General features: G+C 56.2%; 59 protein-coding genes (2 of these 59 cut by a window edge). 31 read left to right on the forward strand and 28 right to left on the reverse strand.

From position 1 onward, the window contains the following. Both AC2FFF_RS01395 and AC2FFF_RS01400 read left to right on the forward strand, forming a co-directional pair. A protein-coding gene (locus AC2FFF_RS01395) for an ABC transporter permease (RefSeq protein ID WP_281972192.1) crosses the window boundary here: on the forward strand, positions 1–198 show its 3' portion. Its footprint begins 1,014 nt before the window's first position; 198 of the gene's 1,212 nt are visible here — the last part of the coding sequence; the start codon falls outside the window, past its left edge; its stop codon occupies positions 196–198. A gap of 161 nt (positions 199–359) precedes the next feature. Further along, complete coding sequence (locus AC2FFF_RS01400; protein WP_496707972.1) at positions 360–1,580, forward strand: aminopeptidase P family protein; 1,221 nt, start codon at positions 360–362, stop codon at positions 1,578–1,580. A gap of 21 nt (positions 1,581–1,601) precedes the next feature. Here the strand turns inward: AC2FFF_RS01400 and speB are convergent, their stop codons facing one another. Continuing rightward, entirely contained in the window at positions 1,602–2,576 is a 975-nt protein-coding gene (gene speB, locus AC2FFF_RS01405) for an agmatinase (RefSeq protein ID WP_142634164.1), read from the reverse strand. Positions 2,577–2,708: 132 nt separating this feature from the next. Here speB and AC2FFF_RS01410 point away from each other — a divergent pair, with 132 nt between their 5' ends. From AC2FFF_RS01410 to AC2FFF_RS01420, 3 genes are all read left to right on the forward strand, one after another. Further along, positions 2,709–3,551 carry a glycosyltransferase family 25 protein gene (locus AC2FFF_RS01410; RefSeq protein ID WP_281972190.1) on the forward strand — a complete coding sequence of 281 codons (843 nt, stop codon included), beginning with the start codon at positions 2,709–2,711 and terminating at the stop codon, positions 3,549–3,551. A 127-nt stretch (positions 3,552–3,678) separates the two neighbouring features. Further along, positions 3,679–4,047, forward strand: coding sequence for a group I truncated hemoglobin (locus tag AC2FFF_RS01415; protein WP_271946797.1), 369 nt, complete (start codon positions 3,679–3,681; stop codon positions 4,045–4,047). Next, on the forward strand, positions 4,044–5,102 hold the full coding sequence (locus AC2FFF_RS01420) for an adenylate/guanylate cyclase domain-containing protein (RefSeq protein WP_271946800.1): 1,059 nt from the start codon (positions 4,044–4,046) through the stop codon (positions 5,100–5,102). Before AC2FFF_RS01415 ends, AC2FFF_RS01420 begins: the two co-directional genes overlap by 4 nt. 5 nt (positions 5,103–5,107) lie before the next feature. Here AC2FFF_RS01420 and AC2FFF_RS01425 read toward each other — a convergent pair whose 3' ends face one another. From AC2FFF_RS01425 to guaA, 8 genes are all read right to left on the reverse strand, one after another. After that, complete coding sequence (locus AC2FFF_RS01425; RefSeq protein WP_142634158.1) at positions 5,108–5,722, reverse strand: TetR/AcrR family transcriptional regulator; 615 nt, start codon at positions 5,720–5,722, stop codon at positions 5,108–5,110. A gap of 104 nt (positions 5,723–5,826) precedes the next feature. Next, positions 5,827–6,696, reverse strand: coding sequence for a polyphosphate kinase 2 (gene ppk2 / locus AC2FFF_RS01430; protein ID WP_281972189.1), 870 nt, complete (start codon positions 6,694–6,696; stop codon positions 5,827–5,829). Positions 6,697–6,745: 49 nt separating this feature from the next. Then, positions 6,746–7,705, reverse strand: coding sequence for an alpha/beta fold hydrolase (locus AC2FFF_RS01435; RefSeq protein WP_496882839.1), 960 nt, complete (start codon positions 7,703–7,705; stop codon positions 6,746–6,748). Beyond that, positions 7,689–8,606, reverse strand: a complete 918-nt coding sequence (metA, locus tag AC2FFF_RS01440; protein WP_281972187.1) for a homoserine O-acetyltransferase MetA — start codon at positions 8,604–8,606, stop codon at positions 7,689–7,691. Before metA ends, AC2FFF_RS01435 begins: the two co-directional genes overlap by 17 nt. A gap of 39 nt (positions 8,607–8,645) precedes the next feature. After that, positions 8,646–9,518 (reverse strand): ATPase, encoded by an 873-nt coding sequence (locus AC2FFF_RS01445; protein WP_142634149.1) that lies wholly within the window; start codon positions 9,516–9,518, stop codon positions 8,646–8,648. 232 nt (positions 9,519–9,750) lie between these two features. Then, positions 9,751–10,875: an OmpP1/FadL family transporter gene (locus tag AC2FFF_RS01450; RefSeq protein ID WP_142634147.1), complete on the reverse strand. Its 1,125-nt coding sequence runs from the start codon at positions 10,873–10,875 to the stop codon at positions 9,751–9,753. Positions 10,876–11,000: 125 nt separating this feature from the next. Next, complete coding sequence (locus AC2FFF_RS01455) at positions 11,001–11,900, reverse strand: DMT family transporter (protein WP_142634145.1); 900 nt, start codon at positions 11,898–11,900, stop codon at positions 11,001–11,003. A gap of 96 nt (positions 11,901–11,996) precedes the next feature. Then, a complete protein-coding gene (guaA, locus tag AC2FFF_RS01460; RefSeq protein WP_142634143.1) occupies positions 11,997–13,556 on the reverse strand; it encodes a glutamine-hydrolyzing GMP synthase in 1,560 nt (519 codons plus the stop codon). A gap of 277 nt (positions 13,557–13,833) precedes the next feature. Here guaA and AC2FFF_RS01465 point away from each other — a divergent pair, with 277 nt between their 5' ends. Beyond that, positions 13,834–15,378, forward strand: coding sequence for a trimethylamine methyltransferase family protein (locus AC2FFF_RS01465; protein ID WP_281972186.1), 1,545 nt, complete (start codon positions 13,834–13,836; stop codon positions 15,376–15,378). On the opposite strand, the gene AC2FFF_RS01470 is transcribed toward AC2FFF_RS01465, so the two are convergent. Continuing rightward, positions 15,371–15,679 (reverse strand): DUF6477 family protein, encoded by a 309-nt coding sequence (locus tag AC2FFF_RS01470; RefSeq protein ID WP_142634139.1) that lies wholly within the window; start codon positions 15,677–15,679, stop codon positions 15,371–15,373. The genes AC2FFF_RS01465 and AC2FFF_RS01470 overlap by 8 nt on opposite strands. A gap of 241 nt (positions 15,680–15,920) precedes the next feature. Here AC2FFF_RS01470 and AC2FFF_RS01475 point away from each other — a divergent pair, with 241 nt between their 5' ends. Together AC2FFF_RS01475 and AC2FFF_RS01480 are read left to right on the forward strand one after the other, a co-directional pair. Beyond that, the gene (locus tag AC2FFF_RS01475) at positions 15,921–17,024 is read left to right on the forward strand and encodes a DUF6456 domain-containing protein (protein WP_271946820.1); all 1,104 of its coding nucleotides are present in this window, start codon (positions 15,921–15,923) and stop codon (positions 17,022–17,024) included. 52 nt (positions 17,025–17,076) lie between these two features. Then, positions 17,077–17,997, forward strand: a complete 921-nt coding sequence (locus AC2FFF_RS01480) for a hydrogen peroxide-inducible genes activator (RefSeq protein ID WP_142634135.1) — start codon at positions 17,077–17,079, stop codon at positions 17,995–17,997. Between the two features lie 46 nt (positions 17,998–18,043). On the opposite strand, the gene AC2FFF_RS01485 is transcribed toward AC2FFF_RS01480, so the two are convergent. Continuing rightward, positions 18,044–18,592: a peroxiredoxin gene (locus AC2FFF_RS01485; RefSeq protein ID WP_281972185.1), complete on the reverse strand. Its 549-nt coding sequence runs from the start codon at positions 18,590–18,592 to the stop codon at positions 18,044–18,046. 265 nt (positions 18,593–18,857) lie between these two features. Here AC2FFF_RS01485 and lipA point away from each other — a divergent pair, with 265 nt between their 5' ends. After that, positions 18,858–19,808 (forward strand): lipoyl synthase, encoded by a 951-nt coding sequence (gene lipA / locus AC2FFF_RS01490; protein WP_142634131.1) that lies wholly within the window; start codon positions 18,858–18,860, stop codon positions 19,806–19,808. Then, on the forward strand, positions 19,805–20,947 hold the full coding sequence (locus tag AC2FFF_RS01495; RefSeq protein WP_281972184.1) for an amidohydrolase: 1,143 nt from the start codon (positions 19,805–19,807) through the stop codon (positions 20,945–20,947). The genes lipA and AC2FFF_RS01495 overlap by 4 nt, the downstream gene beginning before the upstream one ends. A 4-nt stretch (positions 20,948–20,951) precedes the next feature. Here the strand turns inward: AC2FFF_RS01495 and AC2FFF_RS01500 are convergent, their stop codons facing one another. Both AC2FFF_RS01500 and hpt read right to left on the reverse strand, forming a co-directional pair. After that, entirely contained in the window at positions 20,952–21,311 is a 360-nt protein-coding gene (locus tag AC2FFF_RS01500; RefSeq protein WP_142634127.1) for a hypothetical protein, read from the reverse strand. Between the two features lie 129 nt (positions 21,312–21,440). Next, positions 21,441–21,983 (reverse strand): hypoxanthine phosphoribosyltransferase, encoded by a 543-nt coding sequence (gene hpt / locus AC2FFF_RS01505; RefSeq protein WP_142634125.1) that lies wholly within the window; start codon positions 21,981–21,983, stop codon positions 21,441–21,443. Positions 21,984–22,055: 72 nt separating this feature from the next. Here hpt and AC2FFF_RS01510 point away from each other — a divergent pair, with 72 nt between their 5' ends. Together AC2FFF_RS01510 and AC2FFF_RS01515 are read left to right on the forward strand one after the other, a co-directional pair. Next, complete coding sequence (locus AC2FFF_RS01510; RefSeq protein WP_496861678.1) at positions 22,056–22,502, forward strand: type II toxin-antitoxin system RatA family toxin; 447 nt, start codon at positions 22,056–22,058, stop codon at positions 22,500–22,502. 38 nt (positions 22,503–22,540) lie between these two features. Beyond that, entirely contained in the window at positions 22,541–23,836 is a 1,296-nt protein-coding gene (locus tag AC2FFF_RS01515) for an MmgE/PrpD family protein (protein WP_496882811.1), read from the forward strand. Here the strand turns inward: AC2FFF_RS01515 and pyrC are convergent. Then, positions 23,833–24,870: a dihydroorotase gene (pyrC, locus tag AC2FFF_RS01520; RefSeq protein WP_142634119.1), complete on the reverse strand. Its 1,038-nt coding sequence runs from the start codon at positions 24,868–24,870 to the stop codon at positions 23,833–23,835. The genes AC2FFF_RS01515 and pyrC overlap by 4 nt on opposite strands. 161 nt (positions 24,871–25,031) lie before the next feature. Here pyrC and AC2FFF_RS01525 point away from each other — a divergent pair, with 161 nt between their 5' ends. After that, positions 25,032–25,940, forward strand: a complete 909-nt coding sequence (locus AC2FFF_RS01525) for an AAA family ATPase (RefSeq protein ID WP_142634117.1) — start codon at positions 25,032–25,034, stop codon at positions 25,938–25,940. Continuing rightward, complete coding sequence (locus AC2FFF_RS01530; RefSeq protein WP_142634115.1) at positions 25,940–27,196, forward strand: vWA domain-containing protein; 1,257 nt, start codon at positions 25,940–25,942, stop codon at positions 27,194–27,196. The genes AC2FFF_RS01525 and AC2FFF_RS01530 overlap by 1 nt, the downstream gene beginning before the upstream one ends. A gap of 3 nt (positions 27,197–27,199) precedes the next feature. Here AC2FFF_RS01530 and AC2FFF_RS01535 read toward each other — a convergent pair whose 3' ends face one another. Next, positions 27,200–27,700: a hypothetical protein gene (locus tag AC2FFF_RS01535; protein ID WP_246097135.1), complete on the reverse strand. Its 501-nt coding sequence runs from the start codon at positions 27,698–27,700 to the stop codon at positions 27,200–27,202. A 225-nt stretch (positions 27,701–27,925) separates the two neighbouring features. On the opposite strand from AC2FFF_RS01535, the gene AC2FFF_RS01540 reads away from it, so the two are divergent. The 5 genes from AC2FFF_RS01540 to AC2FFF_RS01560 all read left to right on the forward strand — a co-directional run bounded on the left by AC2FFF_RS01540 (position 27,926) and on the right by AC2FFF_RS01560 (position 33,826). Next, the gene (locus tag AC2FFF_RS01540) at positions 27,926–28,894 is read left to right on the forward strand and encodes an XdhC family protein (protein WP_281972181.1); all 969 of its coding nucleotides are present in this window, start codon (positions 27,926–27,928) and stop codon (positions 28,892–28,894) included. Then, positions 28,891–29,901 (forward strand): molybdopterin-binding protein, encoded by a 1,011-nt coding sequence (locus AC2FFF_RS01545; RefSeq protein ID WP_281972180.1) that lies wholly within the window; start codon positions 28,891–28,893, stop codon positions 29,899–29,901. The genes AC2FFF_RS01540 and AC2FFF_RS01545 overlap by 4 nt, the downstream gene beginning before the upstream one ends. A gap of 138 nt (positions 29,902–30,039) precedes the next feature. Next, complete coding sequence (locus tag AC2FFF_RS01550; protein WP_142634109.1) at positions 30,040–30,525, forward strand: (2Fe-2S)-binding protein; 486 nt, start codon at positions 30,040–30,042, stop codon at positions 30,523–30,525. A 54-nt stretch (positions 30,526–30,579) separates the two neighbouring features. Beyond that, positions 30,580–32,940: a xanthine dehydrogenase family protein molybdopterin-binding subunit gene (locus tag AC2FFF_RS01555; RefSeq protein WP_142634107.1), complete on the forward strand. Its 2,361-nt coding sequence runs from the start codon at positions 30,580–30,582 to the stop codon at positions 32,938–32,940. Between the two features lie 94 nt (positions 32,941–33,034). Next, positions 33,035–33,826: an FAD binding domain-containing protein gene (locus AC2FFF_RS01560; protein ID WP_142634105.1), complete on the forward strand. Its 792-nt coding sequence runs from the start codon at positions 33,035–33,037 to the stop codon at positions 33,824–33,826. A 53-nt stretch (positions 33,827–33,879) separates the two neighbouring features. On the opposite strand, the gene AC2FFF_RS01565 is transcribed toward AC2FFF_RS01560, so the two are convergent. Next, positions 33,880–34,779, reverse strand: a complete 900-nt coding sequence (locus AC2FFF_RS01565; RefSeq protein ID WP_281972179.1) for a MurR/RpiR family transcriptional regulator — start codon at positions 34,777–34,779, stop codon at positions 33,880–33,882. A gap of 83 nt (positions 34,780–34,862) precedes the next feature. Here AC2FFF_RS01565 and AC2FFF_RS01570 point away from each other — a divergent pair, with 83 nt between their 5' ends. The 3 genes from AC2FFF_RS01570 to AC2FFF_RS01580 all read left to right on the forward strand — a co-directional run bounded on the left by AC2FFF_RS01570 (position 34,863) and on the right by AC2FFF_RS01580 (position 37,406). Then, positions 34,863–35,630, forward strand: coding sequence for a beta-keto acid cleavage family enzyme (locus AC2FFF_RS01570; RefSeq protein WP_496882812.1), 768 nt, complete (start codon positions 34,863–34,865; stop codon positions 35,628–35,630). After that, a complete protein-coding gene (locus AC2FFF_RS01575) occupies positions 35,627–36,943 on the forward strand; it encodes an aspartate aminotransferase family protein (protein WP_281972177.1) in 1,317 nt (438 codons plus the stop codon). Before AC2FFF_RS01570 ends, AC2FFF_RS01575 begins: the two co-directional genes overlap by 4 nt. A gap of 73 nt (positions 36,944–37,016) precedes the next feature. Continuing rightward, a complete protein-coding gene (locus AC2FFF_RS01580; RefSeq protein ID WP_281972176.1) occupies positions 37,017–37,406 on the forward strand; it encodes a hypothetical protein in 390 nt (129 codons plus the stop codon). Positions 37,407–37,454: 48 nt separating this feature from the next. On the opposite strand, the gene infC is transcribed toward AC2FFF_RS01580, so the two are convergent. From infC to cobA, 7 genes are all read right to left on the reverse strand, one after another. After that, positions 37,455–38,036 carry a translation initiation factor IF-3 gene (infC, locus tag AC2FFF_RS01585; RefSeq protein ID WP_246097134.1) on the reverse strand — a complete coding sequence of 194 codons (582 nt, stop codon included), beginning with the start codon at positions 38,034–38,036 and terminating at the stop codon, positions 37,455–37,457. 123 nt (positions 38,037–38,159) lie between these two features. Further along, positions 38,160–38,993 (reverse strand): ferredoxin--NADP reductase, encoded by an 834-nt coding sequence (locus AC2FFF_RS01590; RefSeq protein WP_281972402.1) that lies wholly within the window; start codon positions 38,991–38,993, stop codon positions 38,160–38,162. A gap of 109 nt (positions 38,994–39,102) precedes the next feature. Beyond that, positions 39,103–39,510, reverse strand: coding sequence for a DUF934 domain-containing protein (locus AC2FFF_RS01595; RefSeq protein WP_281972175.1), 408 nt, complete (start codon positions 39,508–39,510; stop codon positions 39,103–39,105). Further along, entirely contained in the window at positions 39,507–40,268 is a 762-nt protein-coding gene (locus AC2FFF_RS01600; protein WP_496882813.1) for a phosphoadenylyl-sulfate reductase, read from the reverse strand. The genes AC2FFF_RS01595 and AC2FFF_RS01600 overlap by 4 nt, the downstream gene beginning before the upstream one ends. Then, positions 40,258–41,922 carry a nitrite/sulfite reductase gene (locus AC2FFF_RS01605; protein WP_281972174.1) on the reverse strand — a complete coding sequence of 555 codons (1,665 nt, stop codon included), beginning with the start codon at positions 41,920–41,922 and terminating at the stop codon, positions 40,258–40,260. The genes AC2FFF_RS01600 and AC2FFF_RS01605 overlap by 11 nt, the downstream gene beginning before the upstream one ends. Before the next feature lie 65 nt (positions 41,923–41,987). Next, complete coding sequence (locus tag AC2FFF_RS01610; protein ID WP_142634089.1) at positions 41,988–42,302, reverse strand: DUF2849 domain-containing protein; 315 nt, start codon at positions 42,300–42,302, stop codon at positions 41,988–41,990. Continuing rightward, positions 42,302–43,078: a uroporphyrinogen-III C-methyltransferase gene (gene cobA / locus AC2FFF_RS01615; protein ID WP_281972173.1), complete on the reverse strand. Its 777-nt coding sequence runs from the start codon at positions 43,076–43,078 to the stop codon at positions 42,302–42,304. Before cobA ends, AC2FFF_RS01610 begins: the two co-directional genes overlap by 1 nt. A 142-nt stretch (positions 43,079–43,220) precedes the next feature. On the opposite strand from cobA, the gene AC2FFF_RS01620 reads away from it, so the two are divergent. Beyond that, positions 43,221–43,700 carry an Lrp/AsnC family transcriptional regulator gene (locus tag AC2FFF_RS01620; RefSeq protein WP_142634084.1) on the forward strand — a complete coding sequence of 160 codons (480 nt, stop codon included), beginning with the start codon at positions 43,221–43,223 and terminating at the stop codon, positions 43,698–43,700. A 3-nt stretch (positions 43,701–43,703) separates the two neighbouring features. On the opposite strand, the gene AC2FFF_RS01625 is transcribed toward AC2FFF_RS01620, so the two are convergent. Next, positions 43,704–44,885, reverse strand: a complete 1,182-nt coding sequence (locus AC2FFF_RS01625; RefSeq protein WP_281972401.1) for a cytochrome P450 — start codon at positions 44,883–44,885, stop codon at positions 43,704–43,706. Between the two features lie 47 nt (positions 44,886–44,932). On the opposite strand from AC2FFF_RS01625, the gene AC2FFF_RS01630 reads away from it, so the two are divergent. From AC2FFF_RS01630 to AC2FFF_RS01655, 6 genes are all read left to right on the forward strand, one after another. Beyond that, positions 44,933–46,666: a sensor histidine kinase gene (locus tag AC2FFF_RS01630; protein ID WP_281994684.1), complete on the forward strand. Its 1,734-nt coding sequence runs from the start codon at positions 44,933–44,935 to the stop codon at positions 46,664–46,666. Beyond that, complete coding sequence (locus AC2FFF_RS01635) at positions 46,663–47,892, forward strand: sigma-54-dependent transcriptional regulator (protein ID WP_496750504.1); 1,230 nt, start codon at positions 46,663–46,665, stop codon at positions 47,890–47,892. The genes AC2FFF_RS01630 and AC2FFF_RS01635 overlap by 4 nt, the downstream gene beginning before the upstream one ends. Before the next feature lie 362 nt (positions 47,893–48,254). After that, positions 48,255–49,256, forward strand: coding sequence for a DctP family TRAP transporter solute-binding subunit (locus AC2FFF_RS01640; RefSeq protein WP_142634078.1), 1,002 nt, complete (start codon positions 48,255–48,257; stop codon positions 49,254–49,256). A 113-nt stretch (positions 49,257–49,369) separates the two neighbouring features. Beyond that, positions 49,370–50,047, forward strand: coding sequence for a TRAP transporter small permease (locus tag AC2FFF_RS01645; protein WP_142634075.1), 678 nt, complete (start codon positions 49,370–49,372; stop codon positions 50,045–50,047). Beyond that, positions 50,047–51,423, forward strand: coding sequence for a TRAP transporter large permease (locus tag AC2FFF_RS01650; RefSeq protein WP_281972172.1), 1,377 nt, complete (start codon positions 50,047–50,049; stop codon positions 51,421–51,423). Before AC2FFF_RS01645 ends, AC2FFF_RS01650 begins: the two co-directional genes overlap by 1 nt. Positions 51,424–51,580: 157 nt before the next feature. Further along, a complete protein-coding gene (locus AC2FFF_RS01655) occupies positions 51,581–51,892 on the forward strand; it encodes a DMT family transporter (RefSeq protein WP_142634071.1) in 312 nt (103 codons plus the stop codon). Here AC2FFF_RS01655 and tpiA read toward each other — a convergent pair whose 3' ends face one another. Further along, positions 51,893–52,642: a triose-phosphate isomerase gene (gene tpiA, locus AC2FFF_RS01660; protein ID WP_281972171.1), complete on the reverse strand. Its 750-nt coding sequence runs from the start codon at positions 52,640–52,642 to the stop codon at positions 51,893–51,895. Between the two features lie 116 nt (positions 52,643–52,758). Between tpiA and AC2FFF_RS01665 the strand changes: the two genes are divergently transcribed. Beyond that, complete coding sequence (locus AC2FFF_RS01665) at positions 52,759–53,682, forward strand: isopenicillin N synthase family dioxygenase (protein ID WP_345741799.1); 924 nt, start codon at positions 52,759–52,761, stop codon at positions 53,680–53,682. Here the strand turns inward: AC2FFF_RS01665 and AC2FFF_RS01670 are convergent. Then, the gene (locus tag AC2FFF_RS01670) at positions 53,679–54,044 is read right to left on the reverse strand and encodes a HesB/IscA family protein (RefSeq protein WP_271946875.1); all 366 of its coding nucleotides are present in this window, start codon (positions 54,042–54,044) and stop codon (positions 53,679–53,681) included. The two genes, AC2FFF_RS01665 and AC2FFF_RS01670, sit on opposite strands and share 4 nt — an antisense overlap. A 200-nt stretch (positions 54,045–54,244) precedes the next feature. Between AC2FFF_RS01670 and AC2FFF_RS01675 the strand changes: the two genes are divergently transcribed. Then, positions 54,245–54,574, forward strand: a complete 330-nt coding sequence (locus AC2FFF_RS01675; RefSeq protein ID WP_281972170.1) for a hypothetical protein — start codon at positions 54,245–54,247, stop codon at positions 54,572–54,574. Between the two features lie 22 nt (positions 54,575–54,596). On the opposite strand, the gene AC2FFF_RS01680 is transcribed toward AC2FFF_RS01675, so the two are convergent. Next, positions 54,597–54,959 carry an SUF system Fe-S cluster assembly protein gene (locus tag AC2FFF_RS01680; protein WP_142634063.1) on the reverse strand — a complete coding sequence of 121 codons (363 nt, stop codon included), beginning with the start codon at positions 54,957–54,959 and terminating at the stop codon, positions 54,597–54,599. A 97-nt stretch (positions 54,960–55,056) separates the two neighbouring features. Then, positions 55,057–55,213, reverse strand: partial view of an NfeD family protein gene (locus AC2FFF_RS01685; protein ID WP_281972169.1) — the 3' portion only. The gene runs 122 nt beyond the window's last position; the window shows 157 of its 279 coding nt (coding positions 123–279); its start codon lies off the right edge, out of view — the gene reads right to left on this strand; its stop codon occupies positions 55,057–55,059.

A 55,213-nucleotide genomic window follows, 5' to 3' on the forward strand; every position in this document is an offset into this window, starting at 1 on the left:
GTGGTTGTGGTGCTGTTCGTTGGCTCTGCCAGCCAGAAGACACTGCCATGGCAGATGTTCACCGGCCTGCGCGAACAGATCAGCCCGACCATTCTGGCAGTAGCGACCATCCTTGTGGTGATCTCGATTGCGCTGTTGACCACGGTAGAGCTGCTGCGGCGGCGGTCTGAACGCCTGCGGGGGCTCAGTCCCGCTTGACGCGACTCACAAGGTGATTTAGCGATTTCACCATGCACCCCGGTCACGATGGCGTCGTGACATCTAGGCGGGTGCATGGCTCTCGGTTCCCGAGGCCGCTTGTCCTGAACGCCGGGACTTGTGGCCGGGCTTTGCCTGTCCGGCATCGAGGAGAGACCAAGATGAATGATCTAAACAATCGCCCCGAATTCTTTACCTGCCACAACGGTGACAAGGCGCCTTTGCCCTTTAGTAAGGCGGAATATGCACGCCGTCTGGCCAGCTTGCGCGCCACGATGGCCGCCCGCGATATTCCAGCAGTTCTGCTGACTTCCATGCAAAACATCGCCTATTACTCGGGCTTCTTGTATTGCTCGTTCGGGCGTCCCTACGGTTGCGTTGTCACTCAGGACAAATGCACCACCTTGTCGGCCAATATCGACGCCGGCCAGCCTTGGCGTCGCTCGGTTGAAGACAACGTGATCTATACCGACTGGAAGCGGAACAATTACTGGCGCGCGGTGGCTGATCTGATTGGATCAGCCGGTCGGGTCGGGATCGAAGGCGATCACATGACGCTGGCAATGCGCGACACCGCACTGGATATGCTGGGCCAGCCTGAACTGGTTGATATCGCACCTGACACAATGGCCGCACGCATGGTGAAATCCGCCGAAGAGATCGCGCTGATCAAAGGCGGCGCACACACTGCAGATGTGGGCGGCGCAGCCATTCACGCGGCGATCCGCGAAGGCGCGACCGAGATCGATATCGCCATGGCAGGCCGTGACGCGATGGAGGCCGAGATTGCTCGTGCCTATCCAGAGGCCGAGTACCGCGACACTTGGGTCTGGTTTCAATCCGGCCTGAACACTGATGGCGCACATAACCCGGTCACCAAGCGGGCGCTGGAAAAGGGCGATATCCTGTCGCTGAACACATTCCCGATGATCTCGGGCTATTACACTGCGCTGGAACGCACCTTGTTTCTGGGCGAACCCGACGCCGATAGCCTGCGCATCTGGAAGGCAAACGTCGCCGCGCATGAGTTGGGGTTGAGCCTGATCAAACCGGGCGCGACCTGCTCGGGGATCACGGCTGAGATCAACCGTTTCTTCGCCGACGAAGGCCTGCTGCAATACCGGTCCTTTGGCTATGGCCATTCCTTCGGCATACTCAGCCATTACTACGGTCGTGAAGCGGGTCTTGAACTGCGCGAGGATATCGACACGGTTTTGGAACCCGGCATGGTCGTGTCCATCGAGCCGATGCTGTGGATACCTGAAGGTCAGAAAGGCGCCGGCGGCTATCGTGAGCATGACATTCTTGTGGTCGAAGAGGCCGGAGCTGAAAACATCACCGGCTTCCCCTATGGGCCAGAACACAACACGATCAGCGCCTGATCACATGGGCAGGAAGGGCGATCAGCCCTTCTTGCCCCGTTCGTGAAAGATGAAGCCGATAAAGTTCAGCAGCACCTGTGCCGCCAGAATCTGCGTGCTTTCGGTTGGGTCGTAACTTGGGGCGACTTCAACAAGGTCGATCCCGACCACGTCACCGCGTTTCGCCAGCCCCTGAAGAATTTCCAGCACATCGTAATACAAAAACCCGCCATGGCTGGGCGTACCCGTGCCAGGTGCGATTGAGGGGCAAAACGCGTCGATATCAATCGTAACGTAATACCTCGCGCCCTCGGGGATGCGCTCCAATACACCCTCGGTGCCCAACTTGCGCACCTGTCGTACGGACAAGATGTCCGAGCCGCGAGCGCGGGCATCCTCATACCCTTCCTTGGCGGTTGATGACACGTTTCGGATCCCCAACTGGGTCATGCCGGCGACATAAGGCTTTTCAATCGCCCGCCGCATCGGATTGCCGTGGCCAGCAGTGACGCCATGACGCTCGTCAACGAAATCCAGATGCGCGTCGATCTGGACCACATGGATCGGACCGTTCTGCGCGCAATCTGAGGCAAAGGCGTTGATGCAGGGGATATTCACCGAATGATCGCCGCCGATGGTGACGGGCAGGGCGCCTGCGGACAGAATACGTTCGACGCCGTATTGAATATTGGCGTGGCTCTCATCTGTCTTGGTGTGGATAATATCGGCATCCCCAATATCGACCATCCGCACCGATCCATCCAGATAAGTGGCGTCATCCTCATGGTCATAGGCCCCGGCATGGCCAAAGCTGAACAGGGTTGAGGCCTCGCGTACAGCACGGGGCCCAAAGCGCGCGCCGGACCTCCATTGAGTGCCAAAGTCGAAAGGCGCCCCCATGACTGCGACATCCGCGTCGATATTGTCCCAATCCTCGACATACGGCGCTTTGCCGAAGGTCGAAATGCCGACGAAAGGCAGATTAAGCCGCCCACCGCTATACCCATGTGATGACATGGCGAGTTTCCCGTTTCTTGCTGTTCAACGGCAGCTTAGACAGGAATTCATAGCTGCGATAGGTGGGGGCTGTGGGCTTGATTATCCGATTGTGCGAAGTGTATCTGGTGCAGGCATTATAAAGGAACAGCCGTGGGCCATCATGAACTGCCACCGGGAACGGGTGTCTACTATATCAATCTGGATCGGGTACCCGAGCGGCGCAACTTTATGGAGGCACAGTTCGCCCATACCGGGCTGATCGGGGCCGCGCGTTTCAGTGCGACCGACGCGCAACAAGAAGGCGCACTGGATGGTCACGGCTATGTTGCCGGTTCCGGCAGCCGCTGGGGTCTGAAACAAAGTGAAGTCGCTTGTTTCGAAAGCCATCGCGCCGTTTGGAAGCGTGCCGTTCAGCAAGACCTGAAGGCTGTTGCGATCTTTGAAGACGATGTCGAAATGTCGACCCAAGCTGGCGGTGTGATTGCCAGATTGCTCGAAGCAGGGTCAGGGTTCGACTTCCTAAAGCTGGACTATTCCCCCCGGGTGCTGCGGTTTGGGCCAGAACTACAGATTTCCGGCGTACCGGTTCGCCCGATGCTGGAAATGGCACCCAGCGCGGCCGCATATATCCTGTCGCAGGCGGCCTGCCGTAAATTGCTGATGTGGTCCGAGAAATACTCGGATCACCTGGATGATTTCGTATCTATCCCCCGCCCGGATTGGCAAATGTATCAGTGTTTTCCAGCAGTCGGCGTTCAAATGATCTGGTCGAAACAGCAAGATCAGGCTGAAGATTCCGTGAAAGTCAGTGAACGTTCACAAAACAGAAAGACCAATAGCGGTCTGGATAAGGGACCCCTGTGGTTTCGCATTCGTCGCGAATTGCAGGCCGCGAAACGCAAGTTGTATTGGCGCCAGAGAGGCGAAGCCCGATTGCTTGAAAGCGGGGGGTATGTCGGATTTATCCCCTGTGCCGAAGACCTGAGGGTTTAGTTTAGATCATGAGCTGATCACGTCTTTTCAACCAAGCAAAAATAGTAATTCTCGATAAGCGTTAACAAAACTGTCAATTTGATATAAACTTCCAGTGTTGTTGGTGTTTTTCCGGTTTGGGGTTGGTGTGGGTCAGACAATCTATGAGCATTATGGCGGTTTCAAAACGATCAGTCGGATCGTAATGACTTTTTACGAAATGGCACTGGAGTCTGATCAGATCGGTGACCATTTCGAAGATATCGACATGCCAAGGCTGATTGATCACCAGACCAAGTTCGTATCGTCTCTGATCGGTGGTCCGACATCATTTAGCGATGATCGAATTGAAGCGGTTCACAGAAATCTGAACATCTCGCACGCAGATTTTGACGAAATGGCAGATCTGTTTGGTGAAGCGCTGGCGTTACATGGAATGGAAGATCGGCACGTAAAGATTGCCTTGGGAGCGATCGAATCCAAACGCGCAATTATTGTTACGCGCGATGCGGCATGAGTATTCTTGCGATCAATGAACAACTGCTGCGCGCGATCGGTGTTGGTGTCGCAGTGGTTCGGGCGTCAGATCTTACATTCGTATTCTGCAATGGCCCTTTTCAGGAATGGTTTGGCCCACCGGCTAATGGACAGACATTGTTGGATATTTTTCCTGACCTTGATGCGCGTGAACTTGAAGACGTAAAGCAATCGGGGCTCAGATACTCGGTCGAATTGCAGATCAAGCCGAAACGCAGGACATTGGTTTTCGCAACGGCAGTTTCTCTGGCAAACGGTCTTTCGGAACAGGTTCTGGTCATCGAGTTTCAGAACATCACCAAAATCCGCGAACTTGAAAGCATGATTGACAGCTACTCGACCATGGTCGAACGCAACACGCGCGAGTTGGAGCGTGAGAAAGAGCGGGTTGAAAGGCTGTTGCTGAACCTGATGCCGCGCGCTGTTTATGAAGAATTCAAGACATTCGGTGTGGTCACGCCGCAGCTTTACGATCAGGTGTCAGTTGTGATGCTGGACTTTGTGGGGTTCACGGATTTTGCCGCCAAGACGGACCCGACGGTTACCCTAAGCGAGTTGAATGACATCTTTACGGCCTTTGACCGGATTGTCGAACAGTTCGGATGTGAGCGGATCAAGACTATTGGCGATGCTTATCTTGCGGTGTCAGGCATGCCGGATGCTACGCCAGATCATGCGACTGCTGCTGCCCATTGTGCGGTCAGGTTCCTTCGCTATCTTGAGCGGAGAAATGAAAGCCACCCGCACAAGTGGCAGGCACGTGTGGGGCTGGGTATGGGGCCGGCGGTGGGATCAGTGGTTGGTATTCAGAAATATGTCTATGATGTTTTCGGACCCGCCGTGAACATCGCATCCCGACTGCAAGTCTTTGCAAACCCAATGAATATTGTTGCGCCTGAAGAAATGAAATACGCCCTGATTGACGAGTTTCAGGTCTCTGATATCGGGCGTGTGGACATCAAGGGTATGGGTGAGATGGATCTGATTAATGTCACATCCGGTCTCAGCATACCGCAACGGAAACCGGTGTTCTGACGGCTTTATTCGTCCGGAGGCACCAGCCCTAGTCCCCGCAAATAAATACCGATCCCCGTTTCCAAAAGATCTTCGGGCGGGAAGGGTGCGGTGGCGCCGGTGTTACGGGCAAACAATTCGACTACACCGTGACTCAGCGCCCAGATATGTGCGCTGAACATTGAAGCCGGCGGACGTTTTTCCGGCGGAATATGTTGCGACAGATCGGCTGCAGCTTTTTCTAGAACATCTCTGGCCCGGTTTGCAGCCAGGGCAAGCTCTGGGGTACGGTTGACCGAAATCCCACTTTCGAACATCGCGATATAGTGGCCAGGATTCTTGCGAGCAAAGGCCAGATAGGCGCGCCCGGTTGCTTCGAACGCAGCCAGCGCTGAAGGCTGGCCTTTGTCATAAGCGAATTGAATTAGATCGGCGAACATCTCGAACCCCTGACGCGCCGCCTCGGCGATCAGGTCCTCGCGCCCGTGATAGTGGCGATAAACAGCTGCAGGCGTGACGCCTGCCGCTTTTGCAGCCTCTGACAGGGTGAACCCGGTCGGACCCTTTTCCTCGATCAGGGACAGAGCTGCGTCGATCAGAGCCTGTTTCAGGTTGCCGTGGTGATACCCGCGTTTTGTCATCCCTGATTCAGACGCCTTTTTTGTTCAATTCTTGAGGAACTAAGACATAAACCGGTAGCACGTATTCGTCCAATCTTTGTGATGATATTGGCCGGCAAGAAAGATCAGGCATCCCAGATATCTGGCCCGCCACATATCTTGGTGTCGATATCGCCAATCGCATTTTTGTCCTTTTCATCATAGTCCAGCGCATGAAGAACCGTTTGGATTGCTGCCAGCCTTGCCCGTTTCTTGTCGTCGGAACGAACTATGGTCCAGGGGCAGGCTTCGCTGTGACTGCGTGTAAGGGTCTCGGAAATCGATGCAGAGTATTCATCCCATTTGTCCAAACCAGCGATATCGATTGGGCTTAGCTTCCAGTGTTTCAATGGGTCCGTTTCGCGTGCAAGAAACCGGTTCAACTGCTCGGCCCGTCCGACGTTCAACCAGAACTTGAACAAGCGGATACCATCGTCACACAGGCCAGTCTCTAACGGCAGAACCTGGCGGAAGAAGCGTTCACGCTGTTTTGTGTTGCAGAACCCAAACACATTTTCCACCACGCCGCGGTTATACCAGCTGCGGTCAAAGAACACGATTTCCCCGGCTGCGGGCAGATGTGGGATATAGCGCTGAAAATACCATTGGCTGCGCTCTTGATCCGATGGCTTGCTGAGCGCAACGTTCCGGGCCCCACGCGGGTTCAGGTTCTCACGGAACCGCTTGATCGTCCCGCCTTTTCCTGCGGCATCGCGGCCTTCGAAGATAACAGCGACACGCTGGCCAGTTTCCTTCACCCAAAGCTGCATTTTCACAAGCTCGATCTGCAGGGACTGCATTTGTTTCTCATACGCCTTACGCTTCATGCGTTCGTCATAGGGGTATGTAGGGTTCAGAATGTCATCCTTATCGGCCTCTTTGATCTCGTTCCGGACTTCTTCTGGTGCACGTTTTTTGTAATATTCCTCGATGGTGCCTTTGCCAGTTCGTGTCATGAGTCACCTCGCGATAAAATCCATATCTTACTATGGATTAGCCTCGGAATTAACGCAAACCCGCCCGCTGAGCAGCCCGGATGACTGCGGCCGCTACTTCGGGTGCGGCCACGATCTGTGGCATATGGCCAATTCCCGGCAATTCGATCAGTTCAGCGCCGGGGATTTGGTCGATCAGGGGTTCCGCATGCCATTCCAACCCGACCGTTGTGTCGGCGGTGCCATGCACAACCTCGGTCGGGACCGAAATATCCTTATAGCGCGGCTGCAGCGCACGAACTTCGTCCAACAGATTGGCGCGTTGCATTGCGTTGGCATGCATCGAAGCCGGGCGCATGGTCAGCCCGGGGCCGAAATGTTCGGCATAGCCTTCCGGTGCAGTTTGGGGGGAAAACACACCGTCTAGGGCCTGCTCGACATACCAATCGGGGACAAAGGCGTTGATCAACGGCAGCACAAGCGCGTTTCCGGGCTTGGTCGCGGCCATTCGGTTGAAACCGTCCAGCGGCGTCTCCCATGGGATTGCTGCCGGAGCAATCAAAACCAGGGCCGAGATATTTTCGGGCTGTGTAACCGCCCAGGCCAGCGACACCGACCCGCCATAGCTTTGCCCTGCAACAATGGGTTTGTCCGCGCCCAGCTTGACAGCAGCACGGCGTAGGATTTCGGCTTGTTCTTCAAGGGTTTCTCCGTCCGGATTGAAGCTGTCGGAATACCCCAATCCGGGCCGGTCAAATACAATGACACGGAAATCTTCTGCCAGAATTGGGGCGAGGGCAAAAGTCATGTCCCGAGTGTTACCACTGGACCCGTGGATCAGCACGACATCGGGCCCGTGCCCCATGACTACGGCATGAACGCTGACTCCATCGACGTCGATCAGCTGACCCTCGGGTGGAAAACTGGCCTCGGCAACAGCTTCGTTCCGTGACACGCGCCAAGTTGTTACGGTGGCCAGGCCAGCAATCAGCAGGGCAAGAGCTATGATGGTTTTAAGAACCAATTTGATCCATATCGAACGGTGTTGTCTGATAGATTTCGTTAATCCAGTTGCCATAGAGCAGGTGCGCATGGCTGCGCCATCTGTTCTGAGGCTGGCGCGAGGGGTCGTCGTCTGGATAGTAGTTCATCGGCACGTTTATCGGTGTGCCGTTGTCGATATCGCGATCATATTCCTGCTTGAGCGTATCACTGTCATATTCAAAGTGGTTAAAGATATAAATCGCACGATGGTCCTTATCTTCGACTAAGCAGGGGCCTGCCTCATCACTACCCAGCAAGGTGGTCAGGCCCGTAGCGCTGTCGATTTCGGCCTGCTTCATCTCGGTCCACCGGCTGACCGGGATTACGCAATCATCGGAAAACCCGCGCAGAAACGGTGAGGAGGGAGCCAGATTGCGGTGCCGGAAACATCCGAAAGCCTTGGCGTCCAACATATGCTTACGCACCCCATGGAAATGGTTGATCATCGCCATTCCGCCCCAGCACACGCCAAAGGTCGAATGGACATTTGTCTGGGTCCAGTCAAATACTTCGCTGATCTCTTCCCAATAGGTGACATACTCGAATTCAAGATGTTCGATAGGGGCGCCGGTGATGATCAGGCCGTCAAATTTTTGGTCCCTTACCTCCTGAAACGGGCGGTAGAACTCGGCCATATGCTCGGCTGCGGTGTTCTTGGTCCGATGTTCGGTCATACGGATCAGCGATAGGTCGATCTGCAGTGGGGTTGCACCGATGAGGCGAGCGAACTGGTTTTCGGTCTGAATCTTCTTGGGCATCAGATTCAGCAACCCGATCCGAAGGGGGCGAATATCCTGACGCATTGCCTGATCCTCGGACATGACCATGACGCCCTCATTGGTGAGAACGTCATATGCAGGCAGGTCAGAGGGAATCTTGATCGGCATCGGATGCAAGCCTTTGGTTTGAGAGTGTAAGTGCCGTAGTTAATCGCGCTTTGGCCGGGTCTCAAGTGCACGTTCGATCAACTCATCGAAATCACCGTCGTCGCGAATACTGTGCATGTCGCTGGCAGCGATCGTCAGACCCCAGTTGTCGGCCATTGCCCTGTATCTCGGTTGCCGGTGCGCAAGAGCTTTGGCATAGGTCCAGCGAATGAATGCGTTGGGATCGACCTGTTCGGCGGAACAGCCTTGTTGGGTCAGATATTCGTCCCAGACACGTGTCAGGAATTCGGGCTGATAAGACATGGGCTTGGGCGCACGGTCAAAGCGCCTGATCAGCTCGGACGTGTGGTCGTCATCACCTTTGATCCAAATCATCAGCGTGTGGCGCGACAGCTCAGTCAGGACCTGATCGCGCGGATCGTCGGGATCAACCCATTCGCAGATCGAACCGCCAGTATCGCAAATGAAATGCGGGTATTGGTACAATCTCTGCGCCCGATCCACGAAATACTCGGTATCCAACAGAGCGTGAATTTCTGCCAAACGGAATTGTTCCTGACGGCGTTTATATTCGGTCAGCTCCATGCCGCCCTGTGCCGGGTTGCCCGGTTTTCCCAGATAGGCGGCGACAGGGGTCAAGTTCTCGAACGAGATATTTGATCCGATGTAAATGGAATCAGACAACAGCAGGTCACGCAGGAAAGGGACCTTCATGGCCTCGGCTTTGGCGTTGTCGATGATATACTCGCCCATGTATCGCGTGCCGATCCGGTAATCGACCGAATAGTGGAACCAGTCCCCGGAATCGCGCAGAACGTTGGACACATAGGTCTTTCCCAGGCCTGACATGCCAAAAAACAGCACCTTTTTGCGCGCGGCTTCCCGCCAGTCTTTTGCCGAGTTGTAGATCATTGTCCACTATCCCTTTTCCGACCTTGCTAAAACGGGTGGGAGGCGGCGTCAATCGCGCGTGCGCGGTTGTTTAGAACCAACAGTCTTGGGCACAGGTTTCGTTATGCCAGAATGGGAGTAGATATCTGTTCCTTGCCACGCAGGACCGCATCATCTCAATTCGTGATCATGCGGATCTATGCAAAAAAGGCTCCGCCGGAGGGCGGAGCCTTGTGAACAGTTTTGCCGCTGATCAGTTCAGAGAGTAGGTCAACTGAAGGCCGACGCTCCAGGCAGAGTTGCCGCTGAATTCACCACCCGTGGTGGTTGTCGCATCGCCAATGTCCGTATAACGGACACCGCCCGAGATCTGAGCATTTTCCACGGTGTAAGTACCGCCTACGCCAATGCTCCAGAAACCGTCAGTCGGCCCCAAGTTTGATACTTCGGTACCATTCGACTTTTCGTAAGATGTGGATATCGCGCCAGAAAAAGCCTCTGAGAACTGATATCCCATTCCAAGAGTATAGGTGAATGTGTCGTCGTCAAAGTCGACGAGGTTGTCCCCAACGATCCCGACATAGGCGGCAGGTGCCACTACTGTCTGAGGCCAGTCAACCCAGCGGATCGATCCGAACACCAGCGTTTTTGGGGCAACCCCGGTCTGGAAATCCAGGTTGATGGATTGCGGTGTCTCGACCCTGGTCGTGTCATCGATTGTTTGCAACCCGGCGGGGACGGGCGGCACTACGTTGAACGACTCGGTCGACGACAGATCGTGAGTGATCTTGGAGTTGTAGACCAGCGAAACCCGAGCTGCGATTTCAGGTTTTTCCCAGGCAACCCCGACGAGATAACCAAAGTCAGTATCGGCATCCGCGTCAAATTCGTATCCGGCTGCTGCCGGTACAACGACTTTTGCGCTAGCACGTTGCGCGCGAATACCGCCAATGGCGCTGAAGCCACCGTCAAGCTTGTAGCGCAGCAATGCGGTGAGGGAGTCGACATCAGCGCTGGCTCTCAGAATCCCGCTGCGTCCTCCAAACGCTGCAGTTGGATTCTGCGACAGGGGATAGTCGGCGGAATACCCAATATCCGCACCGAATGGTTCGTCATAGATCAGCGCAAAGTCCAGTTTGTCAGTAAATGAACGTTTGTAAGCCAGGCCCGGTGAGAAGAAAGCATTCGACACATCACCTGATTCTACGCCATTTTGTTCACCGCTTACGTCGGGTGAAGCATATCCAAGACGAAGTTGGACCACGGATCCCTCTTCGAAAATGATATTGATTCCCTGTCCACTACGGTCCAGACCACCGGCTTGAATGCTTGTTGCGCCCACGCACAAAGCACACGCCTGTAGAAGCGTCTTCTTCATCCATTCCTCCCAATTATGTCGCTAAGTTGCGCGAATTTGTGGTGTCTGCGCACAACCGAGTTATTCTTACAGGTGGATTTCACTCTCTCTACAATAGGTGGTCAACGGGTGACTGAACGTTACCCTTAGTGAGTGTTGCGAGAATCTGTTGCTAAACTGTTACGGTTTTCCGACTGAACGTTAAGGAAGATACCCACAAAAATGACAGCAGCCCCCACGAGCGTCCACTGATCGAGAGCCTCATGATAGAAAAGCATACCGACAATCGCGATTGTAGGAAGGCGCGCAAAATCGAATGGGATCACAACCGTAGCCGGTGCGATTGAGAGTGCATTCGTAATGCAGAAATGCGCTAATAGGCCTGCAAGCCCTACAAGCAAAAGCCAAGGCGCGGTTGCCATCGTTGGTAACGCAAGTTCTCCGTCGATCGCAGAGGCTGCCAGCCCAAGACCAGCCTGTATAACGGTAAGCCAGAACATGATGCACCCGATGCTTGCAGAACGCGTGAGTTTTTTTGTGGAAATTGTAGTCAAAGCGAAGAACACCGCCGACATTGCGGCGGCGACAATTCCTGCGCTTAACGGAACAGCCCCCGGTCGTGCGACTATAAGGATACCAGCAAAACCGATAAGTGCTGAAAGGACCCGCACGACTGTCAACCGTTCGGCCAGCAGCATTGGGGACAGCAGGATCACCCAGATCGGTTGAGTAAACTCAAGTGCAAAGACCTGTGCCAGTGGTGCCACGGAAACAGCGTAGAACCAGAGATTCTGACCGGTGAAATGCAGGGTATTTCGTACCCCGTGGAGGCCAATCCGTTCGGTCGATACCTGATGCCACTTTCCCGTAACCGTCAGGACAAGGCTGACCACGCACATGCCGACTAGGCTGCGATAAAACATGATCTCAAAGGTGTCATGGGTGACGCTCAGCTCACGTCCGGCCACGGCCATAGACGTAAAGGATGCGATCGCCCCGATCATCCACAGCGCGGCTTTGCCGATTTGGGGTTTGCTGCTTTCCATTGAGTTGCCCGCGCACTAGGAGTTCTACGATGTTGATTGGTAACTAAATATTTGTGTCGCAGAAACAAAAAAGCCGGGCGCTGGCCCGGCTTGTTTTCATTCCCACTCGATTGTGCCCGGAGGCTTCGATGTGATGTCATAGGTGCATCGGTTGATGCCTTTGACCTCATTGATGATCCGGGTGGCGGTTTCGCCCAAGAATTCATGACTGAACGGGTAATAGTCGGCGGTCATCCCGTCGACTGAGGTAACTGCCCGCAGGGCGCAGGCATAGTCGTACGTGCGGCCATCACCCATGACGCCGACGGTTCGAACCGGCAGGATCGCCACGAAGGCCTGCCAGATATCATCATAAAGCCCATGTTTGCGAATCTGGTCGATATAGATCGCATCGGCTTCGCGCAGAATATCTAGTTTTTCGCGGGTGATTTCACCGGGGCAACGGATTGCCAGACCAGGGCCGGGGAAGGGGTGGCGGCCGATAAAGCTTTGGGGCAGACCCAGCTCGCGTCCCAATGCGCGCACTTCGTCCTTGAACAGTTCGCGCAGCGGCTCGACCAGTTTCAGGCCCATTTTCTCTGGCAGACCACCAACATTGTGGTGGCTTTTGATCGTGACCGAAGGCCCGCCCGAGAACGAAACGGATTCGATCACATCAGGGTAGAGGGTACCTTGGGCCAGGAATTCGGCCCCGTCGATCGTGTCGGCATGTTTCTGGAACACGTCGATGAACAGCTTGCCAATTATCTTGCGCTTGGTTTCCGGGTCGCTTTGCCCCTCAAGCTCACCTAGGAACAGATCGCTTTCATCTGCGTGGATCAGCCGAATATTATAGTTGTCGCGGAACATGCCGACGACTTCGTCAGCCTCGTTCTTGCGCAACAGGCCGTGATCAACGAACACACAGGTCAGTTGGTCGCCAATCGCCTCGTGGATCAGGATCGCCGCGACCGAACTATCGACACCTCCGGACAGACCGCAAATCACTTGTTTATCGCCCACTTGTTCGCGGATCGTCGCGATCATCTGCTCGCGATAGGCACCCATAGTCCAATCGCCGCTGAATCCGGCGAGCTTTACAAAATTCTCATAAAGCTTGGCGCCCTTTGGTGTGTGGTGCACCTCGGGATGGAACTGAACTGCATAAAAATGGCGGGACGTGTCTGCAGTGATCGCAAACGGTGCGTTGGGCGAGGTGCCATAAACCTGAAACCCCGGCGCGATTTCACTGACATGGTCGCCGTGACTCATCCAGACCTGTTCATCGCCGTCGGTGAACCAGCCATCGAGAATATCCAGTTGGCCTTTGGGGGTCACAAAGGCGCGGCCGAACTCTGCGGTGCCATGGCCGCTTTCGACCTTGCCGCCCAACTGGTGCATCATCACTTGCTGCCCATAGCAGATACCAAGGATGGGAACGCCAATGTCAAAGATTTCCTGCGGGACCCGCGGAGACCCTTCTCGTGTCACGCTATCGGGACCGCCCGAGAAAATAACGGCCTTTGGGGCCATTTTCCGAACAAAGTCCGTCGTAACATTCTGATAAGGATGGATTTCACAATAAACATTCAGCTCACGCAGGCGGCGCGCAATCAGCTGCGTTACCTGGCTGCCGAAGTCGATGATCAGAAGGCGGTCATGGGTGTCTTGGGTCATGGTTCTGCTACTAGGTTGCGAAGATGATAAGCGCAAGGGATTTCAAGTGGTATAGACACGCCAGTTGGTCGCGGTTAGGGCCCGCTTGTCTGGTGGACGGTCCCGAAGCGAATGACGAAGACCCGCGCGAGTTTAAAAACATGTGCTGGGTCATTTTGTGGCGGTTGTCCCCGACATTTTGTCGCTTTTTCCCCTATAGCGCCGTTATCCACGACTGCCATTGCGGCGGGTTCCTGTAACACACATGTAAATTCAACAACTGATACGGGATTTTCTCATGACAGAGGCAAACACCCGGCGCAGGGCGAGAGGTGGCGGTGGCGCTGCCCGCCGGGCCGAACGTACAGCGGTTCGTATCGAGACCGCAAAGTACATCGAACGCAATATTCCGAATTTCGAGGTTCTCAACGAAGAAGCGTTGCAGATCATCGAAACAAATGCGGAAACGCTTCTGGCCGAAGTCGGCGTCAATTTTGTCGACAACCCTGCGGCACTGGAACGTTGGAAAGACGCGGGCGCCGATGTGGATGGCGAACGGGTGCGCATCCCACGCGGCCTTGCGCGCGAGTTGATCAAAACTGCGCCAAGCGAGTTCACGCAGCACGCAAGAAACCCTGAAAAGTCCGTGGTCATCGGCGGTCGCAATCTGGTTCTGGCGCCGGTCTATGGCCCTCCGTTCGTGCGTGATGCGCAAGGTGGCCGTCGCTATGCGACCATGGACGATTTCAACAAGTTCGTGAAACTGGCTTACATGTCAAAGTGGCTGCACCACTCGGGCGGTACTGTGTGCGAACCCACAGACGTTCCGGTGAACAAGCGTCACCTGGACATGCTGATGGCGCATATGACCTTATCGGACAAGCCATTCATGGGCTCGGTCACCGATCCCAGCCGCGCTCAGGATTCGGTGGAAATGTGTGAGATCCTGTTCGGCAAAGAGTTTGTTCAGGAAAACACGGTCATGACTTCGCTGACCAACATCAACTCGCCGATGACCTTCGACGATGTGATGATGGGGTCGCTGGAAGTCTACGCCAGGAATAATCAGGCCTGCATCATCTCGCCGTTCATCGTCGGTGGTGCGATGGCGCCGGTTTCGATAGCGGGGACATTGACACAGGTTCTGGCCGAAGTTTTGGCCGGTGTCGCGTACAGTCAGATCATCCGCCCGGGAGCTCCTGCTATCTTTGGTGCTTTCGTTTCGTCGATCGACATGAACTCAGGCGCGCCAACCTTTGGCACACCCGAGGCGTCAATGGTTACCTATGGCGCGGGACAGCTGGCGCGGCGTCTGGGTCTGCCGTTCCGCTCAGCCGGGTCGTTCTGTGGCTCGAAACTGCCCGATGCGCAGGCCGCTTATGAGACCGCGAACTCGCTGAACATGGGGCTGATGGCGGGTGTGAACTTCATGCTGCATTCCTGCGGCTGGCTTGAAGGCGGCCTGGTTGCGGACTTTGAAAAGTTCGTCATGGACGCAGATCAACTTGGCGTTCTGCACGGTCTGGCCAAGGGTGTGGCCTATGACGAAAACGCCCAGGCCATGGACGCAATCCGCGAGGTCGGCCCGGGTGGCCACTATCTGGGTTGTGCTCATACGCAGGCAAACTTCAAAGAGGCGTTCTGGAAGTCCGACCTGCTGGACTACAAACCTTACGAAACCTGGGAAGACGAGGGCGCGCGCGATACGCGACAGTTGGCCTCGTCTCGGGTCGAGCATTTGATTGCCAACTACAAGCAACCGGAACTCGACCCGGGAATTCACAGCGCTTTGACCGAATATGTTGAAAAGAAAAAGACCTCCATGCCCGACGCTTTCAGCTGATAACTGAAAACTGTGAGGCGCGGCTGGCTTTGTACAGCTGCGCCTCACCCAATAGCGCGATCAGAAGGTCCAAATGACGGACCAGCGAATAGCCTGCATCTTCTGCCAGTCTCTGCGCGTTTACCTCTCGTTCAATATCCATCAAACGCATCAGCGCCGCACCCGACCCAGGTAGCGATCCGTACCCAAGTATGCGTTGCAGGTGGCGGTCCCGATCATAGTCCTGTGCGCCGTGTTTGGCTGCCCGCGCCAATAGGCGGGGGCGGCGGAGGGCGGAAATCATGGTCATCAGGTCCTGCATCATTGGGCTCCACTTGTCGGATTAATGTTGCCCAATTTGTTACACAACCTAAGCGGGTGTTGCCTTAATCGGATTCTCCCCGAACTCTCGCTTCATGAGTGTTTATGAATTTGAATGAAATCTGGTCATCACCTCCGGCAGTTAACGAACGAGTAACGAAAGCGACTCTAGTTAGAATTGGTTAACAAAGTCACCGGGGGCGATAGAGAACAGATTGTTTCGTCGATGAGGGCACAGAACTATGGAAAACAACATGGCTTTCACCATTCCGGCTTGGGTACCTGAGGGGGCACAGCGATACCTGGCCCACACAGAAACCGGCCAGTCGATCCGCGATATTGCGCGATCTGCGGGGTGCCATGCTTCGACCATTCTTAGACAAATCCGCCGAATTGAGATGCGTCGTGACGATCCATTGGTGGATGCGGCTTTGCAGTCGTTGGCCGAAGAACATTTTTCGGTCAATGATGCTTCTGATCGCACGGTTTCAGCGTTCAGTCATAATTCACACGTCGAAAAAGAAGAATTCAACCACGAGGCCCTAAGGGTACTGCGCAGACTGTGTGAGACCGGTTCGGTCCTGGCTGTCGCTGAAGAAATGAACAAAGCAGTGGTGGTGCGCGATACCGGCGAAGCCGCTGCGACCAGAACTGCAGTGGTTGATTGCAGGATCGCACAGGCATTGGCGTTGAAGGATTGGATTTCCTGCGACAACCCAGGCCGGATATCGCGCTACCGGATTACCAGCGCGGGCCGCACGGCACTGAGCCAGTTAATGGCCGATTTCGAGAACCAGGCAAGGTCTCGCAACGAACATGGAATGGCAGAAGCACCTTCTTCGTTTCATGGGGCGCCCTCTCACGCGACGACAAACCGCGCCCATCCAGAACGTCCCAGAAGAATGCGCTATAGTGCCGCAGAAAGCCCGCTGATCGCCCTGGCAAGGCGTCGGGATCGGGATGGAAAGCCGTTTTTAGATGAAGCACTTGTCGGGGCAGGAGAGCGCCTGCGCGAGGATTTTGAACTGGCTCAGATCGGACCTCAGGTTGCACAGAACTGGGACCATTTCCTGACTGCCGGTGGGCGCGGAAGTTTTGGAAGCGGCGACACTGGCAACCGGGGTTCTTCAGAAGCGCGCGACCGCGTAGAGCGTGCATTGTCTGACCTTGGACCGGGGCTGAGCGACGTGGCTTTGCGCTGCTGTTGCTATCTGGAAGGGTTGGAATTGGCGGAAAAGCGAATGGGGTGGTCAGCGCGGTCCGGCAAAATCGTTTTGCGTATCGCATTACAGCGCCTGAAACGTCATTACCAGGATCAGGAAGAGCGCAGCCGTATGATCGGATAACGCTTTGATCGGTTTTGGTTGCGGTTTCAGGGTGGAGTGATAGCTAGGGGTTATGAACTTTACCCTTCGACAGCTCCTATACTTTAACGCTGTTGCGCAACAGCGCAACTTTGGGCGGGCGGCACAGATGTGTAACGTTTCGCAACCGGCATTATCGGTTCAGATCAAGGCGTTAGAAGAAACCCTCGGTGGTGCCCTGTTCGAGCGTAAGGCCCGTGACATATTGCTTACCCCTTTGGGGCGGGATGTGCTCGAATATGCGCGTCAGATACTTGGTGCCTCGGACAGGCTCGACCAATTTGCCAAGGATCACTCAAGCGGGCATCGGTCTTTGTCGATCGGAATAATCCCGACGATTGCGCCCTATGTTCTGCCAGGTGTTCTGGCGGGGTTAAGGGCGGCCGATGTTTCTTTGAGAGTGCAGATACGCGAAGCGCGGACAGAGCGCCTGTTGACGATGCTGCGCGCTGGTGAGATCGACGCAGGTGTGGTCGCGCTGCCCTCCGGGGGAAGCGAATTGTTCGAATTTCCCTTGTTCGAGGATCGGTTCTTATTGGCCGGAAGTTCGGCACGGTTGCGCAATTTTTCCAGCGATACAGAGCGTTTGCGCCCTTTGGACCTTCAAAATGCACAGCTTATGCTACTGGATGATGGGCACTGCCTGACGGATCAGGCCCTGGAGGTTTGTGGTCAGGACCGCAGCAGCGGTCTGATTAACATGGGTGCCTCGTCTTTGGCGACATTATCCCGTTTGGTTGCCGAAGGGTTTGGATTGACGCTCATGCCAGAGCTTGCCGCCCGTTCCGAATCCGACGCGGTACCGGGTCTTGAGCTGATGCGATTTGCCTCGCCGCAGCCGGCAAGGACAGTGGGGCTAGTTCGTCGATCTTCTACCTCGCAGGAAGATTGGTTCGAAAGCCTGGCGGATACCATTCGCACCGTCGGCGAGAGCATTGTCACGCAAACGCGCTAGTCACAAAAAAGCCCGCCTGAAGCGGGCTTTTCTGTTGAGGACGAACTCAGGCCAGTTCCGGCTCTTTGACTTCGTTTAGATGTTTCATCAGGTTTTCCGGTGAAGAAACGCCATAGGGGTCCTCGGGGCAGTTATCCATCAGTCCGGGCTCTTCAAACCAGGCTTCTACGATGCCGTCATTGATGATGGCCGCATAGCGCCAGGACCGCATGCCAAAGCCTAGATTATCTTTGTCGACCAACATGCCCATTTTACGTGTGAATTCGCCTGAGCCATCAGGGATGACCTCGACGTTTTTCAGGCCTTGATCCTGTGCCCATTTGTTCATGACAAAGCTGTCATTCACGGACATGCAATAGATCTCGTCCACACCTGCGGCTTTGAAATCTGCGTGGCCGTTTTCAAAACCGGGCAACTGATAGGTCGAACATGTCGGGGTGAATGCGCCAGGCAGTGAGAACAGAATCACGCGCTTTCCTGCGAAATAGTCCGCCGTGGTCTTGTCTTCCCAACGGAAGGGGTTTGGTCCTTCGACAGAAGCGTCTCGGACGCGGGTGTGAAAGGTCACTTCGGGCAGTTTGGTGCCAGACTTCATGATCGAACTCCTGTGAATCACGTACGGTTTTCGTGGACTTAAAAGGATTCCAAATCCGCTTCAATGGCGGATGTTCCAGGTGCGTCAGAATTTACCTGACAACGCGTAAGTTGCAGTTAATAATAGGAAAATATTTAGAATTTTGGCCCTGAGACGTCAAAGTCTTTCACCCTGATGCATAGCGGCTATGCATGGGTGGTGTAATAGCAGAGGTCAGTTTATGTTATGGGTAAACCGAATTGACCCAAAGTCAGAAAGACAGGCCGTGCGCGATCTGAACATTCCCGAACAAAGACACCCAGAAAAGGCTCATCGGCCCGACAATTCGCAGCCGAAAAAGCCCAGTTGGATTCGCGTCAAAGCGCCCGGTGGTCAGGGTTATGCCGACACGCGCAAGATCATGCGTGACAACAATCTGGTTACGGTCTGTGAAGAAGCCGGATGCCCCAATGTCGGTGAATGTTGGAGCCAGGGCCACGCGACCATGATGATCATGGGCGAGATTTGTACCCGCGGCTGTACCTTTTGCAACATCGCCACCGGTCGCCCGGATTCGCTGGATGCGTTTGAGCCGGGTCGCGTTGCCCATGCGGTTGAAAAGCTGGGGTTGAACCATGTGGTCATCACATCTGTCGACCGCGATGACCTTGCAGATGGCGGGGCAGAGCATTTTGCGCAGACCATTCGCGCCGTGCGTCACCGGTCTCCGGGTACGACGATCGAAATTCTGACGCCCGACTTTCTGAAATGCGATCCGTCCGTTCTAGAAGTTGTCGTTGAGGCAAAGCCAGACGTCTTTAACCATAATCTTGAAACGGTGCCTGGCCTCTATCCCGAAGTGCGACCGGGCGCGCGGTATTTCCACTCTTTGCGTCTATTGCAGCGCGTGAAAGAGCTGGACCCGTCGGTCTTTACCAAATCCGGGATCATGGTCGGTTTGGGTGAGGATGGTCAGCAGGTCCGGCAGGTCATGGATGATATGCGCGCCGCTGAAATTGATTTCCTGACCATCGGTCAGTATCTGCAGCCCACGCCCAAACACCACGGAGTCGATCGGTTCGTAACGCCGGAAGAATTCGCATCCTATGAAAAGGCAGCTTATGGCAAAGGGTTCCTGATGGTATCGGCCACACCTTTGACCCGGTCGTCTTATCACGCCGGAGACGATTTTGCCCGGCTGCGTGAGGCACGCCGGAAAAAGCTAGAACAGGGGTGACACCCGAAGCGCATGCGCGGCTGACACGCCTGCGCCACGACCTGCATCAATATCCCGAACTATCCGGGCACGAGCGTGAGACCGCTGCCCGCATAACAGATCTTTTGCGGGGGTTCGGTGCGGACCATGTGCTTACCGGACTGGGAGGGCATGGCGTTGCCGCGGTTTTTGACAGTGGGCAGGCTGGGCCAACCGTTGGTATCCGGTGCGAATTGGATGGGCTGCCGATTCAAGAACTTGGTACGCACCTATATGTGTCGAAGGTTCCGGGCAAAGGGCATCTGTGTGGCCATGATGGGCACATGGCGATGGTGCTTGGCGTTGCGGAAGACCTGGCGCGTCACCGACCCCAAAAGGGTCGGGTGGTTTTGATCTTTCAACCGGCTGAAGAAACCGGGCAGGGCGCCATCGCCTTTCGCGCGGACCCTCAATTCGCGAAGATCGCGCCGGACTACGTGTTCTCTCTGCACAACCTGCCGGGGTTGGAACTTGGCGCTGTTGAGTTGTGTCAGAGTTCGGCTAACTGCGCCTCGCGCGGGATGAAAATCATCCTGACCGGCAAGACGTCCCATGCGGCTGCGCCTCAGGATGGGATTTCCCCGGCTGAGGCGATGTCCGAACTGGTTTCGAAGCTGGCGAGTTTAGGCGCAGGCGGCGCGTTGGATGCCGATTTTGCGCTGACAACTGTGACGCATGCCCGTTTGGGAGAGCCGACTTTCGGCGTGGCTCCGGGAAAGGCCGAGATCTGGGTGACCTTGCGCACCGTTTCAGATGCCCGGATGCGGACGCTGATGACCGAGGCCGAGGCACTGGCGCGCCGCGCCGCATCCGCCGACAGTCTGGAGGTTGAGATCACCTATGACGATGTCTTCGAGGCCTGCGTCAATCACAGCGACGCGGTGAGCATCATCGCGATGGCCTGCGCCGAGCGTGGAGTACCGTTCCATTCAACAGAGACGCCGCAAAAGTTCTCAGAAGATTTCGGGCAATTTGGGAAAGGCGCGAAAACGGCCATGTTTTGGCTGGGGTCGGGGCAGGATCATCCGCAATTGCATAACCCTGACTATGATTTTCCAGACGCACTTATCCCGGTAGGAGTAGACGTATTTGTTGCCGCAATTCGATCACTTAATGGCTGAAACTTCAGTTTACGAGATCGCTCACTATTCCAACGGCATCAATGACTGTCTTAGTGTCATCAGATATCGACAGGATTTCGTCATCCACGCGGATATATCGCTGACCGGCGGGTAGGGGCTTCAACTTCCAGCCGTCCAGGTCATCAAGATAGTCAAAATTCAGATCGTTAGGGAGTTTCTGACCTCGCGTATAACGCTTGATCTGTCCGGGCGGTACACCAACGCCATTATTGGTCTTTATCGACTTTTCGATTTTCGACTTGTCTGAACTTTTCCCTTTGCCCTTGTTGTCTTTTGCGTCCGCAAGACCAACCGTTGCGGCGACTGCGCAAGTCGCCAGAAGCCCAATAGACATTACTTTCATAAGCAGAATCCTCCCAAGATGATCGGAGGGTAATCTGTTGTTGAGGGCGTTGTCCAATGGTATTCAATCAAGTGAATGCAAAGGTGCGCAGCAACTTTGACTATTGGAATCTGGGTTTTTTTATCCTTCTCAGTCTTCGATAAAACGAACCTTACCAATAAACGGCAAGTTGCGATTGCGCTGTGCGTAGTCGATCCCGTAACCCACAACAAACTCATCAGGAATTTCAAACCCGATCCAGTCCGAACGGAAATCGACCTCGCGCCGGCTGGGCTTGTCCAGTAGTGCGATCGAGCGAAGTTTTCCAGGATCGCGGCTTTGCAGCAGATGAGTAACATGGTTCAGCGTGTGCCCGGTGTCGACGATATCCTCGACCACAAGAACGTCGCGACCCTCAATAGCGCCGCGCAGGTCTTTTAGAATGCGGACTTCCCGGCTGCTTTCCATCGCATCCCCGTAGGATGACGCCTCAAGGAAATCCACTTCGATGGGCAAGTCCAATTCGCGCACCAGATCGGCGATGAAGACAAAGCTGCCACGCAGCAGGCCGACAACGACCAGCTTGTCGGTCCCGTCGAATTCGGCAGTGATTTCGCGGCAGAGTTCTTCGATCCTGGCGGCAATGGCCTTTGCCGAGATCATCTCATCAATCACATATCCGCGCTGGCTCATCGCTGCCCCCTTGATCTTTGGCGCGCAACATACGACATGACGCGCCATTGTCACCTGCAAAAACCGGACGCCATGCCTATACATTCGGAAACGCGACACCTGCCTTACACTGCGCAACAGATGTACGATCTGGTTGCCGATGTAGCAAAATATCCCGAGTTTTTGCCCTGGTGTGCGGCTGCACGTATCCGACGCTCATATGCAGCAGGAGAGGCACAGGTGATGGAAGCGGACCTGATCATTTCGTTCAAAGTGTTCCGCGAACGCTTTGGCAGCCGGGTTACCCTGTTTGCCGAACAACGCCGGATCGACACGGAATATCTGGATGGGCCCTTCAAATACTTGAAGTCGGACTGGCATTTCGAGGACGCAGCAGAAGGCGGGTGCAACGTTTCGTTCCATGTTGATTTCGAATTCAAGAATGCCATTCTGCAGGGTATCATCGGAGTGGTCTTCAATGAGGCGATGCACAGGATCGTGAGGGCGTTCGAGGGCCGGGCAGAGGAATTGTACAGCTAAGTCTTTACCCGAAAGCGGCGCTTGCTAGACTGCGCCACATGACTGATTTTACCACAGCATTGGCCGATTTTGCCTCGGGGCCTGTTGCGACCTCGTCAGAGGCCCGTCTCGTAACCTCTCTGTCTGCGCTGGATTGGGTGGTTGTTGGCCGCGTCGGTGTTAGCGAACCCGTATCTCAGACCGTGCGCGCACTGGTTCTGGATGAAGGAGGCAACCCGCAGGCCCATCTGTTTGGCGGGGGGCTGGCTCCCGTCAGGGCAGCAGGTTTGGTTAACGGAACCATTTCCCACGCTTTGGATTATGATGACACGCATTTTGCGCATATCGGGCACCCTTCGGTCGCGGTTATGCCTGCGGCCTTTGCCCTTTGTGATTGGGACGACCGAATTCTTGTCGATGTCCTTGAGGCCGCTCTTGTCGGGATGGAGGTTTCGATCCGCGTAGGGCTTTGGCTGGGGCGTGCGCATTACCAGGGCGGGTTCCATCAGACCGCGACGTCAGGTGCCTTTGGTGCGGCGGTCGCCGCTGGCCGGGTGCTGCGGTTCGATACGGAAAAGATGCGCCGGGTTCTTGGTCTGGCTGCCACCCGCGCCGCAGGGTTGAAAGCTCATTTCGGCACGATGGGAAAGCCCTATAATGCCGGGCTAGCTGCCGCTGCAGGGGTTGAGGCTGCGCTGTTGGTGTCCAAGGGGTTTGATCCCAACTCGGATGCGCTTGAGGGGCCCTATGGTTTTGGTGCAACCCATATGGGGCAGTCCGAACAGGCCGCTGCTCTCGATGGAATTGGAGAGACGTGGCTGTTCAAAGATGTAAGCCATAAGTTTCATGCCTGCTGTCATGGGTTGCACGCCGCATTAGAGGCCGCACGTGACCTGGATATTGCAGAGCCCGAAGTAGCCGAGATCAGGATCAGGACCCACCCGCGCTGGATGACAGTGTGTAATCAAACCTCTCCGACCACCGGGTTGGGGGCCAAGTTTTCCTACCGGACGGTTATTGCTATGCAAGCGCTGGGATATGACACAGCCTTGCCAGACAGTTTTTCGGATAAGGTATGTGCGGATAGGCGCCTGCAATCGCTGCGGGACCGGATTTCAGTCGAAGCCGATGAGACGCTGTCTGAAACTCAGGCGGATCTGTCTTTGCTGCGCCGCGATGGGGCACGAAAACAGGCCAGCCACGATTTGCTTGGCCCAATGACATTGGCCGACAGGGAAGACCGGGTCAGAAGCAAGGCGGCCAAGCTGATCGGTGCCGAGGACGCAGACGCGATCTGGTCGATGCTGCGTACCGGTGGCCGCACCCGTGATCTGGCGAAAATGCTGGCGCGTTAGACGACGCGCCAGTGCAAGGGGAACCCGGGTTCGAATACTGTTACCGGGCCGTCGTCAGTTTCGATCTTGTCGGGGTATTCAACGGGGTCGCCCTTGGTAAGGGTGATGGTTTCTTTATTCACCGGCAGGCCATAAAACGCAGGTCCGTTCAATGATGTGAACCCTTCCAGCTTGTCCAGCGCACTGGCTTTGTCAAACATCTCGGCCACAAGGGACATTGTGTTTGTAGCGGTGAAACATCCCGCGCAACCACAGGCCATTTCCTTGTTCGCGTCTGTGTGCGGCGCGCTGTCGGTGCCAAGGAAGTAGCAAGACATCCCAGAAGTTGCGGCGCTCATCAAAGCCTGGCGATGGGTCTCGCGCTTGGCCACGGGCAGGCAGTAGTAATGCGGTTTGATCCCGCCCACCAGGATGTGATTGCGGTTGATGATCAGGTGATGGGCCGTGATTGTTGCAGCAAGATCATCTCCACCGGATTGCGCATAAATCGCACCCTGAGCCGTCGTGATGTGTTCCATCACGACCCGCAAACCAGGAGTCGCCTGGCGCAGTGGATCAAGTATCGTATCGATGAAAACCTCTTCGCGGTCGAAAATGTCGACCTCGGCATCGGTGACTTCACCATGGACACACATCGGCAGACCGATCTCAGCCATTCTCTCAAGCACCGGGCGGACCTTGTCGAAATCACGCACGCCCGAGGCGGAATTGGTGGTTGCGCCTGCGGGATACAGCTTTACGGCCTTGATCAGCCCACTTGCATGGGCTGCGGCGACATCCTCGGCGTCGGTGTCTTCGGTCAGGTACAAGGTCATCAGCGGCTCGAACGGCATGCCTTCGGGCAGGGCGGCCAGAATGCGGTCGCGATATGCGGCGGCCTGATCGCCGCGCACAACTGGCGGAACGAGGTTCGGCATTATGATCGCACGGGCAAAATGGCGTGCGGTTTCGGGCAGAACGGCCTGCAACATGGCGCCATCGCGCAAATGCAGATGCCAGTCATCGGGGCGGCGAATGGTCAGCGTATCAGTCATGCGCACCCGCTAGCACAGCCTCGGCCAAAGACCAACCAAACCGTGAGGATCTGGTGCAAAAACTTCACCTATTTGCGGCGATGGCGTCTGGGTGGCGGGGCCGGGGCCTTGACGCCCCCGCGCTTGCATGACCTGTTAAGCAACGAAAGAAAGAGGGTTCCATGACGCAGCAAGATTCCATTGATGCCGTGCAGCAGATGCTAGGCTCGCAAGGTTACGTTTGCGGTCGGGCCTTGGCGACAGTGGTGTTTTTGTCGCTTAAACTGGGCCGCCCACTATTTCTAGAAGGTGAGGCAGGCGTTGGAAAAACCGAAATCGCCAAAGCACTGGCCGCTGGTCTGAACCGCCGTCTGATCCGCCTGCAATGTTATGAGGGGTTGGACGCATCCTCGGCGGTTTACGAATGGAATTTCCCGGCGCAAATGGTGGCGATCCGAACCGCCGAAGCCTCGGGCGGCGCCGACCGGGGGGCGTTGCAGACCGAATTGTTTTCTGACGACTACCTGATCGAGCGTCCGTTGCTGCAGGCCATGCGCCCGGATGAAAACGGGGCTCCTGTCCTGTTGATTGATGAACTTGACCGCACGGATGAACCGTTCGAGGCCTTCCTGCTGGAAGCGCTCAGCGATTTTCAGGTCACTATCCCCGAATTGGGAACTGTCAAAGCGCCGGAGCCACCGATTGTCATCGTTACATCGAACCGAACGCGAGAGGTGCATGACGCTCTGAAACGCCGGTGCCTGTACCATTGGGTCGATTACCCGGATTTTGACCGTGAAATTGAAATTCTGAACGCCCGCGCCCCCGAGGTCGCCGAGGCGCTAAGCCGAGAGGTCGTCGCCTTTGTCCAACACCTGCGCACAGAGGATCTGTTCAAGAAACCAGGCGTGGCCGAGACGATCGACTGGGCCAAATGCCTGCTGGCGCTGGACGTCATCAACCTTAGCCCCGAAGTGATCGGCGACACGCTGGGAGCAATCCTGAAATATCAGGACGATATCCAGCAACTGCAAGGGTCCGAGGCGAAACGCATTCTGGATGAAGCCAAGGCGTCGCTGGAACCTGCCTGATGGCTGAACAGCTCCCTCTCGACATCCCCGACAACCCAAAACTGGCGCAGAATATCACTCATTTCGCGCGGGCTTTGCGCAAGGCCGGGTTGCCCATCGGCACCGGTCGGGTCGTGGATGCGATCCGGGCGGTTCAGGTTGCGGGCTTCTCGGAGAAGCGCGACTTTTACTGGACGTTGCACGCTTGTTTCGTGACCCGACCCGAGCATCGGGCAGTATTTGCGCAGATTTTCCGCATGTATTGGCGCGACCCTCGTTACATGGAACACATGATGTCCATGATGCTGCCCGCGATCCGCGGCGTTCAGGAAGAGCGCAAGGCCGAAGCTGCAGAGAAACGCGCGGCCGAGGCTCTGCTGGACGGCGTCGAACGGGACTTGCCTGACAGCTCTGACATCGAGGAAGAAACTGAGCTGGAGATAGATGCGTCGCGGACCGCGTCCTCGGAAGAACGGTTGCGCAATCTAGACTTTGAGCAAATGAGCACCGAAGAAATTGCCTTGGCCAAGCGCATTCTGGCACAGCTGAAATTGCCGGTAAAACCAATCGAGTCGCGCCGAGGCCAAGCCAGCCACCTTGGGCATCGGATCGACCGCGCCCGCACGCTGCGCGCATCCATGCGGCAGGGTGGTGAACTGCGGGACATCGCGTATTTGAAGCCGAAACAACGGTGGCCGAACCTTGTCGTTCTCTGCGATATCTCAGGATCCATGAGCCAGTACTCTCGTATCATCCTGCATTTCCTGCATGCGGTTTCAAACGTCAAGGGCGCGGGGTGGGCCAAGGTTCATGCGTTTACCTTCGGCACGAGGTTGACGAATATCACTCGGCACCTGCGCCAACGCGATGTGGATGCTGCCTTGTCGGCGGCGGGGGCCGAGGCGCAAGATTGGGAGGGTGGCACGCGGATCGGGGAATGCCTGCACGCTTTTAACCGTGACTGGTCGCGTCGGGTTCTGGGGCAGGGTGCGGTGGTGTTGTTGATTACGGATGGTCTGGATCGGGGCGAACCCGAGGTGCTTGGAAAAGAAATCCAGCGCCTGCATCTGTCAGCCCGCCGTTTGATCTGGCTGAACCCTTTGTTGCGATGGGATGGCTTTGCGCCAAAAGCGCAGGGGGTGGCGGCGATGCTTCCCCATGTTGACAGCTTTCGGGCCGGTCATTCCATTGCGTCGCTGGAAGATCTGGCCAAAGTCATCTCAAAACCGGATGACATGGGTGAGAAAGCGCGGTTGATGGCCGCGCTTTCGAAGTAGGTCTCAACCAAGCTGTTCTTCGTTGCACTTACGCGCCATTTCCATCGCTTTGTACGTACCGGTCAGATCAACGGTGAAGGCGAATTCCTTTTCGGGGAACACAACCATAACTTTCTGTTTGGCAAGGTCTTCGGCAAACTTGGGGTCATCCGACAGCACATAGCCACCCGAATAGCCTTTGGTGATGTTGCCCTTCATGCCGGTGGCTTCTCCAAGATACAGGTTTTCGCCCAGCAGGATCGCCACAGCCTCGGTTTCGCCACGCTTGATGTTGGTTTCAGCTTTGGTGAATACGCCAACATATCCCACGCCGCGGTCTTCGGTCAGACCCATTTGAACCACGTTTTCCGCGTCATCAACAGCTTCGATCAGGCAGGATTTCTTGTCTTCGTCGATGAAGATTTTCCATCCGTCCACTTCGCCATAGCGCAGGAAGGTATCTGCGCTGGCCACTGTCGCCGCTAGCATTCCCAATACCGATCCGAGTGTAATAATGTGTTTCAAGTCTCTGTCTCCTTTTGAAAATTATCTGCGTCACAGCTGCGCATGATCCGCGTTTAGGTCAGAATCGGGAGGGCTGGCAATCAATGCTTGGGATGTTCGGCTGAAACCCGCGGGGCTTTGCATAGCATTTGGAATTTCTTTCAAGGCCCATGAGTTAGCCTGATGGTTTACTTTTCATCCTGCCAAACCTGCCTATGTTGGTGCGGGAAACGCCAGGAGGGCGATATGGACAGATTCGACAATAGCCCCGAGACTGCTCTGGATTGGTATGAAACGGGAAAGCCAGTTGCGCTGGCTACGGTTGTTCAGACTTGGGGCAGTGCCCCCAGACGTGTTGGCGCTCAGCTTGTGATAGCAGGTGATGGCCGCTTTGAGGGGTCAGTATCGGGTGGTTGTGTCGAAGGTGCGGTTGTTGTCGAGGCGTTGGAAGCGATCGAAGAGGGTGAAGCGCGCCTACTTGAATTCGGGGTCAGTGACGAAGATGCTTTTGCGGTCGGGCTGGCCTGTGGCGGAACAATTCGGGTACTGGTCGAACCTATTGGATCGGTCCTTCCTGAAAGCATATTGCGCGATCTGGTCGCTGCACGCGCGCAGCGCGAGCCTGTGGCTTATGAGGTGAATATCGAATCCGGCCATCGTGCGTTGCAGCGCGATCGTTATCCCGAACGCATGCGCATGGACCGGTCCGGTTTCGAAGAGGATGCGAAGACATTTGTTTCGGTCCACAATCCGCCCTTGCGGTTGATAGTGGTCGGGGCCGTTCATATTGCTCAGGCCCTGGTCCCGATGGCGCGAATTGCGGGGTACGACCCTGCGATTGTGGATCCGCGATATGCGTTTGCAACCGCCGCAAGATTCCCTCAGGAAACCGTGCTGACGGATTGGCCGGATGAGGCCGTTGCAAAGCTTGGAATGGATGCGCGAACGGCTGTTGTCTTGCTGACCCATGATCCAAAACTGGATGATCCCGCGTTAGAGGCAGCCCTGAGAGCCGGTGTGTTCTATATTGGGGCGCTGGGGTCTAATCGAACGCATGCGAAACGCGTCACCCGGATGAAAGAAGCCGGATTTACTGAAAAGCAGATTTCACAGATTCACGGTCCCGTAGGCTTGGATATCGGCGCCGCCGATCCCGCGGAAATTGCGATTTCAATATTGGCCGAAATGACTGCAGTGTTGCGGGGCAAAGCATGAAGTTTGGCTCGGTTCCTCTGCGCGAGGCCGCCGGTGCAATTCTGGCGCATTCAGTAAAAGCCCAAGACACAAAGCTGCGTAAGGGCCTCTTGCTCACGCAAACTCATCTGGATGAAATGGCCGCCGCCGGGTTGACCTCGGTCACTGTTGCGCAGCTGGAACCCGGTGATTGTCACGAAAACGACGCTGCCCGGAGTTTGGCAGAGGCTTTGGCCCCGGACCCGGCAACCGTGGGATTGCGCGTCACCGAGCCGTTCACAGGGCGCGTTAACCTCTTGGCGAGAGGCCCCGGAGTCGCTGTTCTGGACGTACAGGCGCTGGAAGCGTTCAACTTGGTTAACCCGATGATTACCGTGGCCACAGTTCCCCAATATCAACAGATGGGATCAGGCGGGATGGTGGCGACAATTAAAGTCATTTCTTATGCCGTCCCCGGCGAAGATGTGGTGCGTGCCTCGGCGCTGGCACAAGGGGCGGTGCGCCTGTCTGGCCCGGTGTTTCGCAGTGCTGGCCTGATCGTCACAGACATCCCCGGAGGTGTTTCGAACGACAAGGGTATTGCCGCAATCCGAGGGCGAGTCGAAGCCCTGGGTATGGGTTTAATTGACATTCGGGTGGTGCCACATGAGATTCAGGCGCTGTCTGCTGCATTGACGGGCGTTAAAGGGGATATTGTCCTGATCTTGACGGGCTCAGCAACTTCGGATGCACATGATGTCGCGCCGCAGGCCGTTCGTGTTGCAGGCGGTCAGGTGGATCGGTTTGGAATGCCGGTAGATCCGGGCAACCTGTTGTTCACCGGTCTGCTGGACGCCAGACCTGTAATCGGTTTGCCGGGGTGTGCGCGTTCTCCCGCACTGAACGGTGCGGATTGGGTTTTGTCGCGCGTGGCTTGCGGGATTGAAACGACAGCGGCGCATATTGCAGGCATGGGGGTCGGTGGATTGCTCAAGGAAATCCCGACCCGGCCACAGCCACGCGCATCTATCAAACGGCAAGGCGTTTGACATCAATTTAAGGCCCAGATCAGGCCGCTTTGTTCGGCATTGTGATCTGTCCTAAACGGCGCCCTGCGAAATTTTTGTTCTCAAACAATAAGTCCCGTGTTTAACTCGACAGAGAAAAATATGACATGGGAGGAACTTATGACACAGGTCACCATGACCGTGAACGGGAGGTCTGTTAGCGGAGAGGTTGAGGGTCGGACGTTGTTGTCTGGATTTTTACGTGATCATCTGTCGCTGACCGGAACGCATGTTGGATGTGACACTGCGCAATGTGGGGCGTGTGTTGTTCATGTGAATGGCGCGGCGGTGAAGTCGTGCAACATGCTTGCGCTGGAAGCGGACGGGTCTGAGGTCGCCACGATTGAGGGCCAGGCCGCTGAGGATGGGTCTTTGAACGTGATTCAGCAGGCGTTTCAGGATCATCACGGGTTGCAATGCGGATTTTGTACGCCGGGCATGGTGATGAGCGCCGCCGCCTTGCTCAAAGAGAACCCGCGCCCGAGCGAAGCCGAGATTCGAAAGTATCTGGAAGGCAACCTGTGCCGCTGCACAGGCTATCACAACATTGTCAAAGCGATCATGGCCGCATCGGGTCAGGACGTAAGCGGCATCGCTGCCGAGTAATACCGACGTAAAGAATTTTCGACGAAAATTCTTTTTCAGGGAGGAGAACAAGCAATGCCCAAAGACAGTGGCATCGGAGCCAGTTCCAAACGGCGCGAGGACGTGCGCTTTTTAACCGGAGCAGGCAATTACACCGACGATATCAACGTGCATGGCCAGGCCTATGTGCATTTTCTGCGGTCCGACATCGCGCATGGCCGGATCAACAGTATCGACACTTCGTCTGCCGAGGCCATGCCGGGCGTGGTCAAAGTGTTTACCGGCAAGGATTTCGAAGGCGTGGGCGGCATGCCCTGTGGCTGGGAAGTGACCGACAAGCACGGCGCACCGATGCAGGAACCTCCGCATCCCATTTTGGCACAGGGCAAAGTGCGCCATGTGGGCGATCCGATTGCTGCTGTGGTCGCCGACAGCCTGGAACAGGCCCGCGACGCGGCTGAGGCGATCGAGCTTGATATCGAGGAGCTGCCCGCCGTGATCGACATGAAGGCCGCCGCGCAAGAAGGCGCAACGCTGGTCCATGACGATCTGAAGAACAACATCTGCTATGATTGGCAGCTGGGTGAAACCGATGATGCCAAGGTCAATGAGGTCTTTGCCAATGCGGCCCATGTCACCACGCTAGATCTGGTGAACAACCGTCTGGTTGCCAATCCGATGGAGCCGCGTGTGGCGGTGGGCGAGTACAGCCGCGGCACCGAAGAATACACGCTTTATACCACGTCGCAGAACCCGCATGTGATCCGCCTGTTGATGTGTGCCTTTGTTTTGGGTCTGCCCGAACACAAAGTGCGCGTGGTCGCGCCGGATGTGGGTGGCGGCTTTGGCACCAAGATCTTCCACTATGCCGAAGAGGCGTTCTGCACCTTCGCCGCCAAGGCTTGTAACCGCCCGGTCAAATGGACCTCGAGCCGGTCCGAGGCGTTCATGTCTGACGCGCATGGGCGCGACCATGTCGGACAGATCGAACTGGCGCTGGATGCGGACAATAACTTTATCGGTCTGCGCACCAACACCTATGCAAATATGGGTGCGTATCTGTCGACCTTCTCCAGCTCGGTACCGACATGGCTGCACGGGACGCTGATGGCGGGCAACTACAAGACGCCGGTCATTCAGGTTAACGTCAAGGCGATGTTCACCAACACGGTCCCGGTGGATGCCTATCGCGGCGCGGGCCGTCCGGAGGCGACGTTCCAGTTGGAGCGGGTCGTGGACAAGGCAGCGCGTGAACTGGGCGTCGATCCGATCGCCCTGCGCCGGCAGAACTTCATCACCCAGTTCCCCTATGACACACCGGTGGCGCTGACCTATGACACAGGCGATTATAATGGGACGATGGACAAGCTTGAGTCCGCTGCTGATCTGGCAGGCTTTGCCGCGCGTCGCGCTGAAAGCGAGGCCAAGGGCAAGTTGCGGGGTCTGGGCGTCAACTGTTATATCGAGGCTTGCGGTATCGCGCCGTCGAACATCGTTGGTATGCTGGGGGCCCGTGCGGGTCTGTATGATGCGGCGACTGTGCGGGTGAATGCCACCGGCTCGATCAGCGTCATGGTAGGTGCCCATAGCCACGGGCAGGGGCATGAAACGGCCTTCCCGCAGGTTGTGGCGGACATGATCGGTATCGACGAGTCGATGATCGAGATCGTGCATGGCGACACGTCGAAGATTCCGTTTGGCATGGGCACCTATGGCTCGCGGTCTTTGGCGGTCTGTGGATCGGCGATGGTCAAGGCAACCGAGAAAGTGATCGACAAGGCCAAGAAGATCGCGGCGCATCTGTTGGAGGCGTCCGAGGCTGATATCGAGCTGAAGGACGGTCAGTTCAGCGTGGCAGGGACCGACAAGTCGGTGGCCTGGGGTGATGTCACCCTGACGGCCTATGTGCCGCATAACTTTCCGCTGGAGGTCGAGCCCGGGCTGGAGGAGACCGCCTTTTATGACCCGGCCAACTTTACTTTCCCGGCTGGCGCCTATGCCTGTGAGGTCGAGGTTGACCCCGAAACCGGCCGGGTCACCATCGAAGCCTTCACTGCCGCTGATGACTTTGGCAATATCGTCAACCCGATGATCGTGGATGGTCAGGTGCATGGCGGCATCGGTCAGGGCATCGGTCAGGCATTGCTTGAAAACTGTGCCTATGACGAAAACGGTCAGCTGCTGAGCGCATCCTTCATGGACTATGCCATGCCGCGTGCCGATGATGTGCCGTTCTATGCGGTGGACCATTCCAGCCAGACGCCCTGTACGCATAACCCGTTGGGTGTGAAGGGCTGTGGTGAGGCCGGGGCAATCGGTTCACCACCTGCGGTGGTCAACGCGGTGCTGGATGCGTTGAATTCAGGCGGCAAAGCCATCGATCATATCGATATGCCGGTGAGTCCATCGCGTGTCTGGACCGCGATGCACGGGTGAGAGGTTGGGGTGCGAGGGGTCAACCCCTCGCGCTCCCCGAGATATTCATAGCCAGATGAAGGGCGGATCAGCGCCTTTCGGAAAGGAAGACGAAATGTACAATTTCGAATTTGAGAAACCCTCGACCATAGCCGACGCGGTTGCCGCTTTAGGGGCTGAGGATGCGCAGGCGTTGGGTGGTGGGCAAACCCTGATCCCGACGCTGAAACAACGATTGGCGGCGCCATCGGCACTCGTCTCGCTCAGCGGAATTCCCGAAATGCAGGGCGTCTGTGTTGGGGATGACGGGTCGGTTTCTATCGGTGGCGCAACGCCGCATGCAGTTGTTGCGCAAGAGGCAGCGGGATCATACCCGGCGCTGGCCGCTTTGGCCGGTCAGATCGGTGATCCGGCGGTGCGCAACCGCGGCACGATTGGCGGTTCGGTCGCGAATAACGATCCGGCGGCGTGTTACCCTGCGGGCGTTCTGGGATCGGGGGCCACAATCGTGACCAACGCCCGTCAGATTGCGGCGGATGCGTTTTTTGATGGCATGTTCTCGACCGCACTGGATGAGGGTGAGATCATCACATCCATCCGCTTTCCGGTGCCACAGGCCGCGAGCTATCAGAAGTTCTTGCAGCCAGCCTCGCGCTTTGCGTTGGTGGGTGTCTATCTGGCCCGGTTCGCCGACGGTGTGCGTGTGGCGGTCACGGGCGCCAGCGAGGATGGTGTGTTCCGCTGGTCCGAAGCAGAACAGGCGCTGAATACTGAATTCCGACCGGACGCGTTGATGGGGCTGAACATCAACCCGGCCAACATGATCGGCGATCTTCATGGCAGCAAAGCGTATCGCGCGCATCTGGTCAGTGTGATGACCAAGCGGGCTGTGCTGGCCTGCATGTAATTAAATCGGCTTTTAGTCGCAAAGCCCCGGGGTGTGCCCCCCCGGGGCTTTTTCTATTTTCGGCGAATTTTCGGAAGCTTGTTTGGCTGCCAATAGGCCCCAGTATCTTCGCGCGCCTTTTGATAGGCCTCAACGCGGTGCGCTGCTGTTTTGCCACCGGCGTCAAATAAATGGCCGATGAGACATTCCAACACAGCCATGACACCGGTAAAGCTCGAGGTGTGATGTTGTGACCTTGTGCTGACGGTAAAGGCGACATCCGGTTCAACGCCCGGCGCAATTACTTCGCTATCCGAGATCAGGATGACCCGAAGTCCTTTTTCCCGGGCGTACCTCACGGATTTTATCGTTTCGGCCGAATAGGGGCTTACGGTGATTGCCAGCAGGCAATCCTTGTCATCCGCGTCCAGCAGATCATCAGTGGCCGAGCCAATGTGGCGGGGGATCAACTGAATGCCCGGGTGCGCCATGCGCCCGTTATAGGAGAAATAATAGGCCAGCGCGTAACTAGCACGAGTGGCTGTTACGAAGCATCGGCGGGACCCGAGTATATGTTCAATGGCCAGATGCGCTGTGTCGGGCCTCATCAATCGCAGCGACCTGACAACGACATTCTGTTCGTTGCGGGCAAGCTTGGCTTGAAGTTTACCATGGGCTCCTTCAGCGTGCATGTGGGTTTGCCAGGCAGGGCCAAGGAATTCTTCGTTATCCGTCGCCAGATTTTGACGGAACGGAGAGCGAAAGGCCTGAAACCCACCATAGCCCATATACTGGGCAAGCCTGACAAGGACATTTGCACTGACACCGATCTTCTCGGCAGTTACCCGTATCGGGTCGAGGCCGAAATCCGCGGGGTGATCTACGATGTATTTGGCTGCCGCCTGAAGTCTGGGCGGCATCTGGTCGATGTTTTTCCTCAAGTTATCTGTCAGCTGGCGTTGGGTCTCTGTCATGAAAAAACATATGTTATGAAAGAAGAAGGTGTAAAACATAGGCCGCTTGCATAGATGCGGCAACAGGTAATCGGGGGCAGGGAATGTCACAGCATCGGTCGAAATCTGAACCCTACATTCTGGCGGCGCCCAATGGTGCGCGCCGAGGTGCGGCAGATCACCCAGCCCTGCCTGTCACAACCTCGCAAATTCTTGAAGCGGCCAGAGCATGCCATGAGGCCGGTGCGGCCGGTCTTCATCTGCACATTCGGGACACAGAAGGCCGTCACTCTTTGGACGCGGGACAGTATCTGGAAACACTTGCCGAACTTCGGCGGCGGGTTCCGGCTCTGGACATCCAGATCACAACCGAGGCGGCAGGGATTTTTGATGTAAGCAGCCAGTTCGAATGTCTGAAGAAGGTTAGACCGGCTTGGGCGTCGATCTCGGTTCGCGAAATCGCGCGCGATAACGATCTGGCTGACCGGATCTATGGTCTTTGCGCGGATCAGGGGACGCGGGTTCAGCATATTCTTTACGACGCTGAAGATGCGGCCCTATTAACACGGTGGCAATATCGTGGGGTTGTCCGCAAACAACAATCCGACCGTTTGCTTGTTCTGGGGCGCTATCGGACTGATCAGGAATCAAAGCCCTCGGATCTGGATGCGTTTCCGGACGGGGATTCGCCTTGGATGATCTGTGCCTTTGGAAAACGAGAGCATGACTGTTTAATACATGCGGCGTCCTTGGGCGGTGATGTCCGGGTCGGATTTGAAAACAGCATCGCAGACCGGAACGGAGACGCTTGGGACAATAACGCCGCCTCAGTCGCGGCCCTTGTCGCCAGATTGAAAGAGGATAGATCATGAGCCACGTTTTCCCACGCCATACGAAATCTCAGCTGCCGGTCGCGGTTGGCGGCGAAGGCTGCTATCTGATCGATGCTGACGGTAAGCGGTATCTGGATTGCGGTGATGCTGCTGTGTCCTGTCTTGGCCACTCAAACCGGGCGGTGATCGAGGCGGTTCAAAGCCAGGTTGAAAAGATCGCCTTTGCGCATACCGGGTTTATGACGTCCGAACCTGCCGAAGCCCTTGCGGACCTTCTGATTGATCATGCGCCCGGGGATTTGGATCGCGTTTATTTCTTATCCGGAGGGTCCGAAGCAACAGAGGCCGCCATCAAACTGGCACGGCAGTATTTTCTTGAGATCGGTCAGCCCGAGCGCCGCCATGTCATCGCGCGCCGCCAAAGCTATCATGGAAATACTCTGGGGGCCTTGTCAGCGGGGGGAAATGCCTGGCGCCGTGCGCAATTCGCACCGATGCTGATCGAAATGACCCATATCGCGCCCTGCTACGAATATGCCGAAAAGAAAGATGGTGAGAGCAGCCACGCCTATGGTCAACGGGTGGCCGATGAGTTGGAGGCCGAAATTTTGCGTCTTGGCCCTGAAACCGTCATGGCGTTTATGGCCGAGCCAGTCGTGGGGGCAACGCTGGGGGCGGTCCCGGCGGTCGAAGGGTATTTTAGGCGCATACGTGAAATCTGTGATCAATATGGCGTTTTGCTGATCCTGGATGAGGTCATGTGCGGAATGGGGCGCACCGGGCATTTGTTTGCCTGCGATCACGATGGAATTGCCCCGGATATTCTGTGCATCGCCAAGGGTTTGGGGGCGGGTTATCAACCCATCGGCGCAATGTTGTGTACGAGCCGGATATATAAGGCGATCCAAAATGGGTCAGGGTTTTTCCAGCACGGGCATACCTATGTCGGCCATCCGGTGGCAACTGCAGCGGCATTGGCGGTGCTGAAGGAATTGACGAGCCAACAACTGCCCCAGCGCGCCGAGTTTATGGGACAGAGACTGCAATCTGCGCTGGAAACTGCGTTCAGCGAGCACCCTAATGTCGGCGATATTCGGGGTCGCGGGCTGTTCCGCGGTATCGAGCTGGTCTCGGATCGGGCCGGAAAAACACCGTTTGATCCCTCACTTGGTCTCGCGGGCAAGATCAAGAAGGCGGCGTTAAACGCTGGTCTGATCTGTTACCCCATGTCTGGCACGCGCGATGGTCGAAGTGGCGACCATATTCTGTTGGCGCCGCCTTTCATTATCGAAGACGCACAGATTGAGGAATTGGTTGAAAAGCTGGAGGCCGCACTCAAAGCCGCGATCTGACGCTCTTTTGATCTGACTTTCTCTTTTTACTCAATAGGGTATCGACAAAAGGTCAATTCCTGAAGGAGCGATGATGATTGTCGACATCTGGAAGAGTTTTCGGGACTTGCCCGCTTGGGTACAGATCTGGTTGGTGGTGCTGCTCATCCCGACCAATCTGGCACCTCTGGCGTATCTGGATCAGCCAAATGGTATTCTAATCGCAGCACTCTCAATCGGTGGGATGGCATTGAATCTTCCGATCATGCTGGCGACACGAGGGATGAGCAAAGCGATGGCATTTCCGCATCTAATATGTTGGGTGCCAATGGTTTTCGTCGTGATTGCAGTATTTGCAAGCGAAGCCGAACTGGCGACTGGATATGCGAAATTTCTGGTGTTTCTACTGGTTATTGACCTGATTTCGCTGGCATTTGATGTGAATGACGCAAGGGTCTGGTTCAAAAGCCGAAGCGCAAAATAAAACCCCCTCAATCCGAGGGGGTTTCGAATAACTCAGTTGTCGCAAGGCTTACTTCTGCGGCAGCGGGCCGATCATCATGATCATCTGACGGCCTTCCATCTTGGGCATGTTCTCAACCTTGCCGATTTCCTTGGTGTCCACGGCAACACGTTCCAGCAGCTCACGGCCCAGATTCTGGTGTGCCATCTCACGACCACGGAAGCGTAGAGTCACCTTTACCTTGTCGCCGTTTTCAAGGAATTTGAACACGTTGCGCATTTTGACTTCATAGTCATGAGTATCGGTGTTGGGCCGGAACTTGACCTCTTTCACCTCAATGACTTTTTGCTTTTTGCGCGCTTCGGCCTCGCGTTTCTGCGTTTCGTACTTGAATTTACCAAAGTCCATGATTTTGCAAACCGGAGGGTTTGCATTCGGCGAAATCTCGACCAGATCCAGGCCGGCTTCGTCCGCGAGTTGCATGGCTTTGGCGGGATGAACCACCCCGACATTTTCACCTTCGGCGCCGATAAGGCGAATTTCGGGGGCACGGATCTTATCATTGACGCGCGGGCCGGTGTCTCTCTGAGGCGGCGCGTTGTGAGGTCTGCGAGCTATGGGTTCATTCCTTTGATGATTGCAGAATTTCAAGCCCGGAATTTAGACTGGGCTGCGGGACGTTTCAAGCGGCATAAGTGACCACCAGCGTGAATTTCCCATGATATTCCCGCGTTTTTGCCGATCTGATGTCGCATATCAGACCGGCAAACCGGATTAGCCAACAAAGGCCTTTTCAATGACGAATTCCTTGGGGTCAGAATTTGCGCCTTCGCGCAGTCCGAAATCCTCGAGGATTTTTTTGATATCCAGGTTGAAAGCCAATGATCCGCAAACCATCGCGCGGTCCGTATCCGGCTGGATGCCGCCCTCAATCGCCAGATCGGCAAATACTGTGCCGTCTTTCAACAGCTCGGTAATGCGGCCCATTTTGGGGCTCTGTTCGCGTGTGGTGGTCGGGTAGTAACGAATCTTGTCCGCAAAACCTTCGCCCATCAGCTCAGCCAGCATTTCGTCCTTACGGATGTCTTCAATCAGTTGGCGACCATATTCCAGCTCGGCCATTTCGCGGCAGGTATGGGTGATTATGACCTCATCATAATCCTCATAGGTCTGTGGTTCGCGCAGCAGAGAGGCGAAGGGTGCAAAGCCGGTGCCGGTGGCAAAGAACCACAGGCGCTTACCAGGCAGCAGGGCGTCATGGACCAGCGTGCCAACCGGCTTGGGCCGCAGGATGATCTGATCGCCTGGTTTGATGTGCTGAAGTTTCGAAGTCAGCGGGCCGTCCTGTACCTTGATCGAATAGAACTCAAGCTCTTCATCCCAGGACGGCGAGGCGATGGAATAGGCGCGCAGCAAGGGTTTGCCGTTGTCGCCCAGCAGGCCGATCATCACAAACTCGCCCGAGCGGAACCGCAAGGACGCGGGGCGCGACACTTTGAATGAGAACAGGCTGTCAGTCCAATGCTTGACGTCTGTCACAGTCTGGGCGTCCGGCAGAACGGGGGCCTTCACGGCGGTTGCTTCGGTCACGGGTTTCATCTCTGTCATCGTTTCACTGCCGGTGGAGTAAACCGACATCTCCGTTTAATCTTTGATCCAAGTCAGGAAAAGGGGGCTCTTGCCCCTACGTTCCTATTTGAGGCTGCGAAAGGCGGTTTTAGCCGCGCAGGCGGGCCTGATAGTTGTTGTCCTGCCAGTTGGCGCGAGCCACCCACTGATCTTCGGGCTGGCGATCGGCCAGAATGTCTTCAATCTCGACCTCATCAAAGCCGCTGCGCCGCGCCATGGCATACTGGTCGGCCAAGACATGGCCTTTGGCGCGCAAGCGACCGGTATAGCCTTTCAGGCGCAGGGTCCGCGCGATGGTAAAGCCGCGCCCATCCGCAAAGGACGGGAAATCGATGCGCACCATCTTGGCGCAGCCCAGCCGTTCGGCAAGCTCATCGGGATCCGTGTCCGAGCTGACATCCAGCGCGACCACATCATTGGCCGCGTCTTCCAGCGTGACATAGCCATCAGTCCAATCATCGGGGGCGAACCCCTCATCGGTTACGATAACGTTCATGTGTTCTCTCCGGCGCGCATCATCTTGCCATCTACAAAATGAATGCCGCATTCTTCCTTGTTCTGATCGCGCCAGCGTCCGGCGCGGGGGTCTTCGCCCTGTTTGACCGGCGAAGTACAGGGCGCACAGCCGATCGAAGGGTATCCTTTGGCCACCAGCGGGTGCCTGGGCAAGTTGTTCTCTTCCATATAGGCGCGCACATCTTCGGGCGCCCAATGGGCCAGCGGGTTGACCTTGATCCGGCCTGTGCCGTCCTCGACCTCAAAGAAATCAAGCGTGGCGCGGGACCCTGCCTGAAACCGTTTGCGCCCGGTGATCCAGCCATCATATCCCAACAATGCCTGTTGCAGCGGGAAGGTCTTGCGCAGGTTACAGCACGCATCCATGTCCCGCAGACGCAGCGCGCCATAGGGGTCGTCGCGTTGAACATCCTCGTCATCCGCGCGGATGATCTTGACGTTTCGCAACCCCAACCGCTCGCTCACCTCCTGCTGATACTCCAGCGTTTCGGTGAACAGCATCTGCGTGTCGATGAACAGCACCGGGGTCATCTTGTCGACCACGGCCGCCATATGCAGCAACACCACCGATTCCGCACCGAAACTTGAGACCAGAGCGAGATCATCGATATCTTCCATTGCTCCGTGCATCACGTCATGCGCACTGTGGTGGCGGAACCGGGCGTTCAACTCACTGACCCGTTCGGTCAGTTCACGTCTATCCCGGCCCAGTTCAGTCTGGATCAGATCAAGCGGCATTCGCTCGCGCCTCGGGGTAGAGGGCCGCCTTGAACGGAGTCATTCCGACACGGCGATAGGTCTCGAGGAAGGTTTCTTCGGCACCCTCACGCTGCTCCAGATAGGTTTCGACGATGCGCTCAACGGCCGGAACGATCTCATCATAGGCAAAGCCCGGACCCGTACGATCACCGATTGCGGCGTTTTCCGTGCCGTCACCACCCAGAGTGATCTGGTAGTTTTCGACGCCTGCACGATCCAGACCAAGAATGCCGATATGGCCGACATGGTGGTGACCACAGGCGTTGATGCAGCCCGAGATCTTGATCTTCAGGTGGCCGATATCATGCTCCAGTTTGAGGTCTTCGAACCGGGTGGCGATTTCCTGTGCAACCGGGATCGAACGCGCCGTTGCGAGCGCGCAATAGTCCATGCCAGGGCAGGCGATGATGTCGCTGATCAGGCCGATATTGGCGGTGGCCAGCTCGTATTCTTTCAGTTTGGCATGGATCGCGGGCAGGTCCGATTTATGGACATGCGGCAGGATCACGTTCTGCTCATGACTGATGCGCAGCTCGTCATAGGCGAATTCTTCGGCCAGATCGGCCATCACGCGCATCTGTTCGGCAGTTGCATCACCCGGCGTTGCGCCGTGTTTCTTGATCGAGATGGTGACAATCGCGTGGTCCGCATTCTTGTGCGGCGCGATGTTAGTATCGACCCACGAGCGGAAGACCGGGTCGTTGGTGTATGCACCTTCAAACGACGCAACCGACGCTTCGCGGAAGGTGGGTGCAGCGAAGTGGCCCTTGATCTGTTCCAGCAGGTTCATATCCGCGCCTTTGAACTGCGGGCGGACCTGCAGGAAACGCTCGTTCACCTTGGCGCGGATGGCGTCGATGCCGTGTTCATGCACGGTGATCTTGATGCGCGCCTTGTACTTGTTGTCGCGGCGGCCGATTTGATTCCAGACCGAAACAGTGGCTTCTAGGTAAGCCAGCAGGTCGTCAAACGCGACGAAGTCAGACAGTTCTTTGCCGATCATGGGCGTACGGCCCAGACCGCCGCCTACGATAACACGGGCACCCAGAACGCCGTCACGCTCGACCAGTTGCAGACCGATATCATGCGCCTTGATCACGGCGCGGTCATTTTCGGACCCGGTGATGGCGATCTTGAATTTGCGCGGCATGAACTGGAATTCCGGGTGGTCGGTCGACCACTGGCGCAGCAGTTCCGCATAGGGGCGCGGATCGGCGACCTCATCCGCGGCGGCACCGGCGAAATGGTCGGCGGTCACGTTGCGGATGGTGTTGCCGCTGGTCTGGATGGCGTGCATGCCAACCTCGGCCAGCGCGTCCAGCATATCCGGGACGTCCTGCAACTTGGGCCAGTTGTACTGGATGTTCTGACGGGTGGTAAAATGGCCATAGCCCTTGTCCCACTTTTCAGCCAGCAGGGCCAGTTGGCGCATCTGCGCACTGTTCAGCGTGCCGTATGGAATGGCGACCCGCAGCATATAGGCGTGCAGCTGCAGATACAGGCCGTTCATCAGCCGCAGCGGCTTGAACTCATCCTCGGTCAGCGATCCGTCAATGCGGCGCTCGACTTGGGCGCGAAACTGTCTGTTGCGTTCTGCCAAAAATGCTGTGTCGAACTCGGAGTAGCGATACATGATTAGCTGTCCTTAAGTGCAGCCCCGAACCTGGGGCCAATGTAGGGGAGAGAGAGGGCCAGGGATCAGGCCCGGGGCTGCGGGGAAGTTTCCTGTTTGCCGTGGGCATAGTTGGACGGACCAGTCCGGCGGAAGTCTTCCCGAAAATGAGTTGGTTCTGGGCCTTCGTCGCCAGCTATGGCATCCGCCAGATAGGCACCGACAATCTTGCCTGCTTGGCGTTCGGCATCCAGAAGGCGGATCTGTGCGTGGGCTTCGTCTGTGATCAGCTCTGCCTCGGATAATTCACGTGACCAGCGGTCGTCCTCGGTCAGATAGATGACGTCACCTTCCAACAGATCGTTGGCGGTTACCACTTTGGGGGTAAAAGCGCGGGCCATCAGGCGTGCTCCTTTTTGAATTCAGTCAGGGCCTTGGCTGCCTGGCGGGGGGCAAGGCCGTAAAAAGTAAGGGTGGGGCCGTCCATGTCTGAGGCGTTCAGATCGGCAGACATGTGATCCAGCGTCGTGGTCAATATGCGCTGATCGGGACGCGACGCGTTTTCGATCAGCGTCACAGGTGTGGCCCGGTCGGCGCCGTGCATGATCAGGCGGCCCTGAATAAACCGGGCAGACTTTTTGCCCATATAGATCGCCGCAACCGAACCGGGCTGCGCCAGGGCGCTCCAATCGTGATCGGCGAACCCCTTCATGTCGTGCCCGGTCAGGAAACGGATCGAGGAATTGCGCCCGCGGCGCGTCTGGCTTTGCCCGATGCCTGCAACAGCGGCCGAGGCTGCGGTGATGCCAGGGATAATCTGCCACGAGATGCCAGCGGCTTCGACAGCGTCGATTTCTTCGTCCAAACGACCAAATACGGTGGGGTCACCGGATTTCAGGCGTACAACGCGTAGACCCTTCAGAGCGTACTCTACCAGCAGCGCGTCGATGTCTTCCTGTTTCCACGACGGGCCAAACCCGGCTTTACCAACATCGACCAGGTCGGCCGTTTGCCCGGCAAGGGCCAGCACCTCGGCGCTGATCAGCCGGTCATGCAGGACTACATCCGCGCGCTCGAATGCGCGCAGGGCCTTGAGCGTCAGCAATTCGGGATCACCAGGGCCTGCGCCGACAAAGTCGACATGGCCTGCGTCCTGATATGTTTGCGTCACTTGCATGTTTCGGTCCGGGTTGGTTTGACTTGACCCTCAATATAGGAAATATTCCCGGTACTGCGCCATATGTGCGCATAAATAAGAACAAGTGTTTCGCTGTATTGGTCAAGCGATACGAAAGTTTCGAAACGAGGAAGAAATTGGAATGTCAGTGCGGATTGATGACACGGATCGGAAAATTCTGGTTGAGCTGCAGCGCGACGCCAGCCAATCGCTGGACGAAATAGCAGCCCGCGTCGGCAGTTCCAAGACGCCTGTCTGGAATCGTATCCGCAAGCTGAAAGGGGCCGGGGTGATCGGTCAGCAGACGGTATTATTGGATGCCGAGGCGCTTGGTTTTGAGGCGACGTTCTTCGTGCTGATCCGCACCTCTGAACACGAGGCAGATTGGCAGCGCAAATTCCTGAAAGCGCTGCGGGACCGCCCCGAAGTGCAAGAGGCGCACCGGCTGGCGGGGGATATCGACTATATCCTCAAGGTGCGGGTCAAGAACGCGCGCGCCTATGACGTGTTCTATCAGACTTTGATTTCCGAGGTGCGCGTCCACAATGTGACGGCTCTGCTGTCGATGGAAGAGATCAAGTCGACGACCATGCTGCCGCTGAATGCCCTGATCGAGAACTAGCGGTCAGACCTGAACCATCAACCGCTTTAGCCCGTGAAAATGGTAGCTGTTGGAATATTCCGGTTCCGCGCTGAGCGCTAGGTTGGGACAGCGTTCGAACAGTGCCGCCAGCGCTATTCGCATTTCGAGTCGGGCCAACGGTGCTCCGACGCAGAAATGCAGACCCGCGCCAAAGCTGCTGTTGGTCAGGATGGGGCGGGTTGGATCGAACTTATGAGGTTCGGCCCAGACTTGGGGATCACGGTTCGCGGCTCCAAGCAACAAAGCGACTTCGTCACCGCGTTTAAAACTGTGCCCGAACTGGTCGATCTCTTCATAGGCATAGCGCGTGAACATATGCAGCGGCGGGTCAAAGCGCAGGATTTCTTCGACGGTGGCGTCAATGGTTTCAGGCTGAAAGGCATCGGCTTTTACACCTTGTTGCAATACGGTCCTGAGCCCATTTCCTAGCGAATGAACCGTGGCTTCATGACCGGCGTTTAAGAGCAGAATGCAAGTTGCAACCAACTCGTCACGTGACAGTTTTTCACCATCTTCTTCAGCGGCAATCAACCGGGTAATCAGGTCATCCCGAGGGTCAGACCGGCGCTTTTCGACGTAAGATGAGAGGAATTCGGTGAACTCTTTTGCCGAGGCCGCGGCGGTATCTTCTGTCTGGCGCGTGCGACTGGCCTGGTACATAGCCACCATGTCATGCGACCAGCGCAAAAGCTGCGGAGACATCTCTTCGGGAACGCCAAGAAGGCGGCAGATCGTGACGACCGGAACTTGCGTGCAATAGGTGTCCAGCAGATCGAACGGCGCATCCGTAAAGGCGTCGATCAGCTTGTGGCTGAGGTCATGGATCGTTGGTTCCAGTGCCGCAATGGCACGTGACGTAAAGGCGCGCATGACCAGGCGTCGAAGCCGGGTGTGGCGCGGCGGCTCTGCTTCTAACAACGAATGAGATTCGACCATCAGCCAGGGGGCTAGATGCGCAGGACCTGGACCCTGCATTTCCGGCGGCACTTCGCGACCGAAACGACGGTCCTTCAGCAAGGCCTGAACCGCCCGGTGGGATACAGCAGCGTGCATCCGGTAGTCGGCCCAATACACAAGGTCGCCATGCGCGCGGGCCGCATCATAAAACGGATAAGGGTTCTGGACAAAATTCGGGTCAACAGGGGATTGATGCAAAGTCTTCATGGCGGGCACACTTGCCATGAGGCGCGTTGAATGCAAGACCCAATGTCATGCAAAGGGTATGGTTAATTTCGACATTTCTGATTGCTGTTGGGCTGCTCTCTGTTGGAGTGTGGTCATACGGCTTTCGTCAGGCTTTGTCGCCGCTGAGCGATAAGGCTGAGGCCGATCTGGAATTGGCCGCCGACCGCCTTAGCACACAAATGCAGGTCTATCAGGAACTGGCTGTCTTGATGGCCAGCCACCCGGCTGTTCGAACGCTTGTCACGCCGAGCGATCGCGCCATCGCGCAGGCTGTGTTGCTGGACGTGGCAGACAAAACTGCCGCCGTTAACATTGTCTATCTGGACCGTCTGGGCAGGGTACTTGCAGCCGCCCACCCGGTGCCTGAATTGACGATGGCAGACCACCCCGCATTCAGGCGCGCCATGCAGGGTGCTATGGGCAGTGCCCACGGGGTCGAGTCCACAAGCGGCGATCGAACCTATTCCTATGCAGCTCCTGCCTTTGGTCCCACCGGTATAGTCGAAGGCGCATTGATGGTTATAGCCGATGTGCAGGATGTCGAACAGACTTGGCGGGGCAGTACCGAGGCCATTTTCTTTATTGATGGGGAAGGTGTGGTGTTCATCTCGAACCGATCCGACCTGTTGTTCTGGCGTCGGACCGAAGGTCAACCGGGGCTGGTGCCGCCCGAGGGGCAGGCGGTTGATTTCTCGTCGAATCTGATCGGACGACACGAGCTTTGGACCTTGAATTGGGGCCGGTATCTGCCACGGCATGCGTTACACCTTACGCTCGATCTACCGGTGATAGACATGACAGCAGAGGTGCTGGTGGATGTGGCCCCGGCGCGCCGTCTGGCGAATTTGCAAGCAGCGGCGGTCGCTGCGATCTGTCTGGCCTTCGGGGCGCTTTTGTACATGGCAACCGAACGCCGGCGCGCGCTTGCTGAGGCCAATGCGGTGCTGGAAAGCCGCGTGACGCGCAGAACCCATGCGCTTACCGCCGCGAACACGGCCCTGCGGCGCGAGGTTCATGAACGGGAAGAGGCCGAGGTCGCGCTGAAACATGCGCAGGAAGAGCTTATACAGGCCGGGAAGTTGAGTGCGCTCGGGCAGATGTCGGCGGGCATCAGCCATGAGTTGAACCAGCCGCTGATGGCCATTCGCCAATTCGCCGAGAACGGAACGGCTTTTCTGACCAGAGGTGACGAGTCAAAAGCCGCCGAGAACCTCACCAGAATTTCCGATTTGGCCGCGCGAATGGCGCGAATTATCAAGAACCTCAGGGCTTTTGCCCGCAATGAAAACGAGCCCATGGGCAGAGTTGATCTGGTTCAGGTAATAGAAACGGCGTTGGAACTGACCGAGGCCCGGCTGAATTCGGAAAACGTTCGTATGGAATGGCAGGCTCCAGATGTCCCTATCTATGCTTGGGGTGGCGAAGTGAGATTGGTACAGGTGTTCGTAAATCTGATTAACAATGCCGCCGATGCCATGAGTGAGCAAAACCAACGCATGATCAAGATCGCGATAAACAGCGGCCAAACCCTGACGGTCACGGTCAGTGACACCGGTCCGGGGATCGAAAACTCGGAAAAGCTGTTCGAGCCGTTTTACACCACCAAAGCCGTCGGTTCGTCCGAGGGTATGGGGCTGGGGCTGTCGATCTCATATGGTCTGGTTCAGAGTTTTGGTGGTAACATTCGGGGCACCAACGCTCCGACAGGTGCGGTATTCACTGTGGAACTGGAACATTTCAGGGAAGTAGGGGCAGCATGACCCGCAAAGTGCTTTTGGTCGATGACGACTCGGCAGTGCGCGAAGCGCTGGCCCAAACGTTAGAGCTTGCCGATTACGAACCTGTGACAGCAGGGTCCTTCGTGGCGGCGAAGGATCATATCCGGGAGGATTTCGCGGGAGTGATCGTGTCGGATATCCGGATGCCTGGTCGGGACGGGTTTCACCTGTTGACCTACACCCGAGATATGGATGCTGATCTGCCTGTCATCCTGTTGACTGGAGAAGGCGACATACCAATGGCAGTGCAGGCCATGGGGCAGGGCGCGTTCGACTTTCTGGAAAAACCCTGCGCTGCGGCTGACCTGTTAAAGGTATTGGGCAAGGCCTCTGAGGCGCGAGAACATGTCCTACAACAACGGGCGATGAAAAGCGAGCTTGAGCGCGGCGATCCAGCGGCACGCCTGCTGTTCGGTCTCTCATCAAAGGCCGAAGAACTGAGGGAAAGGGTTCGTACAGTAGCCCAGACAGGGGCCGAAGTTTTGGTCACCGGACCGGCTGGCAGCGGAGTGTCCAAAGTTGCCGAGGTCGTTCACCTAATGTCGCCGCAAAGTCAGGGCCCATTTGTCAAACGTCCATCCGCCGGTTTGTCGACCAGCGATCTGGTTCATGTCTGCGAAGATGCAGCCGGTGGTTCCCTTTTTCTGGACGAAATCTCGGCCATGCCCGAGGCCACGCAATATGCAGCACTGGAGATGGTTGAACAGGGTGTAGGCGCCCGAATTCTGGCGGGCACGACCACTGACCTGGCCGAATTGTCTTCGGATGGACGGTTCCTTGCGGATTTGTTCTATCGTTTGGATGTGATGCGCGTTCGCATACCGTCGCTTGCCGAGCGCCCCGAGGATATACCTGTAATCTTCCGCCACTATGTAGCACAGGCAGCCGAACAGGCCGGGATAAAGGAACCGGAAATCACGTCGGACCATCTGGCATCGCTGATGACCAGAGACTGGCCGGGCAATGCACGGTCGCTGATGTCAGCCGCAATGAGGTTTGTGCTGGGAATGCCCGAAGATGTCTCGCAGGCCGCAGAACTGGGGTTGAGCGAGCAGATGGCACGGGTCGAAAGATCTCTGCTGATTGCTGCCCTTGGCCGGCATAACGGCAAAGCATCAGAAGCCGCAAAGGCGCTAAAGCTGCCTCGCAAGACCTTTTACGACAAACTGGCGCGATATCACATTCGTCCGGAAGACTACCGTAGGTGAAAGCTCCTGCCAGCTTTTCCCGCATTGTCATGCGGTTAAGCTGTTGGGTGTAGCAGTCCGCTGACGCGGACCGTGGGAAGAGCCAAATCCCGGTAAACGATTCGCGTTCGGCGAATCGCTATTTGTGCGGAAATCCACACAATGGGGCATTTATATGTGCGGATTCTCGCACGGGTTCCCGAATGGCTCAAATGGATACCAGACAGGAAGTGCGTAACACTCAGTAAATAAATGAAAAAATACTACCCGATAGTGAAGCCCACAATAAGTTGAGGGCTTGACCCCGATTCGGTTCACTCGCCGCCATGGGACGGCTTCTGCGCGTCCGGAGACGTAGTGAAGTATCTGGGAGAACTCGACTGATGAAATTTTTGACAACGGCAGCGACGGCCGTCGCTCTAACCGTAACAGCAACCGCAGGCATGGCCGCTTGTGAAGACGGCGAAATCGTCGTGAAATTCGCGCATGTGACCAATACCGATAAACATCCCAAGGGTATTGCAGCCTCGTTGCTGGAACAGCGCGTTAATGATGAGATGAACGGCGTGATGTGCATGGAGGTCTACCCGAACTCCACGCTTTATAACGACGATAAAGTCCTTGAGGCGATGTTGCAGGGCGATGTGCAACTGGCGGCCCCGTCATTGTCCAAGTTCGAGAAGTTCACCAAGCAATTCCGCCTGTTCGACCTGCCGTTCATGTTCAAGAACATTGACGCGGTAGACGCATTTCAGGCTTCGGCTGACGGTCAGGCGATGAAAGACAGCATGCAGCGCCGTGGCCTGCAGGGGCTGGCATTCTGGCACAATGGCATGAAACAGATGTCGGCCAACAAACCGCTGGTCGATCCGTCGGATGCCAATGGCCTGAAATTCCGCGTCCAATCCTCTGACGTGCTGGTCGCGCAGATGGAGGCGATTGGCGGAAGCCCGCAGAAAATGGCTTTCTCAGAGGTTTATGGCGCGTTGCAGCAAGGTGTCGTCGACGGACAGGAAAACACTTGGTCCAACATCTACGGCAAGAAGTTCTTTGAGGTTCAGGACGGTATCACTGAAACCAACCACGGTGTCATCGACTATCTGGTCGTGACATCGGTTGACTGGCTGGACAGCCTGGATCCTGCGGTGCGCGAACAGTTCCTGACCATTCTGGGCGAAGTGACAGAACAGCGGAACAAAGAATCCTTCTCGGTGAACGAGGAAGCCAAGGTCTCGATCACAAATGCGGGCGGTATCATCCGTGAACTTAACCCTGAACAGCGTCAGGCCTGGATCGACGCCATGAAACCTGTTTGGGAACAGTTCGCCGGTGACGTGGGTCAAGAAAAGATCGACGCCGCACAGGCTATCAACGCCGGGTTCTGATCCTGGTATACGCCGCGCGTCCGGGGACTGGGGAGTATTCGACGCGCAGGCAGGGTGGGCCGATTTGGCCCGCCCAAACAGCACTTATCTCAAAAAAATGTGGGGACAGATAGATGTCTGGTGCGCAATCCGGCCAAGGCGGGCTGGTCGACCATATCGAAGAAACCTTGATCGCGTCGTTGCTGGGCCTGATGACGGCTGTGACATTTGCCAATGTGATCGCAAGGTATTTCTTTAATTCCAATATCCTATGGGCACTGGAGCTGACGGTATTCGCCTTCGGCTGGTTGGTGCTGCTTGGGGCGTCTTATGCCGTCAAGAAACACGCCCATCTGGGAGTGGACGCCATCCTGAACATGCTCAGCCCGGCGCCTCGACGGATTTTGGCTCTGATCGCAGTAGCCTGCTGTCTGGTGTTTTCTCTGCTGATGCTAAAAGGCGCATATGACTATTGGGCCGTGTTCGCGGATCTGCCGCCCACATCGGGGCGATGGTTCCCAACCGGGTTCAACTTCGATGCGCGCAGTCAGAGCTTTTATGAGGTCGACGACATTCCGATGGTCGCCCCGCTGCGGTTTCTTGAGGATCTGATCAACTATGGCGAGGGCTATGAAAAACTGCCCAAGGTGGTGCCGTATCTGGTTCTGCCCGTGTCGATGCTGCTTTTGGTGATCCGCTTTGCGCAGGTTGCGGTACAGATTTGGCGCGGCGAAGCCGACCGTATGGTCGCTAGCCACGAAGTCGAGGACGAGATTGAAGAAGTCCGCGCTCAGCAAGGAGAGCACAACTGATGGATGTCATTCTTCTGTTCTCGATGGTGATCGGCCTGCTGCTGATCGGTGTACCGATTGCGGTGGCGTTGGGGCTCAGCTCGACGCTGTTTCTGCTGATCTATTCAGACAGTTCGCTGGCCTCGGTCGCAGGCACTCTGTTTGAGGCGTTCGAGGGGCATTTTACCCTGCTGGCGATCCCGTTCTTCATTCTGGCCTCATCCTTCATGACCACGGGCGGCGTGGCCCGGCGCATCATCCGTTTCTCGATTGCCTGCGTGGGGCACTTGCCCGGAGGTCTGGCGATTGCGGGGGTGTTCGCCTGTATGCTGTTTGCGGCCCTGTCGGGGTCGTCTCCGGCTACGGTGGTGGCCATCGGGTCGATTGTGATCGCCGGGATGCGGCAGGTTGGTTATTCCAAGGAGTTTGCCGCCGGTGTGATCTGTAACGCCGGGACGCTGGGCATTTTGATCCCGCCATCGATCGTGATGGTGGTCTATGCGGCTGCTGTCGAAGTTTCGGTTGGCCGCATGTTCCTCGCCGGTGTGATCCCCGGCCTGATGGCTGGGCTGATGCTGATGATCACCATCTATGTGATGGCCAAGGTCAAGAACCTACCCAAAGGTGAATGGAAAGGCTGGGGCGAAATCTTAGTCTCTGCACGCGAAGCAGGTTGGGGTCTGTTCCTGATCGTGATCATTCTGGGTGGCATCTATGGGGGTATCTTTACCCCGACCGAGGCCGCTGCGGTGGCCGCAGTCTATGCCTTTTTGATAGCCAGCTTCGTCTACAAGGACATGGGCCCCCTCAGCACCGAGGGTGAGGAAAAGAATATCTCTTTGCTCAGAAAGCCTTATGCGCTGATCACAGCGATTTTTCACCCCGACACCAAGCAGACGTTGTTAGAAGCTGGGAAACTGACCGTTACTCTGCTGTTCGTTATCGCCAACGCCTTGATCCTGAAACATGTTCTAACCGATGAGCAGGTTCCGCAGCACATAGCAACTGCCATGCTGTCGGCAGGTCTTGGGCCGGTGACTTTCCTGATCGTGGTCAATGTGATCCTGCTAATCGGCGGCCAGTTCATGGAGCCTTCGGGCCTGCTGGTGATCGTAGCACCACTGGTGTTCCCGATTGCAATCGAGCTGGGCATCGACCCGATTCACCTGGGCATCATCATGGTTGTGAACATGGAGATCGGGATGATTACCCCGCCGGTCGGCTTGAACCTGTTCGTGACCTCGGGCGTGGCGGGCATGCCGATGATGGGCGTTGTCCGGGCGGCCCTGCCATTCCTGGCGGTCCTGTTCGTCTTCCTGATCATGGTGACCTATATCCCGTGGATATCCACCTTTCTGCCCAACACTTTCATGGGGCCGGAGATCATAACAAACTAGCGGGTCCAGCCGCTGAGAATAAGACCGGGCAGGGGATCTCTGCCCGGTTTTTGCGTCTTGAACGGGGCGCCAAGGGGATTATCTAAAAGGGCAGAGGACGACCTCTCCATCACGGGACAGCATCCGGGACGACCCGGACTGATCAGAGGTCTCTTCTATGCCCTGGATTATCCTGTTGTTTGCCGGCCTGCTCGAAATTGTCTGGGCCGTGGCGATGAAACAATCTGCCGGGTTCACCCGGTTCTGGCCGACCGCCCTGATGGCGGTTTCGATGCTTGGTTCGTTCACATTGCTGGCACTGGCCATGCGGACGCTGCCTTTGGGAACAGCCTATGTCATCTGGACGGGAATAGGAGCGGTTGGCGCGTTTACCTTTGGTATTCTTTTTCTGGGCGAAGCCCTGACCGCCACGCGCATCTGCGCGGCGGTCTTGATCATAGCCGGGATGGTGACGATGAAAATGGCCTGATCAGGCCTGTTCCAGAGCCTGAATGATGCCCGAGAAATCGTCAGCCTTCAGGCTCGCCCCGCCCACCAATGCGCCATCCACGTTCGATACGGCGAAAATCTCGGCGGCGTTTGATGGCTTTACCGAGCCGCCATAAAGCAGCCGGACCGAACGCCCAACGCCTTCGCCAAAGCGCCGTTCCAGCCGCGCGCGGATAAAGTCATGCACCTGACCGATTTCATCCAGAGTGGGCACTTTGCCCGTGCCAATGGCCCAGATCGGTTCGTAGGCGACTATTAGGTTTTCGCCCGTTGCCTGATCCGGGATCGAGCCAGACATCTGGCCGCCGATTATATCCAGGGTATTGGCGGCCTCGCGTTGTTCCAGGCTTTCACCGACGCAGATGATCGCCTTTAGCCCACCATTCATAGCGGCAATAGACTTAGCACGAACATCTTCATTCTGTTCACCATGATCTTCGCGGCGTTCAGAATGGCCAAGAATGACGGCTGACGCTCCGGCGTCGGCCAGCATCTGGGCGCTAATGTCACCTGTATGCGCGCCCGAGTTTGCCGCGTGGCAATCCTGACCGCCTATCTGGATGTTTCCGCCCGGGACCTTCTCTTTGGCCCGATGGATCAAGGTGGCAGGTGGGCAGATCAGAATATCAACTGCCGGGGCAGCAAGCATGTGAGAAAGGGCCTGAAGCTCTCTCAAGTCGGCAGCATTACCATTCATCTTCCAGTTTCCAGCCGCCAGTTTGCGCCGCATATCGCGTCCCCTTGAAATTAATCGGTTTTCTGGTGACCGGATATCATTGCCAGTCAGGTCTGACAATTCCGGTTGCAGAGCCCGTTGCAAAACGGCAGTTTCCGCCGCGATGAGGAATGAGCAATATGATCGAACATCTTGATCTTGAAAAACTGGATCGGTGCGACACGGCGGAATTGGCCAAATTGACCCGCGCCGTCGGTGAAGTTGGGTTTCTGACCGTGTCCAATACTGGTATCTCCGCCTGTCGGGTGGAACGGGTCATCTCGGCATATCACGCATTCTTCCGGCTGCCAGAGGCCGAGAAACGGCGCGTTGATATGGCTGTGACCGGGTCCAACCGCGGGTGGGGCGCCTCGCGCTCGGAACAGGTAGATCCCGCTGCAAATCCTGACTTCAAAGAGGTGTTCGATTGCGGATACGAGCTAGCTGAGACCAATAGGTACTTTGGCAAGAACCTCTCGGTTTATGCCCCGAACCAATGGCCGGAAGCTGTGCCCGAGTTTCGATCAATCATCGAGGCCTATTATGGTGACGCCTGTTCGGTTGCCATGCGGGTGTTGCGCGCCATTTCGGTGGCATTGGGCAAGGATGCCAACAGCTTTGACACTGCCTTCGACACGCCCATGGCCCTTTTGCGCGGCAATTATTACCCGCAACGTCCAGTCTGGGCAGGCGAAAAGGATTTCGGTATCGGAGCGCACACTGATTATGGCTGTCTGACCCTGCTGGCCACCGATGGTCGAGCCGGGTTAGAGGTACAGATGCCGGACCAGAGTTGGGCTCAGGTCCAAGCGCAGCCCGGAACATTCATTATCAATTTTGGGGAGATGCTGGAGTTCTGGACGGCAGGGGCGGTCAAGGCAACTCTGCACCGTGTGATCGGTGGATCTGCTGAAAGGCTGTCGGTTCCTTTGTTCTTCAACCCGTCTCATGACACCAATGTTGCCCCGCCACATTCAGAGAATGTCATCCAGGCAGGAGAGCACTTGACGCGTCGTTTCAACGAGACCTATGTGCACTTGCAGGCAGCGTCTTAAGGCTGAGTTGCAATGCTTTCGTCGAACTTGATGGATTCTCCGCAACCGCAGGCATCTACAACATTCGGGTTGCGGAACTTGAAACCGGATTCAAGCAGCGAGACCTCATAGTCGATCTCTGTTCCAAACAGGAACATCTGTGCCATCGGGGCGATCATGATCCGCGCGCCGTGCTGCTCGACCACTTCATCATTGGTGTCAGGCTGGTCGACATAGTCCATGGTGTATTCCATCCCGGCACAGCCGCCTTTCTTGACGCCAATACGCAAACCAGCATGGCCGCCCGAAGTCATCAGGCGGGCAATCTGCTCTGCAGCCTTTGGTGTCATTGTTACGGCCTGTTTGCCGGGGATGCCGAACATCATGATCTCCGTCGTTGTTCGTTGTTGCTAATGTAGTGCCGCGAGGCATCAGGCTCAAGACATAGCAGGTTTTCTTACCTAACTTTTACTGTCGGATTAGATTTCCCGCCTGAGTCGGTAAGCAAGGCTTGCTTTGCAAATTACACTCGTCATAGCCTGACCCATGATCCACTTTTGGAAAGTAATTGAGGCTGAATAGCATGAAAAGACTTTGGTTTAGAATAAAAGATACTCTTACAATTCCTTCTCTGATGCTGTCTGTGTTTTTGGCTCAGACGGCGATCGCAGAAGAAAAGCAACATCCGGTAAACTGTGCAACGGCAGAAGGTGATTTGCGCGCGATTGCAACCGAACGAAAACATGCAGAGGAAGAGCAGGCCAAAAGTGTAATTGCCATTACACCTGCTGGGGCGCTTCTAGGCCTTGTGACTGGAACCGAAAAGAAAAGACTAACTATGTTATCAGGAGATTACATAGAGAAGCTTAACCAGAGGTCGGACGAAATCAAATCGACCTGCGGAATTCAATAACAGCAGACCTTCGCACTTGGACTTACATAAATCCAAGTTCCAGGCGCGCTTCGTCTGACATCATTTCCATGCCCCAGGGGGGCTCCCAGGTCAGTTCCACGTCAACTTCTTTAACGCCGGCCACGGGTTCGATTGCCTCGACGATCCACCCAGGCATTTCGCCGGCAACCGGGCAGCCAGGCGCGGTCAGTGTCATGATGACCTTGACCGCGTTTTCCTGGGTGATGTCGATCGTATAGATCAGACCCAGATCATAGATATTTACAGGGATTTCGGGGTCATAAACCGTTCGGCAGGCGTCGACCACCGGCTCATAAAGAGGGTGTTCAATCGTTGAAGGGGCAATAAGAGGTGTGCCTTCAAACTGTTCGCTCGGATGAGTCATTCGTGCCTCGGGTTTGTTACCTGACGAATTATATAGGGAAAGCCTCGGGCAGCGTCCAGAGGCACAATGACACTCCCTTAAGGGGTGCCATAAGAGTTTAGTCGTTTATGTCATGCCTGAACTTCTTCACCTGGCCATGGGGCAGAGCAAAGACGCGGCGTAGGATCAGCCAGGCAATCAGCGACAAAGTCGCAAAGATCATAAGCAGGATCGGCAGCGACGGTGCTATTCCAGGGATTGCCAGCAGAATACCC

The sequence above is a fragment of the Ruegeria sp. YTSA226 genome, assembly GCF_059609905.1.

What these genes read in the sequence shown, in the direction of transcription:
- AC2FFF_RS01400 (WP_496707972.1), top strand. Translation starts at nt 360, where the DNA reads ATGAATGATCTAAACAATCGCCCCGAATTCTTTACCTGCCACAACGGT.
- speB (WP_142634164.1), bottom strand. Translation starts at nt 2,576, where the DNA reads ATGTCATCACATGGGTATAGCGGTGGGCGGCTTAATCTGCCTTTCGTC.
- AC2FFF_RS01420 (WP_271946800.1), top strand. Translation starts at nt 4,044, where the DNA reads ATGAGTATTCTTGCGATCAATGAACAACTGCTGCGCGCGATCGGTGTT.
- AC2FFF_RS01425 (WP_142634158.1), bottom strand. Translation starts at nt 5,722, where the DNA reads ATGACAAAACGCGGGTATCACCACGGCAACCTGAAACAGGCTCTGATC.
- ppk2 (WP_281972189.1), bottom strand. Translation starts at nt 6,696, where the DNA reads ATGACACGAACTGGCAAAGGCACCATCGAGGAATATTACAAAAAACGT.
- metA (WP_281972187.1), bottom strand. Translation starts at nt 8,606, where the DNA reads ATGCCGATCAAGATTCCCTCTGACCTGCCTGCATATGACGTTCTCACC.
- AC2FFF_RS01445 (WP_142634149.1), bottom strand. Translation starts at nt 9,518, where the DNA reads ATGATCTACAACTCGGCAAAAGACTGGCGGGAAGCCGCGCGCAAAAAG.
- AC2FFF_RS01450 (WP_142634147.1), bottom strand. Translation starts at nt 10,875, where the DNA reads ATGAAGAAGACGCTTCTACAGGCGTGTGCTTTGTGCGTGGGCGCAACA.
- AC2FFF_RS01455 (WP_142634145.1), bottom strand. Translation starts at nt 11,900, where the DNA reads ATGGAAAGCAGCAAACCCCAAATCGGCAAAGCCGCGCTGTGGATGATC.
- guaA (WP_142634143.1), bottom strand. Translation starts at nt 13,556, where the DNA reads ATGACCCAAGACACCCATGACCGCCTTCTGATCATCGACTTCGGCAGC.
- AC2FFF_RS01465 (WP_281972186.1), top strand. Translation starts at nt 13,834, where the DNA reads ATGACAGAGGCAAACACCCGGCGCAGGGCGAGAGGTGGCGGTGGCGCT.
- AC2FFF_RS01470 (WP_142634139.1), bottom strand. Translation starts at nt 15,679, where the DNA reads ATGCAGGACCTGATGACCATGATTTCCGCCCTCCGCCGCCCCCGCCTA.
- AC2FFF_RS01475 (WP_271946820.1), top strand. Translation starts at nt 15,921, where the DNA reads ATGGAAAACAACATGGCTTTCACCATTCCGGCTTGGGTACCTGAGGGG.
- AC2FFF_RS01480 (WP_142634135.1), top strand. Translation starts at nt 17,077, where the DNA reads ATGAACTTTACCCTTCGACAGCTCCTATACTTTAACGCTGTTGCGCAA.
- AC2FFF_RS01485 (WP_281972185.1), bottom strand. Translation starts at nt 18,592, where the DNA reads ATGAAGTCTGGCACCAAACTGCCCGAAGTGACCTTTCACACCCGCGTC.
- AC2FFF_RS01500 (WP_142634127.1), bottom strand. Translation starts at nt 21,311, where the DNA reads ATGAAAGTAATGTCTATTGGGCTTCTGGCGACTTGCGCAGTCGCCGCA.
- hpt (WP_142634125.1), bottom strand. Translation starts at nt 21,983, where the DNA reads ATGAGCCAGCGCGGATATGTGATTGATGAGATGATCTCGGCAAAGGCC.
- AC2FFF_RS01510 (WP_496861678.1), top strand. Translation starts at nt 22,056, where the DNA reads ATGCCTATACATTCGGAAACGCGACACCTGCCTTACACTGCGCAACAG.
- AC2FFF_RS01515 (WP_496882811.1), top strand. Translation starts at nt 22,541, where the DNA reads ATGACTGATTTTACCACAGCATTGGCCGATTTTGCCTCGGGGCCTGTT.
- pyrC (WP_142634119.1), bottom strand. Translation starts at nt 24,870, where the DNA reads ATGACTGATACGCTGACCATTCGCCGCCCCGATGACTGGCATCTGCAT.
- AC2FFF_RS01525 (WP_142634117.1), top strand. Translation starts at nt 25,032, where the DNA reads ATGACGCAGCAAGATTCCATTGATGCCGTGCAGCAGATGCTAGGCTCG.
- AC2FFF_RS01530 (WP_142634115.1), top strand. Translation starts at nt 25,940, where the DNA reads ATGGCTGAACAGCTCCCTCTCGACATCCCCGACAACCCAAAACTGGCG.
- AC2FFF_RS01540 (WP_281972181.1), top strand. Translation starts at nt 27,926, where the DNA reads ATGGACAGATTCGACAATAGCCCCGAGACTGCTCTGGATTGGTATGAA.
- AC2FFF_RS01545 (WP_281972180.1), top strand. Translation starts at nt 28,891, where the DNA reads ATGAAGTTTGGCTCGGTTCCTCTGCGCGAGGCCGCCGGTGCAATTCTG.
- AC2FFF_RS01550 (WP_142634109.1), top strand. Translation starts at nt 30,040, where the DNA reads ATGACACAGGTCACCATGACCGTGAACGGGAGGTCTGTTAGCGGAGAG.
- AC2FFF_RS01555 (WP_142634107.1), top strand. Translation starts at nt 30,580, where the DNA reads ATGCCCAAAGACAGTGGCATCGGAGCCAGTTCCAAACGGCGCGAGGAC.
- AC2FFF_RS01560 (WP_142634105.1), top strand. Translation starts at nt 33,035, where the DNA reads ATGTACAATTTCGAATTTGAGAAACCCTCGACCATAGCCGACGCGGTT.
- AC2FFF_RS01565 (WP_281972179.1), bottom strand. Translation starts at nt 34,779, where the DNA reads ATGACAGAGACCCAACGCCAGCTGACAGATAACTTGAGGAAAAACATC.
- AC2FFF_RS01570 (WP_496882812.1), top strand. Translation starts at nt 34,863, where the DNA reads ATGTCACAGCATCGGTCGAAATCTGAACCCTACATTCTGGCGGCGCCC.
- AC2FFF_RS01575 (WP_281972177.1), top strand. Translation starts at nt 35,627, where the DNA reads ATGAGCCACGTTTTCCCACGCCATACGAAATCTCAGCTGCCGGTCGCG.
- AC2FFF_RS01580 (WP_281972176.1), top strand. Translation starts at nt 37,017, where the DNA reads ATGATTGTCGACATCTGGAAGAGTTTTCGGGACTTGCCCGCTTGGGTA.
- AC2FFF_RS01590 (WP_281972402.1), bottom strand. Translation starts at nt 38,993, where the DNA reads ATGACAGAGATGAAACCCGTGACCGAAGCAACCGCCGTGAAGGCCCCC.
- AC2FFF_RS01595 (WP_281972175.1), bottom strand. Translation starts at nt 39,510, where the DNA reads ATGAACGTTATCGTAACCGATGAGGGGTTCGCCCCCGATGATTGGACT.
- AC2FFF_RS01600 (WP_496882813.1), bottom strand. Translation starts at nt 40,268, where the DNA reads ATGCCGCTTGATCTGATCCAGACTGAACTGGGCCGGGATAGACGTGAA.
- AC2FFF_RS01605 (WP_281972174.1), bottom strand. Translation starts at nt 41,922, where the DNA reads ATGTATCGCTACTCCGAGTTCGACACAGCATTTTTGGCAGAACGCAAC.
- AC2FFF_RS01610 (WP_142634089.1), bottom strand. Translation starts at nt 42,302, where the DNA reads ATGGCCCGCGCTTTTACCCCCAAAGTGGTAACCGCCAACGATCTGTTG.
- cobA (WP_281972173.1), bottom strand. Translation starts at nt 43,078, where the DNA reads ATGCAAGTGACGCAAACATATCAGGACGCAGGCCATGTCGACTTTGTC.
- AC2FFF_RS01620 (WP_142634084.1), top strand. Translation starts at nt 43,221, where the DNA reads ATGTCAGTGCGGATTGATGACACGGATCGGAAAATTCTGGTTGAGCTG.
- AC2FFF_RS01625 (WP_281972401.1), bottom strand. Translation starts at nt 44,885, where the DNA reads ATGAAGACTTTGCATCAATCCCCTGTTGACCCGAATTTTGTCCAGAAC.
- AC2FFF_RS01630 (WP_281994684.1), top strand. Translation starts at nt 44,933, where the DNA reads ATGCAAAGGGTATGGTTAATTTCGACATTTCTGATTGCTGTTGGGCTG.
- AC2FFF_RS01635 (WP_496750504.1), top strand. Translation starts at nt 46,663, where the DNA reads ATGACCCGCAAAGTGCTTTTGGTCGATGACGACTCGGCAGTGCGCGAA.
- AC2FFF_RS01640 (WP_142634078.1), top strand. Translation starts at nt 48,255, where the DNA reads ATGAAATTTTTGACAACGGCAGCGACGGCCGTCGCTCTAACCGTAACA.
- AC2FFF_RS01645 (WP_142634075.1), top strand. Translation starts at nt 49,370, where the DNA reads ATGTCTGGTGCGCAATCCGGCCAAGGCGGGCTGGTCGACCATATCGAA.
- AC2FFF_RS01650 (WP_281972172.1), top strand. Translation starts at nt 50,047, where the DNA reads ATGGATGTCATTCTTCTGTTCTCGATGGTGATCGGCCTGCTGCTGATC.
- AC2FFF_RS01655 (WP_142634071.1), top strand. Translation starts at nt 51,581, where the DNA reads ATGCCCTGGATTATCCTGTTGTTTGCCGGCCTGCTCGAAATTGTCTGG.
- tpiA (WP_281972171.1), bottom strand. Translation starts at nt 52,642, where the DNA reads ATGCGGCGCAAACTGGCGGCTGGAAACTGGAAGATGAATGGTAATGCT.
- AC2FFF_RS01665 (WP_345741799.1), top strand. Translation starts at nt 52,759, where the DNA reads ATGAGCAATATGATCGAACATCTTGATCTTGAAAAACTGGATCGGTGC.
- AC2FFF_RS01670 (WP_271946875.1), bottom strand. Translation starts at nt 54,044, where the DNA reads ATGTTCGGCATCCCCGGCAAACAGGCCGTAACAATGACACCAAAGGCT.
- AC2FFF_RS01675 (WP_281972170.1), top strand. Translation starts at nt 54,245, where the DNA reads ATGAAAAGACTTTGGTTTAGAATAAAAGATACTCTTACAATTCCTTCT.
- AC2FFF_RS01680 (WP_142634063.1), bottom strand. Translation starts at nt 54,959, where the DNA reads ATGACTCATCCGAGCGAACAGTTTGAAGGCACACCTCTTATTGCCCCT.